The organism is Actinoplanes sp. NPDC051537 (assembly GCF_055586105.1).
The window spans coordinates 1-56,884 of sequence record NZ_JBVJIU010000005.1; the positions used below are offsets into that span (position 1 = coordinate 1).

The 56,884-nt window shown below is 71.3% G+C and carries 47 protein-coding genes and 1 tRNA gene (1 of these 48 cut by a window edge); 20 read left to right on the top strand and 28 right to left on the bottom strand.

The window, feature by feature from the left end; genetic code table 11:
* Positions 1–132: 132 nt before the first annotated feature.
* The 5 genes from ACZ6TB_RS12635 to ACZ6TB_RS12655 form a co-directional block, all read right to left on the bottom strand.
* Positions 133–1,515, bottom strand: a complete 1,383-nt coding sequence (locus tag ACZ6TB_RS12635) for an SGNH/GDSL hydrolase family protein (RefSeq protein WP_465553672.1) — start codon at positions 1,513–1,515, stop codon at positions 133–135.
* A gap of 374 nt (positions 1,516–1,889) precedes the next feature.
* Complete coding sequence (locus ACZ6TB_RS12640) at positions 1,890–2,390, bottom strand: hypothetical protein (protein ID WP_465553674.1); 501 nt, start codon at positions 2,388–2,390, stop codon at positions 1,890–1,892.
* A 706-nt stretch (positions 2,391–3,096) separates the two neighbouring features.
* Entirely contained in the window at positions 3,097–3,804 is a 708-nt protein-coding gene (locus ACZ6TB_RS12645; protein WP_465553676.1) for a sulfotransferase-like domain-containing protein, read from the bottom strand.
* Positions 3,805–3,823: 19 nt separating this feature from the next.
* Positions 3,824–5,404, bottom strand: a complete 1,581-nt coding sequence (locus ACZ6TB_RS12650; RefSeq protein WP_465553678.1) for a GGDEF domain-containing protein — start codon at positions 5,402–5,404, stop codon at positions 3,824–3,826.
* Between the two features lie 91 nt (positions 5,405–5,495).
* Complete coding sequence (locus ACZ6TB_RS12655; protein ID WP_465553680.1) at positions 5,496–7,418, bottom strand: fibronectin type III domain-containing protein; 1,923 nt, start codon at positions 7,416–7,418, stop codon at positions 5,496–5,498.
* Positions 7,419–7,549: 131 nt separating this feature from the next.
* Here ACZ6TB_RS12655 and ACZ6TB_RS12660 point away from each other — a divergent pair, with 131 nt between their 5' ends.
* The gene (locus tag ACZ6TB_RS12660; protein ID WP_465553682.1) at positions 7,550–8,443 is read left to right on the top strand and encodes a hypothetical protein; all 894 of its coding nucleotides are present in this window, start codon (positions 7,550–7,552) and stop codon (positions 8,441–8,443) included.
* 456 nt (positions 8,444–8,899) lie between these two features.
* Here ACZ6TB_RS12660 and ACZ6TB_RS12665 read toward each other — a convergent pair whose 3' ends face one another.
* The 4 genes from ACZ6TB_RS12665 to ACZ6TB_RS12680 all read right to left on the bottom strand — a co-directional run bounded on the left by ACZ6TB_RS12665 (position 8,900) and on the right by ACZ6TB_RS12680 (position 11,306).
* A complete protein-coding gene (locus ACZ6TB_RS12665) occupies positions 8,900–9,076 on the bottom strand; it encodes a DUF4236 domain-containing protein (protein WP_465553684.1) in 177 nt (58 codons plus the stop codon).
* A gap of 186 nt (positions 9,077–9,262) precedes the next feature.
* Positions 9,263–9,757: an RrF2 family transcriptional regulator gene (locus tag ACZ6TB_RS12670; RefSeq protein WP_465553686.1), complete on the bottom strand. Its 495-nt coding sequence runs from the start codon at positions 9,755–9,757 to the stop codon at positions 9,263–9,265.
* Positions 9,758–9,783: 26 nt separating this feature from the next.
* On the bottom strand, positions 9,784–10,635 hold the full coding sequence (locus tag ACZ6TB_RS12675) for a helix-turn-helix transcriptional regulator (RefSeq protein ID WP_465553688.1): 852 nt from the start codon (positions 10,633–10,635) through the stop codon (positions 9,784–9,786).
* Between the two features lie 239 nt (positions 10,636–10,874).
* Entirely contained in the window at positions 10,875–11,306 is a 432-nt protein-coding gene (locus ACZ6TB_RS12680; protein ID WP_020514863.1) for an SsgA family sporulation/cell division regulator, read from the bottom strand.
* A 276-nt stretch (positions 11,307–11,582) separates the two neighbouring features.
* Here ACZ6TB_RS12680 and ACZ6TB_RS12685 point away from each other — a divergent pair, with 276 nt between their 5' ends.
* Positions 11,583–11,984 (top strand): TIGR02611 family protein, encoded by a 402-nt coding sequence (locus ACZ6TB_RS12685; protein ID WP_465553690.1) that lies wholly within the window; start codon positions 11,583–11,585, stop codon positions 11,982–11,984.
* Positions 11,985–12,035: 51 nt separating this feature from the next.
* Positions 12,036–12,107 (top strand) — tRNA-Val (locus tag ACZ6TB_RS12690).
* A 158-nt stretch (positions 12,108–12,265) separates the two neighbouring features.
* Here ACZ6TB_RS12690 and ACZ6TB_RS12695 read toward each other — a convergent pair.
* Positions 12,266–13,147, bottom strand: coding sequence for a LysR family transcriptional regulator (locus ACZ6TB_RS12695; RefSeq protein WP_465553692.1), 882 nt, complete (start codon positions 13,145–13,147; stop codon positions 12,266–12,268).
* A gap of 70 nt (positions 13,148–13,217) precedes the next feature.
* Between ACZ6TB_RS12695 and pseI the strand changes: the two genes are divergently transcribed.
* A complete protein-coding gene (gene pseI / locus ACZ6TB_RS12700; protein WP_465553694.1) occupies positions 13,218–14,279 on the top strand; it encodes a pseudaminic acid synthase in 1,062 nt (353 codons plus the stop codon).
* Between the two features lie 12 nt (positions 14,280–14,291).
* Here the strand turns inward: pseI and ACZ6TB_RS12705 are convergent, their stop codons facing one another.
* Both ACZ6TB_RS12705 and ACZ6TB_RS12710 read right to left on the bottom strand, forming a co-directional pair.
* A complete protein-coding gene (locus tag ACZ6TB_RS12705; protein ID WP_465553696.1) occupies positions 14,292–16,556 on the bottom strand; it encodes an eCIS core domain-containing protein in 2,265 nt (754 codons plus the stop codon).
* An 83-nt stretch (positions 16,557–16,639) separates the two neighbouring features.
* Complete coding sequence (locus ACZ6TB_RS12710; RefSeq protein WP_465553698.1) at positions 16,640–17,614, bottom strand: anti-sigma factor RsbA family regulatory protein; 975 nt, start codon at positions 17,612–17,614, stop codon at positions 16,640–16,642.
* 370 nt (positions 17,615–17,984) lie between these two features.
* Between ACZ6TB_RS12710 and ACZ6TB_RS12715 the strand changes: the two genes are divergently transcribed.
* Entirely contained in the window at positions 17,985–18,812 is an 828-nt protein-coding gene (locus ACZ6TB_RS12715) for an MEDS domain-containing protein (RefSeq protein ID WP_465553699.1), read from the top strand.
* Positions 18,813–18,846: 34 nt separating this feature from the next.
* The gene (locus ACZ6TB_RS12720) at positions 18,847–19,770 is read left to right on the top strand and encodes an anti-sigma factor RsbA family regulatory protein (protein WP_465553701.1); all 924 of its coding nucleotides are present in this window, start codon (positions 18,847–18,849) and stop codon (positions 19,768–19,770) included.
* 63 nt (positions 19,771–19,833) lie between these two features.
* On the opposite strand, the gene ACZ6TB_RS12725 is transcribed toward ACZ6TB_RS12720, so the two are convergent.
* From ACZ6TB_RS12725 to ACZ6TB_RS12735, 3 genes are read right to left on the bottom strand one after another with little or no spacing between them, the layout of a single operon-like run.
* Entirely contained in the window at positions 19,834–20,505 is a 672-nt protein-coding gene (locus ACZ6TB_RS12725) for a hypothetical protein (RefSeq protein WP_465553703.1), read from the bottom strand.
* Positions 20,502–20,858 carry a hypothetical protein gene (locus ACZ6TB_RS12730; protein ID WP_465553705.1) on the bottom strand — a complete coding sequence of 119 codons (357 nt, stop codon included), beginning with the start codon at positions 20,856–20,858 and terminating at the stop codon, positions 20,502–20,504. Before ACZ6TB_RS12730 ends, ACZ6TB_RS12725 begins: the two co-directional genes overlap by 4 nt.
* A 3-nt stretch (positions 20,859–20,861) precedes the next feature.
* Positions 20,862–23,216 (bottom strand): glycoside hydrolase domain-containing protein, encoded by a 2,355-nt coding sequence (locus ACZ6TB_RS12735; protein WP_465554605.1) that lies wholly within the window; start codon positions 23,214–23,216, stop codon positions 20,862–20,864.
* A gap of 633 nt (positions 23,217–23,849) precedes the next feature.
* Between ACZ6TB_RS12735 and ACZ6TB_RS12740 the strand changes: the two genes are divergently transcribed.
* Entirely contained in the window at positions 23,850–24,233 is a 384-nt protein-coding gene (locus ACZ6TB_RS12740) for an effector-associated constant component EACC1 (RefSeq protein ID WP_465553707.1), read from the top strand.
* A complete protein-coding gene (locus ACZ6TB_RS12745) occupies positions 24,233–26,263 on the top strand; it encodes a caspase, EACC1-associated type (RefSeq protein WP_465553709.1) in 2,031 nt (676 codons plus the stop codon). The genes ACZ6TB_RS12740 and ACZ6TB_RS12745 overlap by 1 nt, the downstream gene beginning before the upstream one ends.
* Positions 26,264–26,295: 32 nt before the next feature.
* Here the strand turns inward: ACZ6TB_RS12745 and ACZ6TB_RS12750 are convergent, their stop codons facing one another.
* The 9 genes from ACZ6TB_RS12750 to ACZ6TB_RS12790 are packed head-to-tail and all read right to left on the bottom strand — an operon-like array spanning position 26,296 to position 36,771.
* Positions 26,296–27,660: a M1 family metallopeptidase gene (locus ACZ6TB_RS12750; protein WP_465553711.1), complete on the bottom strand. Its 1,365-nt coding sequence runs from the start codon at positions 27,658–27,660 to the stop codon at positions 26,296–26,298.
* A gap of 56 nt (positions 27,661–27,716) precedes the next feature.
* Positions 27,717–29,267, bottom strand: a complete 1,551-nt coding sequence (locus ACZ6TB_RS12755; RefSeq protein ID WP_465553713.1) for a hypothetical protein — start codon at positions 29,265–29,267, stop codon at positions 27,717–27,719.
* Entirely contained in the window at positions 29,264–31,189 is a 1,926-nt protein-coding gene (locus ACZ6TB_RS12760; RefSeq protein WP_465553715.1) for an AAA family ATPase, read from the bottom strand. Before ACZ6TB_RS12760 ends, ACZ6TB_RS12755 begins: the two co-directional genes overlap by 4 nt.
* Positions 31,177–32,400: a hypothetical protein gene (locus tag ACZ6TB_RS12765; RefSeq protein ID WP_465553717.1), complete on the bottom strand. Its 1,224-nt coding sequence runs from the start codon at positions 32,398–32,400 to the stop codon at positions 31,177–31,179. The genes ACZ6TB_RS12760 and ACZ6TB_RS12765 overlap by 13 nt, the downstream gene beginning before the upstream one ends.
* On the bottom strand, positions 32,397–33,029 hold the full coding sequence (locus ACZ6TB_RS12770) for a 4Fe-4S single cluster domain-containing protein (RefSeq protein WP_465553719.1): 633 nt from the start codon (positions 33,027–33,029) through the stop codon (positions 32,397–32,399). Before ACZ6TB_RS12770 ends, ACZ6TB_RS12765 begins: the two co-directional genes overlap by 4 nt.
* Positions 33,026–34,291: a protein kinase domain-containing protein gene (locus ACZ6TB_RS12775; protein ID WP_465553721.1), complete on the bottom strand. Its 1,266-nt coding sequence runs from the start codon at positions 34,289–34,291 to the stop codon at positions 33,026–33,028. Before ACZ6TB_RS12775 ends, ACZ6TB_RS12770 begins: the two co-directional genes overlap by 4 nt.
* Entirely contained in the window at positions 34,288–35,115 is an 828-nt protein-coding gene (locus ACZ6TB_RS12780) for a protein phosphatase 2C domain-containing protein (protein WP_465553723.1), read from the bottom strand. Before ACZ6TB_RS12780 ends, ACZ6TB_RS12775 begins: the two co-directional genes overlap by 4 nt.
* Complete coding sequence (locus tag ACZ6TB_RS12785) at positions 35,105–35,875, bottom strand: vWA domain-containing protein (RefSeq protein ID WP_465553725.1); 771 nt, start codon at positions 35,873–35,875, stop codon at positions 35,105–35,107. Before ACZ6TB_RS12785 ends, ACZ6TB_RS12780 begins: the two co-directional genes overlap by 11 nt.
* On the bottom strand, positions 35,872–36,771 hold the full coding sequence (locus tag ACZ6TB_RS12790; RefSeq protein ID WP_465553727.1) for a hypothetical protein: 900 nt from the start codon (positions 36,769–36,771) through the stop codon (positions 35,872–35,874). The genes ACZ6TB_RS12785 and ACZ6TB_RS12790 overlap by 4 nt, the downstream gene beginning before the upstream one ends.
* A 318-nt stretch (positions 36,772–37,089) precedes the next feature.
* Here ACZ6TB_RS12790 and ACZ6TB_RS12795 point away from each other — a divergent pair, with 318 nt between their 5' ends.
* From ACZ6TB_RS12795 to ACZ6TB_RS12805, 3 genes are all read left to right on the top strand, one after another.
* The gene (locus ACZ6TB_RS12795) at positions 37,090–40,173 is read left to right on the top strand and encodes a BTAD domain-containing putative transcriptional regulator (RefSeq protein WP_465553729.1); all 3,084 of its coding nucleotides are present in this window, start codon (positions 37,090–37,092) and stop codon (positions 40,171–40,173) included.
* A gap of 104 nt (positions 40,174–40,277) precedes the next feature.
* Positions 40,278–41,021 (top strand): hypothetical protein, encoded by a 744-nt coding sequence (locus ACZ6TB_RS12800; protein ID WP_465553731.1) that lies wholly within the window; start codon positions 40,278–40,280, stop codon positions 41,019–41,021.
* 25 nt (positions 41,022–41,046) lie between these two features.
* Positions 41,047–42,219 (top strand): hypothetical protein, encoded by a 1,173-nt coding sequence (locus ACZ6TB_RS12805; RefSeq protein WP_465553733.1) that lies wholly within the window; start codon positions 41,047–41,049, stop codon positions 42,217–42,219.
* Between the two features lie 65 nt (positions 42,220–42,284).
* Here the strand turns inward: ACZ6TB_RS12805 and ACZ6TB_RS12810 are convergent, their stop codons facing one another.
* Positions 42,285–43,196 carry a LysR family transcriptional regulator gene (locus ACZ6TB_RS12810; RefSeq protein ID WP_465553735.1) on the bottom strand — a complete coding sequence of 304 codons (912 nt, stop codon included), beginning with the start codon at positions 43,194–43,196 and terminating at the stop codon, positions 42,285–42,287.
* 70 nt (positions 43,197–43,266) lie between these two features.
* Here ACZ6TB_RS12810 and ACZ6TB_RS12815 point away from each other — a divergent pair, with 70 nt between their 5' ends.
* A complete protein-coding gene (locus tag ACZ6TB_RS12815) occupies positions 43,267–44,109 on the top strand; it encodes an SDR family NAD(P)-dependent oxidoreductase (RefSeq protein WP_465553737.1) in 843 nt (280 codons plus the stop codon).
* A gap of 109 nt (positions 44,110–44,218) precedes the next feature.
* Here the strand turns inward: ACZ6TB_RS12815 and ACZ6TB_RS12820 are convergent, their stop codons facing one another.
* Positions 44,219–44,413, bottom strand: a complete 195-nt coding sequence (locus ACZ6TB_RS12820; RefSeq protein WP_465553739.1) for a DUF8108 domain-containing protein — start codon at positions 44,411–44,413, stop codon at positions 44,219–44,221.
* A gap of 291 nt (positions 44,414–44,704) precedes the next feature.
* Here ACZ6TB_RS12820 and ACZ6TB_RS12825 point away from each other — a divergent pair, with 291 nt between their 5' ends.
* The 6 genes from ACZ6TB_RS12825 to ACZ6TB_RS12850 all read left to right on the top strand — a co-directional run bounded on the left by ACZ6TB_RS12825 (position 44,705) and on the right by ACZ6TB_RS12850 (position 52,358).
* On the top strand, positions 44,705–45,121 hold the full coding sequence (locus ACZ6TB_RS12825; protein ID WP_465553741.1) for a SixA phosphatase family protein: 417 nt from the start codon (positions 44,705–44,707) through the stop codon (positions 45,119–45,121).
* Positions 45,118–46,182 (top strand): M4 family metallopeptidase, encoded by a 1,065-nt coding sequence (locus ACZ6TB_RS12830; RefSeq protein ID WP_465553743.1) that lies wholly within the window; start codon positions 45,118–45,120, stop codon positions 46,180–46,182. The genes ACZ6TB_RS12825 and ACZ6TB_RS12830 overlap by 4 nt, the downstream gene beginning before the upstream one ends.
* Positions 46,183–46,461: a protealysin inhibitor emfourin gene (locus ACZ6TB_RS12835; RefSeq protein ID WP_465553745.1), complete on the top strand. Its 279-nt coding sequence runs from the start codon at positions 46,183–46,185 to the stop codon at positions 46,459–46,461.
* 110 nt (positions 46,462–46,571) lie between these two features.
* On the top strand, positions 46,572–49,700 hold the full coding sequence (locus ACZ6TB_RS12840; protein WP_465553747.1) for a GH92 family glycosyl hydrolase: 3,129 nt from the start codon (positions 46,572–46,574) through the stop codon (positions 49,698–49,700).
* An 86-nt stretch (positions 49,701–49,786) separates the two neighbouring features.
* Complete coding sequence (locus ACZ6TB_RS12845) at positions 49,787–51,232, top strand: glycoside hydrolase family 76 protein (RefSeq protein ID WP_465553749.1); 1,446 nt, start codon at positions 49,787–49,789, stop codon at positions 51,230–51,232.
* Between the two features lie 10 nt (positions 51,233–51,242).
* Entirely contained in the window at positions 51,243–52,358 is a 1,116-nt protein-coding gene (locus ACZ6TB_RS12850; RefSeq protein WP_465553751.1) for a DUF2855 family protein, read from the top strand.
* On the opposite strand, the gene ACZ6TB_RS12855 is transcribed toward ACZ6TB_RS12850, so the two are convergent.
* On the bottom strand, positions 52,355–52,954 hold the full coding sequence (locus ACZ6TB_RS12855; protein WP_465553753.1) for a TetR/AcrR family transcriptional regulator: 600 nt from the start codon (positions 52,952–52,954) through the stop codon (positions 52,355–52,357). The genes ACZ6TB_RS12850 and ACZ6TB_RS12855 overlap by 4 nt on opposite strands.
* A gap of 101 nt (positions 52,955–53,055) precedes the next feature.
* Here ACZ6TB_RS12855 and mddA point away from each other — a divergent pair, with 101 nt between their 5' ends.
* Positions 53,056–53,823: a methanethiol S-methyltransferase gene (gene mddA, locus ACZ6TB_RS12860; protein WP_465553755.1), complete on the top strand. Its 768-nt coding sequence runs from the start codon at positions 53,056–53,058 to the stop codon at positions 53,821–53,823.
* On the top strand, positions 53,801–55,945 hold the full coding sequence (locus tag ACZ6TB_RS12865) for an alpha/beta fold hydrolase (protein ID WP_465553757.1): 2,145 nt from the start codon (positions 53,801–53,803) through the stop codon (positions 55,943–55,945). Before mddA ends, ACZ6TB_RS12865 begins: the two co-directional genes overlap by 23 nt.
* 10 nt (positions 55,946–55,955) lie before the next feature.
* On the opposite strand, the gene ACZ6TB_RS12870 is transcribed toward ACZ6TB_RS12865, so the two are convergent.
* Positions 55,956–56,884: the 3' portion of an NAD(P)H-dependent flavin oxidoreductase gene (locus ACZ6TB_RS12870; protein ID WP_465553759.1), read on the bottom strand. 61 nt of this gene lie beyond the right edge of the window; the window shows 929 of its 990 coding nt (coding positions 62–990); its start codon lies beyond the right edge, outside the window — the gene reads right to left on this strand; it ends in the stop codon at positions 55,956–55,958.

The following is a 56,884-nucleotide window of genomic DNA, read 5'->3' on the forward strand; positions in this document are numbered from 1 at the left end:
CCGGCAAACCATCACTTTCCCAACCCGACGCCCTCCTTCGGACTCCCGGGCCACACCCCCGCCCCCCCCCCCCCCCCCCCCATCCCCCCCCCTCCCCCCCCCCCCCCCCCCCCCCCCCGGAGCCGGTTCCGGTCAAGCGGCTCGCTTGCCGGCCGGCTCCCGCACGAAGCGTTCCACCTGCGTGACGTCGATGGCGGCGCCCATCGCCAGGAAGCCGGCGCGGTTCGGGTGCAGGTGGTCACCCGCGCCGCCGACGGTGCTGTTGGTGTCGTACTCGGGGCGCAGGTGGCCCGGGTTCGCCGGGTCCTCGGTCACCGCGGAGAAGTCGGCAACCCCGTCGAACACCCCGCTCGTACGGATGAAGTCGTTGATCGCCCGGCGCTTGGCGTCCGTCTCCGGGGTGCCGTACAGGCCGAACGCGGTCCCGGCGGACGGCGTCAGGGTGGCGCCGACAATCTTGATGCCCCGGGCGTGGACCCGCCGGACGATCTCCCGGTAACCGGCAATCACCTGGTCCGCGGTGGCGTTGCCGCCGCCCAGGTCGTTGATGCCCTCGAGCAGGATGACGACCCGGACGCCGGGCCGGTCGAGGACGTCGCGGCCGAGCCGGTCGAGCGCGGGCGGCCCGTCGCACGGCGTGCAGCCGCCGGGAGTCCGCCCGATCCGGGTGACCATGTTGCCGCCGATCGCCTCGGTGATGACGGAGATGGGCCGGTGGGCCGACCGCCGCTCGTCCAGCCGGCGCTGGAGCACGTCGGGCCACCGGTCGTTGCCGTTCATCGTCGAGAAGAAGCCGTCGGTGATGGAGTCGCCGAACGCGACGACGGTGGCGGCGTCCCGACGCTGGGCCTGGACCTCGGAGAGGAAGAACCACGAGGTGGTGGAGTGCGGGAAGGCCGTGTCCGCGGCATCCGCGGTGTGGTCGCCGGCGTCCCGATCCGAGATGTACGACGTGGTGAAGGCGGCCGCGTGCCAGGTCATCGGCCCGCTGTCGTCGGCGACGTGCACGCTGACCGCGAGGCGCTGCGACCACGCGTCGGTGACCTTGACCGACACCGGGTCGCTCCACGTCGCCCGGCCCGCCGCGACGGTGACCGACCGCCGCCCGCCGAAGGTGAGCGCGCGATTGCTGCCGGGCGCGACGTTGGCCCCGCTGGACTGCAGGCCGGCGTACGCCCGCGCGAAGGTGACCGGCTTGGTGCCGAACTCGTTGGTCAGCCGGACCCGCCAGCTCGTGCCCGTGACGCTCGGATGCACGATCATGCGCAGCGTCTGGTTCCGCGCCTGGTTGTCCGGGAACGCGGCGGTCAGCAGGGGCGCCGTGTTCCCGGGACCGGCCGGCCCGGTCGGCCCGGGCTGGGCCACCGAGTATCCGACCGGATAGACGCCCTGTGCCGATCCGGCCCACGCGCCGGTCCAGCCGGTCGCCGAGCCGTTGCTGTCCGCCGCGACGGCGGCGACGGGCGTAAGGGCCACCCACGCGAGGGCGGCGATGAGCGGACGTGTAACTCGCATGTCACTCCCTTGTGAAACGTCGAGCCATCCATTGATGGCCATCGTTACCAGGGAGTCGCTCGCGACTCAATGCCGGGCGACCGGTCTTCCCGCCCGGTGAAAGGTTGATGTGCGTCGAGCGCTGGGAGTCGAACCTGCGCATTGAGTAAGAAGGCTTGGACTCCCGCTCTACTGAAACGAAAAGGGCCAGGGCGGCGTCTCTCACCCAAGGCGATTGACGTGCTTGTTTGCCAAGAAATTCAGGTTGTCTTCGTTTCCCCGGAAGGTCTCTCGATGCAGGAAGCCACCACGTATCCCCTCCCTTCGGCCGTCATCATGGCCGCCGTGTTCGCCGGCGTCTCGCTTGCGGCCATGGTCACTACTGCTTGGCTGCTTCACCAGATCGCACGGCGAGCGCTCGACAAGACCACCCCTGACGGGGTCGAATCAGTCCTTCGGGCGCTCGGCTCGCTGATCGATCCGCTTCGGATGTTCCTGCCCTGGACGCGATGGGAAAGGCCGTCGCGGACGAGGCGCCGCAGTTCCAAGCGCTCGGATGAGGACCGCAAATGACTACGAGGAGCAACCGGCCCGCCGACGACGCTGCCGAGGCGGCAGTCGGCGACCTGGCCGGCGCCGAGCTTTTCGCGGAGGTGCTTTCGCGGATCGACGACGAGACCGATCGCATTTTGATCTTCGCCAGCGTCGGCCTGGAGATCTCCTATCGGAAGTTGTCGGGTGTCCTCGGCGTGAGCCCCGCCGAACTGGCCGCGCGCGCCGACGGGATCCTTTCCGTCCTGCGCGGAGATCGCGAAATGGCGGCCAAACTTCACGACTTCCGTCGGGCCGGGCGTGTCGTCAATTATCTGGCTCTTGCCCATCGGTTGGGTCTGCACGATTGGTTCTGTGCGCAATGCGGGGAGTTCATGGTCTCTTCCGAGCGAGGCCGCCGGCGTAGGACCTGCAGCGACCGATGCCGGCTCCGGCGTTTCCGCGGTCATCAGCCGGGAAGGAGGGAGGGATCAAGCCCTTCCGCGTCGACGGCCACGCCCCGTGCCGTGCCGGACGAGGTGATGAGCAAGCTGGTACGACCAATCGATCGTGCGGTGAGGCCGGAGCGTTTCGTCCGGAATGCACAGCGATGGTGGCAGCCGGAGACCCGAATGAGGGACCGCGCGATCGTGCTACTCGGACTCTCCTCCACGGCAGTGCTCACTTCGGCCGACATCGCGTCGCTCGACGTCGATGACGTGGCTCGAACTGCCGCGGGGGCAGAGGTGCGCCTCTACCGCGGAGCCGCTCGGCCGACCCGCTATGTCGCCGTCCCGGCCGGAGACCGGGGGGTCAGCCCGGCCGACGCCGTGCTCGGCTGGGCTCGTCATCTGAGGGTCGCGGGACACCACAGCGGAGCGCTTCCCCAAGCTGGACGCCAACGGATATTTCACCGAGATGAGACTTACCGACCGCGCTGTCGCCAGAATCGTCGAGGTCGCAGCGGACGCCGCCTTCGACACTCCGGAACCCGCGAGGCTCGCAGTCTCCACGCCGGTGCTCTCCTACATTTACGAGAGGTGTCAGGGTGATGGCCTGACGTAAGGCGGATCAGCGAAGCTTGTGGGCGGCCAGCTCGTCGTAATACGGGCGGGCCGCGTCGACCAGGGGCCGCAGCCGGTCCGGAACGTCGACCGGCGACGGGTCGTAGGGCGCGAACCCGGTCGACCTCTCGACCGCCGCGTACCAGTGCGGGGCCCACACGCCGTCCGTCTCACGCGGGCCGGGCTCCCACGCCAGCATCGCCGGGTCGTACGGGATGCCCAGCGCCTCGCACAGGCGGCTCAGCGTGGCGGCGGGGTCTTGGAGCAGGTCGGCGGCGTCGACGACCGGGCCGCCGTACGTGCGGAAGATCTCCTGCTGTTGGGGATAGCCCAGATCCTCCAAGGTGGGCTCGCCACGCACCCGGGCATAGGAGGCGACCACGTGGGCCGGGTCGCGGATCAGGAACGCGTGGGTCAGCGCGCCCAGCCAGTCGCGGCCGATGTCCGGCAGCAGGTGGTGGGTCATGTGCTTCTGGTAATGCACCGCGGGATCGCCGGGGATCGGGCCGGTCAGCTGGGCCGCCACGTCCGGCCAGTGGGCCGGCTGGGAAGCGAGGATCGACGCCCGGCCGGGGTGGTCGATGCCGGTCACGGCCAGGTAGTGGGCGTACAGCGGCTCGTCGACCACGACCGTGTCGGGGCGGCTGCCGAAGCTGCGCATCATCGCGGTCGAGATGTTGCGCGGACCGGACCACATCGCCACCCGTGTCGTCATGTGACGATCTTCCGGGGGCTCAGGCCAGGTCGGCAACCACCCGGTCGCGGCCGGCGCGTTTGGCCGCGTACAGGTTGCGGTCGGCCTGCGACAGCAGCGCCGCCGCCGTGGCCCGCCCGTCGACCGCCGTCGTGATCCCGATGCTGGTCGTCACCGGCAGCGCGCCGGTGATCGGCTGCCACGCGTGCGTGCGGATGCGCAGGCGCAGCAGCTCGCAGCGGCGGGTGGCCTCGGCGCCGTCCATGCCGGGGAAGATCAGCAGGAACTCCTCGCCGCCCATCCGGGCCGCGATGATCGGGCCCGACGCCGCCTCCCCGAGCAGCGTGCCGATGTGCTGGAGCACGCTGTCGCCGGTGGCGTGGGACAGCGTGTCGTTGACCCGTTTGAAGTGGTCGAGGTCGGCGATCGCCACCGAGATCGGGCCGCGCCGGGACGCCGCCTCGCTCAGCAGGGCGGGGAGCCGCTCGTTGACGTAGCGCCGGTTGTAGAGGCCGGTCAGCGCGTCCCGGTGGGCCATCTCCCGGAAATGCTCGGTCGCCCGGCGCGCCTCGTTCGCCTCGAAGACCGCCTGCATGGCCCGGGCGCGGGACTCGCGCTGGACGGAATGCAGGGCCGACGAGTCGGCATGAAAGAGCTGATGTTCCTCGTACGCCTCCCGGTAGCGCCCGGCCGCCGCGAACAGCGCCGCCTGTTCCTGCCGGGCGCGGGCGCGGAGGCGCGCGAGCCCATTGGCCTCGCACTCGCGGGTCGCCCGGTCGAGCACGGCCTGGGCGTCGGCGTACCGGCCGTCCAGGCGGCGCGCCTCGGCCAGCGTGAGCAGGCACTCGGCGCCGGCGTCGCCCTCGTTGGCCAGGATCGTGCCGTCGAGCACGCCGGCCAGCGTCGCCTCGACCGACTCGAAGCGGCCGCCCAGCATCTCGACCCGGGCCACGGTGTCGAGCTCGTTGGCGGCCAGGGCCCGGCCCGAGCGGTCGGACACCGCGCGCATCCGGTCGGTCAGCGCGCGGGCGGCGGGCTCGTCGCCACTCTCGTACGCGGTGTAGGCCATGTTGTTGAGGATCAGCAGCGTGAGCTCCTGGTCGCCGACCGAGCCGGCCAGCTGGAGGGCCTCGCGCGAGCGCCGGTCGCCCTCGTCGGTCGAGCCGCTGTCGTCCAGGGCCACGGCCAGCGTCATCAGGTGGCGGGCGCGCAGGGCGGGCGCCACGTCGTCGGTCAGGTTCGCCACGCACTGCACGCCGTGGGTCAGCGCGTCGGACAGGTCGCCCACGAGCCGGAAGAAGATCGACAGCTCGCGGTGGGCGCGGGCCTGCACGTACGGGCTGTCGTGCCGCTCGGCCCAGGCCAGCGCCTGGTGAGCGAGCCGCCCGCCCTCGCCGATCCGGCCCTCGCGCATCATCACGTCGGCGCGCAGCAGGGTGGCGCGCTGGCCCAGCTCCTCGTCGCCGAGCTCGGCCGCCTCCGCCTGGGCGCGGGCCGCCGGAACGCGTACGGTCCGGAACTTCGACGCGCCGACCAGTTCCAGTTCGAGCAGATCAGCCGCGAGCGCCGCACGGGCGTCGGAGACCGTGGCGCTGTCGCGCTCCGCCGCCTTCGTCGTCACTGCTTCCTGCTTCCTGCCGGAGGGTGCCGTGACGCATCAGAGTGGGGAAGCCCGGGAGCAGCGACGGTCCCGTCCGGTTGCGGAAAAGTTGCTATCGCTTGGTGCAGACCGGGGCGGAGGAGGGGATCCGATCGGTCGAGTACGCCACCGAGACCGTGAAGCAGTAGTTCTGGGTCTCGTTCAGCCCGTACACCATGTAGTCGTTCGTGCCCGCCGGGAGCTGCTGAAAGGCCCGCAGCGGCTGGCCGGTGCGCCCGCCCGAGACCAGCACGGGCCCCTCGGCGCCCTTGGGGTAGGTCCAGGTCAGGGCCACGCTGTCGTGGTTGTCGCGGAGCTTCACGCCGGTCGGCGCGCCCGGGTCCCCGGCCGGCGCGGTGGTGGTGGCCTCGGCCGGTTTGCTTGCCGCCGGGGCGGTCGTCGGCGCCGTCGTGGACGCCGTCGTGGGGGCGGGCGCGGCCGCGGTCGGCTGCGGGCTGGTGGCGCCGTTGGCGTCGGGCAGCGTGAGCGCGACGATGGCGATCGCCACCGCGATGCCCGCGATCAGCACGGCCACCAGCAGGAACGGCTGCCGCCGCCGTCCCGTGGGGGGCGGTTCCATGCGCACCGGGAGCAGGCGCTCGGAGTTCGGCGGGGTGGTCAGCGTGCTGGCCGGGGCGGCGCCGATCGGCAGGGGCCGGCCGTCCGGGCCGAGATCGGCCGCGCGCATGCCCGGCATCGGGGGCGGGGTGTCGGCCCGCGCGTGCCGGCCGGTCGGGTCGCCCGGGGCCTGCCGGAAGTCGGCCAGATAGAGCGGCTGCTGGTAGACGGTGCCGTTGGGGTCGGTGGGCCGGTTGTCGGGCGGCGGGCGCAGTGGGTCGTCGGGCGGGAAGTCGCCGCCCTGCTCGGGGTCGGGCACCCGCGGGCGGCGGGGGAAGGGCATGGTGGGGCCGGCCGCGGACATCCCGGGACCGAGGGGCGGCATGGGCGGCCCGGCCGGGGGCGCGCCGGATTCGTCAGGGCTGCCGGATTCGTCAGGGCTGGGGCCGCCAGGGCCGCCGGAGCCGGTGGTGCCGCCTGGGCCGCCGGAACCGCCAGGGTCGGTGGCGTCGCCGAGGTCGACCGGCCGATCGACGCCGGCGGGGGCGCCTGCGGATGCGGCGCGGTCGGCGGCCCTGCCTGCAGAGGCGGCCCTGCCTGCAGAGGCGGCGGGGCCGGCGGGACCGCCCGACGATGCGGCGCGGTCGGCGGGCTCTCCCGAAGGCGGTGCGGACGGGCGAAGCGACGAAGGTCCGGCCGGCGAGGGCGTGTCCGGACCGGCCGACTGGGCGACCCGTCCGCAGACGTGCCGGCCCGTGGCCGGGGCGACGGCGAGGGCGGCCACCTGCCGTACCAGCGGATGGTCGGCCGGCAGGTAGCGCGCGCACAGCTCCTGGGCGAGGGCCAGGTGTTCGTGGGACTCGGCGTCGCGGGCGCACTCGCGCTCCATCGCGCCGAGGCGGGCCAGCATCTTGATGCCGGCCGGGGAGGCGTCGCCGTGGTGGTGCCGGTGCCGCACCCAGGCGCCGGCCAGGCGGGCCCGGGCCGAGGTGCAGTGCCCGGCCGCGTGCTCGGCGGTGGCCAGGTCGGCCTCGGCCGCCAGCACGCGGGGCGACTCGGGGCCGTCGAGCGCGGTGAGGTCGGCGACCAGGCGCTCGTAGACCTGCGCGGCCCGTCCGAAATGACCCACCCGCTGGAGCACCGCCGCGTGCGTGGCGGCGGCCGCGACCGTGCGCTCGTCCTGCCGCCCGTGCAGGCGCTCCTCGGCCTCGTGCGCGAAGCCGGCCCACAGCCGGGCGGCGTGCGCGTCGCCGAGCGCGATCAGGATGCGGGCATGCAGGGCGGCGGCCACGGCCAGGTCGGGAGTGGCGTGACCGGGGTCGGTGACGTCGGCCGGGCCGAGCGCACCGGCCAGCACACGCCGGGCGCCCGCGAGGTCGCCCGCGGACGTCAATGTCTGGGCGCGCTGGGTGAGCTCGGCGAGCGGGGCCGGGGGCATGTGTCCCATAGTGCTCGTCCGAACACGTTAGGTACAACCCTGCCGCGACAGCACGAAACGAGTGTCGCGGTTATCCACAGGTTTTGGCCGGCCGGATGCGCGGAGGGTGCCGGGCACTGTAGAACTCGGATATGTCCCCATCGGAGATCGCAACGGTCAAGCGGGAGCTGCTGGTCCGGCACCTCGAGGCGTGGGCCCCGGCCGCGCTCCACCGGGCCCGGCGGGTCACCTACGCGCACGGTTACGCCGACGCCGACGGCGGAGACCTGGCGGAGGCGGCGGCGCGGGTGCTGGGTGAGCAGACCGATTTCGTACGCGGTCGCGAGCTCGCGATGCTCCTGGTGGGCGACGACCTGGCCGCCGTGTCGGCCCGGCTCGACGGGCTGCCCGGGCTCGAGGGGCTGACCGTGCACGCCGTGTCCGGGGGGACGGACGAGCGGCTGGCGGTGGCGTTGAAGGCGGGCGGTGCTTCGCGCGTACCACTGCTGGGATTCCTGGATGCGTCGAGCGCGAGCGAGCCGCCGCGGCCGGAAACCGTGTCCGCGCTGACCGCCGGAAAGCCGGCCGAGGTCTTGCTGGCGCTCGCGCCCGGGGTGGCGACCGAGGCCTATCGGGGTGAGTGGCCGCTGTTCGCGCAGGTGGAGCTGGCGACGGGGGACGAGCCGGGCGAGTTGCTGGCCTTCGGCACCACGTCCGGCAAGAGTCTCGAGGCCTTCAAGGAGGCATTGTGGGCGGTCGACGAGTTCGCCGGCGTCCGCTACCGAGATCCCGGCGATCCGGACCGCCACCTGATCGACATCTCGCTGAACCCACATCCGGGCCCGCTGCGCCGCGAGATCCTCGCCCACCTCGCCCGGGTCGGCCCGCAGACGGTGACCGAGTTGCGAACGTTCGCCCTGACATCGACGGTGTACCGCGCGGCCGACGCGACGCGGGTGCTGCACACGTTGGCCGACTCGGGCGCGGTCACCCGCCAGCCGCCGGGCGGACGGCTGGGCGGGGACGTGGTGATCGCGCTGCCCTGAGCCCCGGCGCTTCGACCGGGGCCGCGAGCGCCCGCGGGTTGTGTGCACCCAGAGGCTGGCTTTGTCGCGCTCCGCCAACGCCTGCGGGGTCGTGCGCGCCGCCAACGCCTGCGGGGTCGTGCGCGCCGCCAACGCCTGCGGTTGTCGCTCACCCCATGCGCCCGCGGTCATCATTCGCCGCGAGAGCCCGCAGTTGCCGCGCGCCGGAAGCGCCTGCGGTCGTATGCGCCGCAAGCGTCTGCGGTCGTCGTGCGCCGCGAGAGCCCGCAGTTGCCGCGCGCCGGAAGCGCCGACAGTTGCCGCGCACCGGAAGCGACGGCGGTCGTCATACGCCGCAAGCGCCCGCGGTGATCATTCGCCGCGAGCGCCTGCGGGTTTTGAACGGTGCCTGGCGGGAGCCGGTTGGAGACAGCGGCGCTGCCTGCCGCACCAACCCCTCGCCGGATATTTCGCGAACTAGCGGGACTTGTCCTGCTTCCAGGAGAGCGGGCCGGGCAGGTCGACGCGGTGGGCTCGGGTGCGGGAGTTCCAGGACCAGCGACCGATCTTGAAGCTCCACGATGAGAAGCCGTGCTCCGTGAAGTTCAGGATCAGCGGCCCGAACTTCTTGCGACTGCGGAACATGATGCCCATCGGGGACGTCCCTCCTGAGGTGGCGTGCAGGTGGCGTGCGTGATGGGCGATCGATTCCCGATCCGGCGGATTTACAAACTCCACTGGACGAGCGACGAGCGATCAGCGGCGAGCGATCAGCGGCGAGCGATCAGCGGCGACCGATCAGCGGCGAGCGATCAGCGGCGAGCGATCAGCAACGAGAGATCAGCGCGGCTGCCAAGCGTCGGGGCGGGTCGTCAGCTTTCGCACGTGCGCCGGCATGCGGCCGCTGATGAGCTCGGCCAGGCTTACCTCGTCGACCACCTCGCGGACGGCAGCGCGTACGGCAACCCAGAGATTGGGAAGGTTTTCGGCCGCGCCCGTGTACCGAGTCTCTTCCGGACGGAGGCCGCGCACGCCGGCGAGCGGGCCGTCGACCGCGCGGAGGATCTGGCCGATCGTCACGTCGCGTGGTGGTTGTGACAATGTGTAGCCACCCTCGGCGCCCCGCTGGGCCCGGACCACGCCGGCGCGACGCAGATCGGCCAGCACCGCCTCGAGGAACTTGCGGGGCATGTCCTGATCTTGAGCGATGGCCTGGGCGGACATCAGGGAGGGATAGGCCTGCGCCAAGCTGAGGGAGGCCCGGACCGCATAGTCACCGCGCGCGGAGATCTGCACACACCCATAATGCCTCGTCGGCGCCAGGACGACGCACATACCCCACGGATTTGTGGGAATTACGCTCAGTCAGTGGGCCGTCGCTGGTTGGGGATGCCGTTGCCGCCGCTCGCGCCCATGTCGATGCGGAACTGGCCGGGGCTCGTGCCGACCTCGCGGTGGAAGAAGCGGCCGAAGTTCGTCGGCTCGGGGAAGCCCAGGTGGCGGCCCACCTCGGCGACCGAGAGCGGGGTGCAGGCGAGCAGCCGGCGCGCCTCGAGCGCGACCCGGTCGTCGACCACCTGCTTGGCGGTGCGGCCGGTGACGGCCAGGCTCGCCCGGGTCAGGGTGCGCACCGAGCAGCCCATCTCCTCGGCGTAGTCCTCGACCCGGCGGCTGCGCGGGTGGCCGGACTCGAGCCGGCGGCGGAACCGGGCGAACGTGCGGCCCTCGGCGCCGAGCGGGGCCGGGTCGCGGGTGAGCAGCGCGATCCGCAGCACGAGCACGGCGAGCTGGTGGCGCAGCAGGTCGGCCGCGACCGGGCCGGCGCGGTGCCGCTCGCAGTCGACCGCCAGCTGGGCGAACTCGGTGATGACCGCGTCCTCGTCCTCGCCCTCGAGCTGCCAGCGCGACGGCGACTCGGCGTGCTCGGGCCAATGGTCGCCGGCCAGCTGCGCGTCGAAGGTGACCACGGACGCGGCCAGGCCGTTCGCGCCGATGCGCAGGGCCTGGCCGGGACGGATCCAGAGCAGCGTGCCGGGGCGGCAGGGCTGGGCCACGAAGTCGACCTCGATGGTGCCGTGACCCCGGGTCGTGAGCAGCAGCGCATGGTACGGCGGCCGCCACGGACCGGCCGGCTCGACCTCGCCCAGCGCGCACGTCGACACCCCCGCCCAGCCGGGCGGGGTCAGCGGTGCGGCCTGCACAACAGAGGTCATCGCGCCGACGGTAACCGCCGATGACCAGCGGCGCACCTGGCAAAACGCGGGTTGACGGGAATGTGTCGGATAATCGGGCTCAATGTCCGTTTTCTGCGTGTTTTGTCCCGCGACATCATTTCCGTACGTAAAAAGACGACCCGCGCGGATCGGCAGTGTCCGCGCGGGTCGTCATTTCTTTGCCGCTATCGACCGGCTCCCAACCGACCAGCTCTATCGGCCGGCTCTATCGGCCAGCTCTATCGACCGGCCAGCAGCCGGTTGACCGCCGCGTCTACATCCAGATGCTCGGATTCCCGGCCCCGCGGCACCACGACATAGGTGCGCCGGAGGAATCGGACAAGAACGCTGCGGGGCACTTCGAACAACGCGTTGCCGTCCGGAGACGACAGCGCCAGGGCGACGAAATCCCCCCGGGGCGTGGCCCAGGGCCACACCCGGACGTCGCCGATGCCCGCGGGCTCATCGAGCCCGGTCACGAGAAGCTCCCGTGCGAAGGACCAGCTCACGGCTTCCCCACCGGCTGATTCCGCATGGAACAACACGTGGACCGCATAAGGGTCGGCTGGGTCGTAGCGGAGGCTGGCGCGCACGGGCAGAGCCGTGGCATCAGGCGCTACGAGCCGCAGCGAGGTCTCGACCTCGACGGTCGTTGGACGAATGGTACTCATGGACGAACTCCCCCCGGCACCGCTGCGAGGCTGGTGAACCCCGCGTTTCCCATACTCAGGTGATCCCTGTCATTACGCTCCGCCATACGCTGATCTCACCCAGTAGTGGGAAGACGGTTCCGAAAAGCTCTTCGCACAAGACGTAAAGCGATATCTTGTCCTGTTCTGCCCAAGTACTCGGTTCCGCCCGGCGTCGGGTGGTCCAGCAGTTGACTTACTCCGGTAACGTCCATTCCTCCCGGGTAGTGACGGGGCTCCGGGACACTGGGGGATGAAATGAGCACGAAAGCGGACGAGGATCGGGCACCGATGGGTGTTTTGGACAAGATCCGGGCAAACCCGACCGGCCGACTAGCCCTCAAGATCGGAATAGGCGTCCTGGGCGCCCTCGTGATCGCCCTGGGGATCGTGCTGATCCCCTTTCCCGGTCCCGGGTGGGCCATCGTGATCCTCGGGCTGGCCATCTGGGCCGTCGAGTTCACGTGGGCCAAGAACCTGCTCGAGTTCACCAAGCGTCACGTAAAAGCGTGGACGAGCTGGATCGGCCGGCAGAGCCTCCCCGTCCGAGCGGTGATCGGCGTGGTCGGCATGATCTTCGTGGCCGCGATCGTCTGGGCGTCGGTAAAACTCAGCTTCGGCATCGACCTGATCCAGAAGACGCGCGAGTGGCTTGGCTGACCCCTGGTTGGCCCCGACAGGGCCGCATCTAGTACAGTCTGTCTCGCTGAAGGGCGATTAGCTCAGCGGGAGAGCGCTCCGTTCACACCGGAGAGGTCACTGGTTCGATCCCAGTATCGCCCACGAGTCGATGGCGGCCTTTGTTCGCGGAGAGCGCGAACCGGGTCGCCTCGTCATGTCTGCCGGGGGGCCGAGCCCCCCGAACCCCCCACGGTGCGTATTGGTTGCGGTGGGTGTGTGGCTGGGTGGGTTTCATGCCTATCCCGTACGCGTAGCCGGGGTTACGGGGTTTTGCTGGTGGCCGCCGCTCTTAGTTGGGCCAAGGCGGCGTCATGGGTGTGGGAGCGGTGCCAGATCAGGGCCCAGGGGTAGGTCAGGTCGGGGAGCAGGCGCAGGCGGGTTGTTCCCTTGGGTAACGCGGTTGAGCGCAGGCTGAGGGTTACGCAGTCGCCTTCGGCTACCAGTTCTAACGCCGATGCTGCGCTTGCTGTGGCGACGGGGTAGCGGGTGGGCTCGAAACCCGACTTTTCGCACGCCGCGAGTACGAACGCCGTCCACTCGGGGGCCACGGTCTCGTGCGGCAGGTAGAAGAGGTCGTGGGCCACGTCGGCCAAGGTTGCGCTTGGGGTCGGTGCCAGGCGGTGGGTGGTGGGGACTATCAGGTCTACGGGCTCGTTGTGGACGGGCTGCATCGCCAACTGGTCGTCGGTGGGGGTGCCCTCGCCGCAGAAGCCGGCGTCCAGGTCGCCGGAAAGTAGGCGGCGGCGCTGGCTGGTGGTGCCCTCGGCGGTCACGGTCAGGCGCAGGAAGCGGTTGGTTGTTCGGAGCTGCTTCAGCACCTGGCGGGGGTAGGCCAGCTCGGCGTCCAGGACGTCTACGCGCAGCAGTGGCTGGGGGGCCACGGCGGCGATGCCCGCCCGGAGCGCCGTCACCGCCTGCTGCGCGTGCGGGAGGAACGCCCGGCCCGCCTCGGTCAGCACCACGCCGCGGCTGGTGCGGTCGAACAGGGTCGCGCCGAGCGCCTTCTCCAGGCGCTGGATCTGGTTGCTCAGGGCCGGCTGCGACACGAACAGCTGCCGCGCGGCCCGGGTGAAGTGCAGCTCGCCGGCGAGGGTCAGGAAGTACGTCAGCAGGCGCAGGTCGATGCCGCTACCTGGGTTCATAACCAGATCCTGTCACCGGACCGGAACGGTGTCTTGGACCGGCGCCGCGGCTCGCGCCAAGACTTCGGTCATGACTGAGGCCATGAGCAGCATCGAGATCGGCGGGCATGCGATCGGAGCGGAACACCGCCCGTTCGTCATCGCGGAGATGTCCGGCAACCACAACGGCTCGCTCGAGCGGGCGCTGCAGATCGTGGACGCGGCCGCCTCCTGTGGTGCGCACGCGCTCAAGCTGCAGACGTACACCCCGGAAACCATCACGATCGACTCCGCCGGGCCCGAGTTCCGCCTGTCCGCGGGCCATGACCTGTGGGGCGGCCGGAGCCTGCACGAGCTCTACCGGAAGGCGCACACCCCGTACGCGTGGCACAAGCCGATCTTCGAGCGAGCCGCCGCGCACGGCCTCACCGTGTTCTCGGCGCCGTTCGACCCGACCGCGATCGAGCTGCTCGAGTCGCTCGGCGCGCCCGCGTACAAGATCGCCTCGTCGGAGCTGGTCGACCTGCCCCTGATCCGCCTGGCCGCCGCCACCGGCAAGCCCCTGATCCTCTCGACCGGCATGGCGAGCGTCGCCGACATCGCCAACGCCCTCGACATCGCCCGCGGCGCCGGCGCCACCCAGATCGTCCTGCTGGCGGCCACGGCCTCGTACCCGGCGCCGCCCGAGGACACCAACCTGCGGCGCATCCCGGTCCTGGCCGAGACGTTCGGCGTCCAGGTCGGGCTGTCCGACCACACGCTCGGCATCGGCGTGCCGGTCGCGAGCGTCGCCTTCGGCGCGACCGTCATCGAGAAGCACCTCACCCTGGCCCGCGACGACGGCGGCGTCGACTCGGCGTTCTCGCTGACCCCGGCCGAGATGCGCGCCCTGGTCGACGAGACCGGCCGCGCCTGGCGGGCGCTCGGCGCCACCCGCATCGGCCCGACCCCCTCGGAACGCGAGGGCCTCCGGTTCCGCCGCTCCCTCTACGTCGTCGCCGACGTCCGGGCGGGCGACGAGGTCACCGCGGCGAACGTCCGCTCGATCCGCCCGGCCGACGGCCTGCCCCCGATCGAGCTCGACCGCATCCTGGGCCGCCACTTCACCCGCGACGCGGCCCGAGGCACCCCGATGAGCCTCGACCTCGTCTGAGCACCCGACTATTTACGGCGCCGCACAGGTGACCGGCGGGGGCAGTGGGGGAACGCTCCGGTTTGCCGCCGGGATGCCGACCATCCGGCCGAGCACGCCGGTCCCGTCGGCAACCAGCGAGTTCAGCAGGTCCTGCACCGGCTTGCGCGGGCTGATCGTCACGATCGCGGTGTCGAAGATGTCGGGGACCGGGACCTGCCGGTCGTCCAGCCGCGCATCGGAGGCGACCGCGCTGACCGCGCTGGTCGCGTAACTGGCGATCCAATGGTTGATCTCGGCCGCCATCTCGCTGCTCATCGTGCCCCAGTGCCAGTCCTCCTGCGGGTCGTTGAGCATCACCACCTCGTGCGGGATGAACCGTTCCACCTCCGCGTACGGCGGGCCGGGCATCCGTTCGGTGAGGATCTGGTTCGCCCACACCATGTCGTCGGGGGCGTCACCCGCGGCCCGGTACGTCAACTCCGCACGCCGGTCGCTCGGGTACCCGGCCTTGTCCGCACTGAGCAGTTGTCGCTCCCCGGCCGTCGCCACGTGCAACCGGTCCGCCGAAATCCCGCGTCCCATCAGGTAGGCGGCGACCGCCTCGGCCCGCCGCAGCCCCAGCCGGTCGTTGTAGTCGTCGGTGCCCAGCGGGCAGGTGTGCCCGCTGATGTCGAGCACCTGCTCGGCATGGGCGGTGAGGAAATCGGCGGCCTGGTTGAGCGCCGTGACCGTGGGACCGTCGAGCAGCGCCGAGTCCAGGGCGAAGTGCACCGAGCTGGGCACCTCGTCGACCGCCCGCGAGGTCTGGGCCACCACGCCGCGCTGGTCGCGGCGGAGACGGCCGAGCGCCTGCGCCTGCACGATCTGCTCCCGGGCGGTGATGACCGCCAGCTGCGCCTGGTCGGCGCTCTCGGCGGAACACTTGAGCCGGCCGTCGCCGTACGCGAGCCAGGGGTCCGGATGTGCCGCGCTCGCCACCCACAGGCCGCGCTCGTTGTCCCGGTCGTGCAGGGTGCCGCTGACCGCACCCGAGATGCCGAGCCCGACCAGCGGCTGAAGCTTGTCGTGGATGTCGTCGTCGAGCCATTTCAGCGCGCCCCACATCAGGGCGTCGACCATCGCCCCGACCGCGGCGTCGGGCATCAGCACCTGCGGACCGATCTGCCGAACCAGCTCCGTGCGGATCCAGTTCTTCGCATAGGCGATCAGCGGTGGCAGCGCCCGCGGCGCGAAGTCGTCCTGATACCAGGCGATGATCTCGGCGCGGGGCGTGCGCACGTGCCCGGCGGAGAACGAGTCGGTCAGGAAGTGCTGGCCGAACGCCTCGGTCAGCTGCGCCTGCTGCCACTGCGGCTCGCTGTCGTCCAGGCCCGACAGCAGCGCGGTGAGCAGGGCGCTTTCGTGATGCGAGCTCCACGAGGCGACCGCGGTGCCGCCGCCCGCGAAGTGCGGGATGTTGTGCATGGCCAGGTCGACGTACTGGGCGCTGTGGTTGTTGTCGTTCGCCATGATCCGTCGCAGTTCCGCCCGGACCTCCGGGGTGGCGGCGGCCGCCTTCAGCTCGTCCACCGAGCCGTACTCGTCACCGGCCAGGGAAACCACGTCGCCCCACGTGAGGATCAGGCCGCCGCCCAGGTCGATGTCCGCGTTGGCGGCGTCGCCCAGCTGCTTGTGCTCCGCCCGGCCGAAGCGGCGCACCACCGCCGACCCGGCGCCGCCGGACAACGCCGGGGCGCCGGCCGCCGGGCCGTCGCCGTCGCGCTGGGCGGTCAGCCGGATCGCGATCGCCTCGGCTTCGCGCTCGGCGGGGGAGTCGCCGGGACCGACGGTCAGCGAACCGGCCGGCGCTCCCGCATCCGACTGCAGCGTGTGCACCGCCTCGTGGGCGAGCAGGTGATAACCGCTCTTCGACGACGGGTCGTACGCGCCCCGAGCGAAGTGGACGTCCTGCCCCACGGTGAACGCCTGCGCCTGCACCTGGTCGGACATCGCCGCCGATTCCGGGCCGGCATGCACCCGCACCGCGTCGAGCGAGGCGCCCAGGCCCGCTTCGAGGCCGGCGCGGATCTCGGCCGGGATCGGCGCGCCGCCGCCCGCTCCCCGCACCCGATCGGCGAAGCCGGGTGGCACACCATCGACGTCCGCGTCGGCGTTGCGCATCAGTCGGCTCATCGCCCGGTTGCCGGCCGATCCCGGCCAGACGGGGACGCCCGGGCGGGCGGCGGAGCCAGAGACCCGGCCGTCGTGTGCGGCGCCCGCCGTTGCCCGTTCGCTGTCGCGCGCGCGTTCGGCCATGCCGCCATCTCTACCGACACCGCAAGACCAAGACAATGTCTCGGCCTCTAACCGACATCAGCCGGCGTCACGCCGCGGAGTGGTCAGGCGAGGATCGCTGACGGTCCCGGCGGGGGTATTTCCACTCGCAGCCGGACGGTGAAGCCGTCTCCGAGGCGAATGAGCGTTATCTCGATATCGAGCTGGTGGATGAGCCAGAGGCCCCAGCCGCGGATCGAGGGGTCCTGCGTCGCCGGGACGAGGCCGGCCAGGGGATCGGCGGGTCCGGGGCCGCAATCGTGGACGCGGACCACGATGCGGTGCGGTGAGGCCCAGATCCGGACCGTCACCGGCGGCTCGCCGTGGTAGATGGCGTTCCCGGCCGCCTCCGAGACACTGTGGATCAGTTCCTTGAGCATCTTGACCTCGAGCCGGCCGGCGGCGATCCGGATGAGGGCGCGGCGGGCCTCGGCGGGGGTGCGGTCGATCAGCTCGACCAGCGGCGTGGTGGCTTCGAGCGGCTCAGGGGCGGGCGGCAGGCCCTCGAAATCCGGCGCCTCCTGGAAATGTTCGCTGGGGTAGCGCGACCCGGACGACGAGAGAAGACGTGGGTGGGTGCGCTCCACGATGTCGAGCACCGCCGCGGAGGCGGTGGTGGTGTCGTACAGGCAGCGACCCCAGACCGGGAAGTCCTGCCACACCGTGTTGACCGCGCATTCGTAGCGGTCCCAGCCCTCGAACCGTCTCCCGTTGCCGGGGTGCGGCACATCCCCGGCGATGCGGATCTGATCGGCGCCCATGGCGACGTGGAACTCGAACAGCCGCCGATAGGTGGCGATCGCCCGCGCCGGGTTCGAGTACAGCCCCCGGTCGATGATGAACTCCACCGCGGAGGGGTCGGTCAGGCTCGACCGGAGCAGGTCGGACTTCCGATCGTCGTATCCGATGACGACCGGTTCGCCGGCGGCCAGTCCTTCCTCGACGAAAGGCACGATCAACCCCAGGAACTCGGCGTCGGAGCCGTAGAAGCCGGCTTCGTGGAAATGGCCGACGTAACCGTGGGCTGCTCCCGTCCTCATCACTCAACCTCCGCGCCCAGCGAGGAGCTCTCCATCGGCCTACCCGGCAGACGAGCGGCGCAACCGCCCACGGCTCCACGTCCACCGCATTCCGCGAATGGCGTACCTCCTCGTCGCCGATCGCTTTTTGGCATGATTCCCCGGTGGCTCGGGCAAGCCCCGCGGAAGACGATCTTCCACACCCATGGCGACCTGCTCGTATTCGGCGCACGCGGCCGGATCACGGGCCTCGATGAAACGCCGTCGATGCGTACGGAATGCGCCGCTTCCGCGATCTCACACGGTCGGGTTATCGGGGGTGGACCGCTTTGCGAGTAGATTCCGCAGTCGTCATCGTGGCCGGCGTCGAGGGGATGTGGCCAGGTTGTCGGTGCTCGAACGACTGGATCTCGGAGACCACATCTGCTGGACCGTCGACGACGAAGTCGTACGCCGGCAGGCGCTGACCGAAATGGTGGAGACCGGATTTCGCGAGAGACACCGGGTCCTCTATTGCGGCGCCGACACCGACGAAATGCTGGCCGCCTTCGGGCATCGGGGAGTGCGTGTCGCCGAGGCCCTGGCATCCGGCGATCTGAGGGTTCTGCCGATCGAGTCGTCCTATCTCACCTGCGGCGCTTTCGACCAGGCGGAGACGCTGCGCTTTCTGCGGCGCGAGATCGACGACGCGCGCCACGCCGGTTACCCGGGCCTGCGCGTGTTCGCCGACATGTCGTGGGCGAGCGGCCGGGCGCCGGGTGTCGAAGGGCTACCCGGGTACGAGGCCCAGGCCGGCACGATCTTCGCCGAGGGCTTCGCGCTGGCCGTCTGCGCGTACGATCCCGGTGCCTTCGACGTGCCGACCCTGCGCGGGCTCACGCAGGCCCATCTCGGCGCGCTGGCCATGGGCGAGCCGTTCGAGCCGGACTCCGTGCTGCGTGTCCGGCACACGCGGCGGCCCTTCGGTCTGTGCCTGGAAGGCGAGGCGGACCTGCTGAACCAATCGGCACTCGGCGCCGTGATCGATCAGCTGCTCGACAACCTGCCGAGCGAGGAGACGATCGCCACCGTCGATCTGTCCGGCTTGCGGTTCATCGACACCGCAGCGGCTCGGATCCTGTTGCTGGCGTCGCATCGCGCCGCGGGCCGGATCCGGTTCCTCGGCCGGCCGCCGGCATTGGCTTGGTTGTTCGAGTCGTACGGTGCCGGCACCGCCTGAACGAAATACCGCCGAACGCGTCAAGAGGTTCCCGATGACTGTTCATCCCCCTGACTTCCACCACCCGGCTCTGCTGTATTCCCGGGCCGCGGACTACTCGGCGGCCGTCACCACGTTCGTCCGTTCGGCCGTGACCGACGGCAACCCGGTCCTGGTCGCCGTCCCCGGGGCGAATCTGGAGCTGCTGCGGGGCGGGCTGACGGACCTCGGAGACCGCGTCACCTTCGCGGACATGGCGGTGGCCGGCCGGAACCCGGGCCGGATCATTCCCGGCGTCCTGCTCCGGTTCGCCGCCGATCATCCCGGTCGCCGGGTCTCGATCGTCGGCGAGCCGATCTGGCCGAGCCGGACGGCGCTGGAGTATCCGGCCTGCGCCGCGCACGAGGCGCTGATCAACGCAGTGTTCGCGGGCCGCGACGCCACGATCCTGTGCCCGTACGACGTGCGGCAGCTCGATCCGTCGGTGGTCGCGGACGCTTGGACCACCCATCCGACGATGATCGAGGACGGCGTCCTGCGCGACAGCGATCACTACGCCGATCCGGTGATGACGGCCGCCGCCTTCAACCGGCCGCTGCCACCGCCGCCGCCGCACGCGACGTCGATGGTGTACGGCGAGACGCTCGCCGCCGTCCGCTCCTTCGTGCGGCGGCACACCGCCGCATACCTGCCGGAGGATCGGATGGCGGAATTGGTGCTGGCCGCGAGCGAGGTCGCGGCCAACACGGTGGAGCACGCCGCAAGCCACGGCACGGTCAGCGTCTGGTCCGAACCGGGCATGGTCGTCTGCCAGCTTCAGGACACCGGCCACCTGACCGATCCGCTCGCCGGCCGCATCACGCCGCCGGACCTCCGATCCCGCGGCTACGGACTGATCCTGACCAACGCGCTGTGTGACCTCGTACGCATCCATTCGGACCCGTCCGGCACGACGGTCCGGTTGCAGAAGCTGTCGTGAGCCAGCCCCTTCGCCCGGCGAGCGGATCTGCCGGGCGAAGGGGCGGGACCGAGAACAGGCGGATCAGCGGCGCTGGGCGCGGGCCAGGGCGTTGGCGGCGGTACGCCGCTTGGGGTCGATCGGGTCCGGGGTGGTGCCCGCACCCTCGCCGGGGGTGGCGTTCCAGCCGGTGATCTTGGCCGCCAGCCGGGCCAGGCGCTGGTCGGAGGGCGCCACGTCGATCTGGAAGTGGCCTTCCTTGGGGTGGTCCTTGTCGTCGCCGCCCCAGCGGACCACGCCCTCGCACTCGGCCAGGATGTCGCGGATGGAGATCAGCTGGGCCGGGAAGAGGTTGCCGGCGGAGCCGGTCGGGAACTCGTTCGGGCGGGCCTCGATGGCGGTGCCGGAGAGGTAGTTGGTCTCGAGCGGCTGGAGCCTGCCGGTGGTGCGGTGGCCGTGCACGTCGCCGTTGACCAGCGGGAAGACCTCGTAGTTGAGGCGGCGGGCCACGTGCATCAGGACCGTGGCCACATCGCCGGCGAGCAGGGCCACCGTGGCGTCGCTTCCCTCGATGGTGAAGCCGGTGGCCTGGGCGGTGCCGATCACCGGCCAGCCGTTCTGGCTCTTGGACTTCTTGGAAGAAGGGGCGGCCTGGGCGGCGGCGGGCGAGCCGGCGATGCCGACGGCGGCGCCGGTGGTGATCGTGCCCGCGGCGACCAGCAGGCGCCTCCGGGACAGCCGTGCGATGTCACTCATGTGGTCGTCTCACTTTTCTGCGAAGGAGTCTGCGAAGGAGGAGGCGGGGAAACGGCCCGCGCGCGGATTGCCAGCGCGGCGAGGATCACCACCAGGGCGAGAAGGGCGAACAACAGGACTTTGAGGTACGGCGGCACGAGATCCGACGTGGTGCCATCGCTCCAGCGGCACCGGTTGGACGGCGGGAACCACGTCCACACGAGGGGGCGGCTCGCCGGCGTCTTGCCGGTGCAGTACTCGTCGGCCGGGCGGAGGTCGTAGAAGTGGCCCACCAGGATGGCGCCCACATAGGTCGCCAGGGCGGCGAACAGTGCGAGGAAGGAACCTAGCGCGTACCGGGTCGACGTCTTCATCCGTCAGATTTTGCCCTGGGCACGCAGCGTCTTGGCCTTGGCGTTCTCCTGGCCGACGCGGGCGACGATCACGTCCGTGAAGCCCTGGCAGAACTCGTCGAGCTTGTCCCACGGGATCATGTTCGGCATCAGCGCGCCATCGCCGGCGGTCGACTCCACGAGGAACGTCCGGCCGAGGAGGATGTCGAGGTCGTTGTCGGACAGCAGCATGCTCGACGCGATCGTCTTGAGGTTCACCGCGCTGCCGAACCGCCCGAGGTAGAAGTCCTTCATCCGGGAGAGGTAGCCGCCGCCCTTGTAGTACTGGGTGACCGCGGTGACGATGCTGGCGCCGGCGCGAAGACGCATGGCGATGTTGAAGCCGTCCGCGTCCTCGGTCAGGTCCCGCAGCTCGAACGTGGTGTTGGCGTTGACCTTGGCCAGCTTCTCCTGGCAGTACGTGTAGCCGGACGAGTAGGACGCGCTGTCCCGGCGCCACTCGCCGTAGAAGGTCATCAGGTCGCCACCCCAGCCCGCGACGTCGCCCTTGCCCGAGGTGACCGTGGTCGGCTTGCCCGTGACGTAGACGCCGTTGCAGGTCGCGCCCAGGTGGTTGACGTGCAGGTCGACACCGTAGAACGGGTCGCGCAGCTCGTTGATCTTCTTGATGCCGGAGTCGTCGACCTTGTTGATGAAGCCCTGGTCGATGCCGCCGATCAGCTTGGTCCAGACCGGGTTGTCGTACTTGTCGTGCCGGAGGTACTCGAGGACGAGCTGGCTGGGGTTGGTGGAGCCGCCGTAGCTCACCGCCATGTTGTAGAGCTGGGTGATGTAGGCGATGAAGTCGTCGACCGGGGTGCTGGGGTCGTTGACCGAGGAGACGCCGGGGTCGCTGCCCGGCCGCCAGATGTCCTTGTCGATCTCGATGGCCCCGCTGCCCGATCCGACGGTCAGCGTCTGCACCTGGTTGTAGGTCCAGTTGTCCGGCAGCGGGAAGCCCATGTTGCCGGAGTAGCCGTACGACATGCCGGACACGAACGACCAGCGGGCGAGCGTACGGCTGGTGACCTCGGCGCAGACGTTGCGGGAGCCGTAGACGCCGTGGATGTACTTCTTCCCCTGCGAGGCCAGCCCGGCGACGACGCCCTTGAAGTACGGGACGATGGACGAGTTGATGTCGTCCTGGGTGGCGTCGTAGTCGACCGCGAAGTAGATGACGGTGCCGGTGTTGAAGCCGTAGCTCACCGCCTTGGCGTGCGCCTCGAGGGCATCCTGGAAGCCCTGGCTGTAGGTGAAGTAGGACAGCGACCCGCCGTCGTACTGCGAGATCGGGAAGACCTTCAGCCCGTTGCGGAAGATCGTCTCCAGCTCGCCCGGCTGGATCCACTTGTTGAGCGGGACCCGCGGCGGCCGGATGTGCTCGTCCAGGTAGCGTCCGACGATCTTGTAACCGGCCGCCTTCAGGGCCACGGCCCGCGCGTCGGTGATGGTCGTGATGCAGTCGAGCGCGGTCCCCTTGCGGTCGGGGTCGCCCGTGGACACCAGCGCCTGGCACCAGGTGGCGAAGTCGGCGGTGCCGTTGACGCTCAGCGCCGAGAACTCCTGGAACGTGCGTACGGCCGAGGCCAGATCCGCGGTGTAGCTGCTGGTGAAGTTCGTGTAGAAGTCGGCGTCGCCGGTGCGTACCCGGTTGAAGACGATGGCCGCGCTGAACAGCTGGACCCAGACGCCGGACGACCCCTGGGAGAGGGGGTGCGCACGCAGCCCGGCCTGGGTCTTCGGGCCGAAGATCCCGGTCGCCTCGTCGTCGGTCATCCCGAGCTCGAACTGGATCGCCAGGTACATCGCCTTCTGGACGTCCCGGGAGAAGATCCCGTCACAGGGGATGATGAAGAAGTCGCGCCGATTGATGTAGTTGTGGTTCAGCGTCGCCTGGATGCCACGGACGGACTCCGAGCCGCCGGCGACGACGACGTACGCGTCCATCGTCAGCAGCGCCTTGAAGATCTTCGGCGACACCCCGGCCGTGGCCAGAACGCCGGCGTTACGACCCATGTCCTGGATCGCGCCGTCGGTGGCCTCGGCGTAGGTCCCGTCGATCGGCCCGGCGTTGTAGCCCTTGCACCACAGGCCACTCTGGACGATCTTGACGATGTTGGCGTTCGACTCCTGGAACGTGATGTTCCCGTGCGCGGTCAGCTTGGACAGCGTGGTCGGCCCGAACGCGTCGGACAAGGCGGTGATGCCCAGCTCGTGCTGCAGCGCGCGGGTCAGGGCGTACATCGTCGGCCAGCCGGTCTTCCCATCCTCCGGCGCCTTGTTGAAGCCCGACACTCCCTGGTAGGTGGAATTGACCCACTGCTGGGCCGCCAGAACCATCTCGTCCAATGTGCTCTCCCGTGTGTCGCCCGGACCGCATGGAGCCCATCGATCGATGGTGGTCCGTATCCGCGCGCAGACAGGATATAGATCAACTTCTACCGTCGCTGACCGCAAAAATGTGACAAGTCGCACCAGAATGGCATTGACAAAGCCCGATGGCGACCGTGTCCGCGACCGCGACGCGGCGCCGGGCCGGGGCCGGCCACGCGGCAACCGTGTGGCCTGGCTTGAGGATCCACTGTCTGGACCGCCGGACGTATGGCCCCGATTGTGGAACGCGTTTGCTCGGTTGCACGTGCGGCTCTCCGGCGTGGTCGGCGCTGGAGATTACCTGTGAATTCGCGGTCGGCACTGGAAATTACCTGTGAATTCTTTATGGGGGCAGTGAAGCTTTCTGTGCTACGGAAACTTGCGCTCTTCATCGAAGGATCGAGAACGATGAGAATGTCGGCGTCCGAGCAGCGCAGAGGCGGTGCGACTGTAGTCCAGGCGACACCTTTGCCGGGCGATCAGATCTATCTTGACAGTTATCGAGTCAAGTACGTCACAGCCCCGTAATTGGATCATTTCCCGGGGGTGATAATCGCGCACAGCCTCACTCGAGAATCACCCTCAGGAAGAGGAGCACCAATGCCCGAACCTTTCGAGATCGAAATGGTCGCGCGTAACGACGAATATGACGACGATGACCCGCGCTGGCTTGCGCAGACCGCGACTCTCGTGCACGACCTGCGCCGTGCCACCGGCTCGCTGCGCCTGGACCGGAGCCCGGTGCCGGGTACCAAGGGCTCGGTGGATCAGCTCATCCTGTCGCTGGGCTCGGCCGGAGCGTTCAGCGTCGCCGTCCAGCTAATCAACACCTGGCTGAGCCGGGATCGGCGCCGGTCGGTGGAACTGACCTTCACCGACGCCGACGGCAAGTCGAAGACAGTAAGTGTCTCGGCCGAGAACGCAGGGTCCGACGCTTTGGCGCCGCTCATCATGGCCGCCTCGGAGCTCGCCAAGGAGAGCTGATGACGTACCGGGCGTTGCTGATCGGCAACAGCGTGTTCGACGCGGACGCGGCCCTCAACCCGCTCAACGCGCCGACGAAGGACGTCGCCCGGCTCCACCGGGCGCTCGTGGACTCCGCGACCGGACTCTTTGCCGACGAGAACGTCCGGCTGGTGATCGAACGAAGCTCGCACGACCTGCTCGACGAACTGGACACGTTCTTCTCCGCGGCCCGTCGCGATGACCTGCTGCTGCTGTATTACAGCGGGCACGGGATGCTCGACGAGCGCAACCAGCTCTTCCTCTGCGGCCGCAACACGCGATCGGACAAGCTGCTGCGGACGGCGGTCAGCAACGTACGGATCAACGAGTTCATCGAGCAGTCGGTCGCCCGATGCACGGTGATCATCCTGGACTGCTGCAGCAGCGGCATGTTCAAGGGCGGCGACGTCTCCACACCCCTCGCCGGACCGGGACGTTACGTGGTGTCCAGCACACGGGGCACGGCACTGGCCAACGACGCGGCCGTCGCCACCGGCACGAGTCTGTTCACCGAACATCTGGTCACCGGTCTCCTCGGCGCCGCCGACGATCGGGACGGCGACGGCTATCTGGATCTGCGGGAGATCTTCGATTACGTGCGGACGAGGCTGAACGCCACCACCAAGCAGGTCCCGCACTGCCGATTCGACGGCGACGCCGCAGTCATGCTGGCCAGACGGCCCGCCGCTCCGGCCCCGACCGGGAGCATCAAGACCTCCACCCGGGCCGGCGATCCGACCTTCGTCTTGTCCGAGAACATGATCACGCTGCACGACGTCGGGAGCGACGAGCGGCTCGGACCGGAGGTCATCGAGATCTACTCGCTGACCGACACGGAGGTGGACTGTACGGCCGAGACGGACGCCACGTGGCTGAGCGTCGAGATACGAGGCGGCCGGATGGCGATCGAGCTGCGTCCTGTCTCGGGTCATAATCGCGGCAAGATCGTCGTGCGAGACCGGCGATCCGGTACGGCGCAGGTGGTGCGGGTGCACGTCACCGTCAACCGTGGCAATCGGTCGGACCCGCCACCGGTCACGGACGACCCGGCCGCTACCGTCCCGCGTCCGCCGACACCGCGTCCGCCCATCGCGGACTCGCGGACCCGGATCCTGGCCCGGGTTCCCATGCCACACGAGCCGCGGGATCCCACCGCCGCTGACGACGCCCAGCCCGGTGCGGACGACGGCGCCCACGGCACGGGCGGCGGGGGACGCAAGAAGCGGTGGCTCATCGCCGCTGCCGCGGCGGTCCTCCTGATCGCCGGCACGCTGGCGTTTCTGGTGCGTCCGGAAGACCCGCCGCCCCCGGACGACGCCACGCCGGTCCCCGAACTGGTCGGCCTGACCCGAGCCGGCGCAGAGGCGGCGCTGCGTGGCCGAGGGCTGGCGCCTTTGGTCGTCCTCGCCTCGCCGGGCAGTGTCTGCACGTCGGGAGCGGTGGTCGCGCAGAGCCCGCCGATCGGTCGATCGGTCGGTCGAGGAACGCAGGTCAGCATCACCGTGTGCCGGGCGGCGTCGTCGCCCGTCACGACCGCCCCGCACCCGAGCGGCGCGACCCCGCGTATCCCCGTGCCCGAGCTTGGTAGCACCTGCTCGTCCGCGACAGCCGCCCTGCGTGTGGTCGGGCTGTTCGCCCGATGCGAGGATCGGGACAGCGCGGAGCACGTTGGCGACGTGATCGGGTCAAACCCCGGGCGCGGTGTCCGGGTGCGTAAGGGATCCACGATCATCGTCTTCGTGTCGCGAGGAAACGTGTCGGGCGGGGTCCCGTGCAAGGTTCCGCATCTGACCGGTGAAAGCCTCGAAGTCGCGAATGCCTTGCTGGAACAGGCGCGACTCGGGTCCAAAACCCAAGAGGTGCCGTCCGAGCAGCCCGCCGGCACCGTCGTGGGGCAGAGCAAGACTGCCGGCGCGGAAGTCGAATGCGGCACGACGGTGACGCTCGTGGTCTCGGTGGACGGGCCGACTTCGTCGCCGACCGCCCCTCCCGCGGGAACGGGCGGCTGACCCGGGCCGGCCGCACGTTGGGCCGACGCAGGCTATCGGGGTGGCTTGGTCGGGGCGAAGAGCCACGCCTGGAAGAAGGACCTCAGGTGCTTGCCGGAGACGCGCTCGGCGAGGGCGATGAACTGCGGGGTGGTCGCGTTTCCGTCGCGATGCTCGGCGTACCACGTGCGCAAGATGGTGAAGAAGGTGGCGTCGCCGACCGTGAGGCGCAGCTGGTGCATGGTCATGGCGCCGCGGAGGTAGACCTCGGGGGTGATCGGCGGGACGCCGGGGTCGCCGATCGGGAGCAGCCACATCGGGTCGTCGGCGGGGATGCCGTCGTAGAGCTCGTCGAAGTTGGTCTGGGCCGAGATGTCGCCCTCGTGCTCGGACCAGAGCCACTCGGTGTAGGTGGCGAACGCCTCGTTCAGCCAGATGTCCTGCCATCGGGAGATCGAGACGGCGTCGCCGAACCACTGGTGGGCGTTCTCGTGCGCCACCACCGACGTGTTGGGGCCGCGCTGGAAGTACTTGGCGGCGTAGGTGGGCCGGGTCTGGTTCTCCAAGCCCGACGGATAGGTCGCGGGCGGGGCGACCACGCCGCCCTCGGCGTCGAACGGGTACGGGCCGAAGAGGGTGGACTCCCACTGGATGATCTCGGGGGTGCGGGACACGCTCTGCCGGGCGGCGGCGGCCAGCTCGGGCGTCAGCAGCCGGGAGTAGGCGTAGATCACCGGCCGGCCGTTCGGGGCCCGGGTCTGCTCGATGTCGTACTGGCCGACGGCGAGCTGGGCGGCGTAGGTGACCATCGGGCTGGCCTCGTGCCAGGTCCACGTCGTCCAGCCGGGGTCCGCGGGCGCCGGGGGTCTCGGCATGACGCCGTTGCTGATCGCCTCGACGCCGTCGGGGACGGTGACGGCGACGTCGAAGGTGGCCTTGTCCTTCGGGTGGTCGTTGGACGGGAACCACCACCAGGCGATCTCGGGCTCACCGGCGGCGACAGCTCCATCGGGCGTACGCGTCCAGGCCGTGAAGCCCTCGCCCAGCGCCGTGGAGGGCACGTCGGCGTACGTCACCCGGACGGTCATGGTGTGGTTCTTCGGCAGCGGGCGCGCGGGCGTGACCACCAGCTCGTGATCGCCCTGCCGCGCGAACCGGGCGGGCCGCCCGTCGACCAGCACCGCGCGCACCTTCAGCACGAAATCCAGGTTGAAGCTGGTCAGCGCCTGGGTGGTGGTGGCCCGGACGGTGGTGGCGCCGGCGAGCTCGTCGGTGGCGGGCTGGTAGCGCAGGCGGATGTCGTAGTGGGAGACGTCGTAGCCGCCGTTGCCGTAGTCGGGGTAGTAGGGGTCGCCGATGCCGGCCGCCCCGGGCTGCGGAACCAGAAGTAGCACGACCAGCGCGCTCATCACACCCATGCCGGGACGGTAGCGAAGTTCGTTGATCGATATTGCCCCGCCGGACAGGACGGGCGCTATGCGCCCAGAGCGGATTTGATGGCGGCGGTGGCGGCGGCCAGGCCGATCTGCTGGGCGATCTGGAGCGCCCACTGGCCGGCCTGGCTCAGGAAGCGGCGCATGGTGGGCTCGTCGCCGCGGGTGGCGGCGTCCTGGGCCGACTCGACGGCGGTGACGGCCGCCTTCTCCGGCTCGGTGCGGGCGGCCCCGGCCAGCAGGTCGCGCAACTCCTGCAACTGGCCGGCCAGCTCGCGCAGGTCGGTGCCGGTGCTCACTTGCTGGGCGGCGGTGGCGTTCTCGATCCGGTTCTCGTTGCCGATGCTGGTCGCGTTGACCGGTGCGTTGAAGGTGAAGTCACTTGGCGCCACGGCGCGTCCTCCCTGTCCACCTTGGTTGTGAATGACGATGGTGCCGGCCCGGTCGAGCTTGGCGTTCAGGCCTTCGATCTCCTTGCGGAACTGCAGTTCGCGGTCGCAGCGGCGCAGGGTGTTCTGCAGCAGCATGTCGGTGTCGCCCGGCTCCGGACGCTGCGAGATGATCTCGTGGTAGACGTTGCGGGCGGCGATGTGCGCGGCCTGCTTCCAGTGGTTGCGAGCCTGCCGCACCAGCTCGCGGCAGTCGGACCAGCGCGCCTCGTCGACCGCGAGCTCGGCGGCCGCCCAGCTCAGCCAGCCGTCGACCCGGGCCAGGTCCATCTCGTACAGCGAGCGGGCGGCGCGCGGGGCCTGCTGGGTGACGGCCTCCCGCACCAGGCGCTGATAACGGTCGACGGCCTCCTGGCCGGCGAGCACCGCGTCGCCGTACCGGCCGCTCTGCGCCTCCCGCAGCATCTCGACGAAGCCCTGCACCGCTTCCAGGTAGCGCCGGCCGTCGCGCAGCTGGCCGCGGACCTCCTCGTACTGTGTCCGGGCCGGCCCGTCCTCCGGCGTCTGCTCCTCGTCGGTCTGCCCGAGCAACTCGCCGTAGGCCACGTACGCGTTGTCGAAGCTCTGATGCGCGCCCTTGAAGTCGCCGCCGCGCATGTGCCCGAGGCCGGTCATCAGCTCGCTCGTGGCCCGGGTCAGCGCGAGGCGCCACGCGCCGATCTGCCGCAGCGGGAGCGTGCTGGCGGCCAGCTGCTCGAAGAGTCTCGTCGCGGTGCCGAGGCAACGCAGCGCCGTGTCGAAGTCGCCGGCGAGGCGGCGCTCGTCGGCGCGGCAGACGTGCTGCAGGCCCTCGGCCAGGAGCATGTTGCCGGCCGCGGCGTCCCGGAGGCCGGCCAGCCGGGCCAGCTGGGCCGAGTCGCCGTCGTGGTGCCGGCGCGCACGCTCGCAGCGCTTCCGCTTGGTGTCGTTGAGCTGGAGGAACTGGCCCAGCAGCACCTCCGCGTCGGCGAACCGGAACTCCTTCTGCCGGCGGGTGGCCTCGGCGACGATGAGATCGCCGAGCGCGGAGGCGGCCCGCAGGTAGCGTTCCAGCTCGTCGGCGTCGAGCCCGGGCCGGCTCTCGTAGTAGTCGACCTCGGCGAGCAGGCTGCTCAGGTCGTCGAGCGCCGACATCGGCGGCGCCGTCGTGTCGGGGGTCGTCATGGCGACTCGGCCTCGAGCGCGTCGACGGCGAACGGCGGCGAGCCTTCCGGGCGGCGGTGCACGAGGATCCGGGTGCCGGGGGCCGGCTGGTTCTCGAGGATCCACCGGTTGAGCGGGACGCGGACCCAGCGCTCGAGCAGCGGGCTGCGGATCTGCCGGGCGCCCAGGGCGGCGCCGCTGCGGAGAATCTCGTCGGCCACGGCGCGGCCGATCGCCGTACGGTCGAAGATCAGGTCGTAGCCGCGGGCCGCCGCCGCCGTCGCGATCTGGTCCAGGAACTTGGCCGTGATGTCCATGATGACGTTCTCGCGGAGCAGGTCGAAGACGACGATGCCGGTGCCGAGCCGGCCGAGCAGCTCGGGCCGGTCCAGGGTGGTGGCGAAGTGCTCGTTCACCGCCTGGCTGAAGTGCTCCTGCACCGCCTCGTAGGACAGGGCCGGCTCGGTGAAGACCCGGCGCAGCTCGCCCACCCCGATGTTGGACGTGAAGATCACGATCGAATGCGAGAAGTACGCGGTGCGCCCCTGCCCGTCGGTGAGCCGGCCGTCGTCGATGAGCTGGAGGAACTTGTCCATGATCTTCTTGTGGGCCTTCTCGATCTCGTCGAACAGCAGGACGCTGAACGGCCGCTCGAGGACCCAGTTGGTGAGCGTGCCGCCGTGCTCGTGGCCGACGTAGCCCGGGGGCGCGCCGGTCAGCCGCTCGCTGGTGTGCTCCTGGCTGTACTCGCTCATGTCGAAGCGGCGCAGCGCCGACTCGTCGTCGAAGACCAGCTCGGCGAGCGCCTTGGCGAGCTCGGTCTTGCCGACGCCGGTCGGGCCCACGAAGAAGAAGACGCCCTTGGGCCGGGTGCCGGTCTGCTGCCCGGCGGCGACGAAGTCGAGCCCGACGCGGGCGTTCACCAGCACGTCGGTCACCGCCCGCACGGCGGCCGGCTGGCCGATGACCCGGCGGGACAGCAGCGCCTCGGCGTCCTTGATCTTGGAGATGTCGAGCTGCTCCCAGGGGTCGTCGCGCAGGCCGAACCGGTGCCGGGCGACCAGCCGGCGCGGCATGGTCGGCGGGATGCGGGCGACCTGCGAGGTCACCCGGAGGGCGCCGAGGTCCACGATGGTCATGCCCTCGGTGACGCCGGCCAGCGTGGTGGTCGCCTCGGCCCGTTTCTCGTCGGTCATCGCGTCGCCGCCCCAGTAACCGGCGAGGTCCTCGCGCAGGAACGCGGCCCGCTCCGCGGTCGCCGGGCGGTCGGCCAGCACGGCCGCGACGTTGGGGTTGTCGCGGTGCAGCCAGGCCGGCAGCGCCGACAGGTCGCGGGCGACCAGGACCATCGTGTTGTGGTACTTCGGGGGGCCGCCGGGCGCCACCGGATCGGTGCGGAGCAGCCGCCGCATGTACGCCACCTGGGTCACGTGATCGCTGCTGATCTGGGAGGGCACGCCGACGAGCAGGTCGGCGTTCTCCACGATGAAGACGCAGGGCCGCTCGTTCTGGTTCATCAGGCGCAGCGCCACCGCCAGCACGTCGACCGCGGTGCGGGGCTCCGCCGACCGGGCCGCCATCAACTGCTGTTCGAGGACGTCGGCGGAGGTGACCAGCGGGCTGCGGCGTGCGGCGCCGTTGCCGGTGACCGGCGGGCGCGGCGTGGCGGCCGGCGTGCCCGGGTCGGTGAGGAAGCGCTGGACGAACTCGCGGCCGGCGTCGTCGTGGTACCGCAGGCCTTCGACCAGGCTGTACCGGACGATCACGGTGAACCCGGCCACCGCCAGGAAGTCGGCCAGCGTGGCCTCGAACGGCTGGTAGCGGTCGTTCCAGCGGATCAGGTCGTCGACGTTGCCGTGCACGACGATGTGCCGGCGGCGCTGGAGCTCGTGGTAGGCCCGGACCAGCCAGGGCGCCCCGCGCGGGGCGATCACGGTCGCCATGACGGGTTCTCCTCCTGCCGGCCGGTCTCGGCGGCGGGCGGGGACAGCCGCCGGGGCGCGTTCCGGGCCGGGCGCCGCCGGGCGTCGCGGCCCTCCCAGGTGACCGGGCTCGTCACGACGCCGGCCTGGTCGGCCGACTCGTGGAGCACGTCGATGATCTCGAGGAGGTTTCCGCAGGCGGTGTCGCCGTGCCCGAGCCGCTCCTCGCGCTGGACGGCGTCGGAGGCGTACAGGATCCGATGGCTGGTGTCCGCCTCGGTCTCGGCCTCCACGATGACCGCGACGGTGTCGCCGCCGGGCCGCGACGCCCGCAGGCCGATCGCGCCGTCCTTGCTCTCGGTGACGCTGCCGGCGTCGACCGCGAAGCCGACCTCCGGCAGCGCCCGCACCAGGGAGGTGAGGACGGTACGCCGCTCGGCGATCTGATCGATCATGGTGTCCAGGCCGCTCTCGATCTCGTCGATCCGCCGTTCCAGCGCCGCGCCGAACCGCAGCACGTCGGCCAGTTCCCCGCGGGCGAACTGGCCGCGCAGCATCGCGACGGCCTCGCCGGCCCGGCCGCCGTCGCGCACCGGCACGTGCATCGCCTGCCCGTCGGCGAGCAGGCCGTCGAGGCGCGCGGCCAGCAGCTCGATCCGCGCCGCCGCCCGCCGGCGCTGTTCCTGATGCTCGGTGCGGCGCGCGGCCGCCCGGTCGAGGTGCTCGAGGATCCGGGCGGCGACCCGGTCGACGTCGGCCGTGGTGGGAGCGGTCTGGCGCAGCTCGGCCAGCAGGACGGACGTGTGGCCGTCGTCGTAGCGAACCAGCTCGGCGTCGGCCTCGCCGAGCATCGCGGCCAGCACGGCGGCCCGGTCGGCGGTCGCCCGCAGGCGCAGCCGCCGGACGCTGTGCTCGGCCCGGTCGAGGTCGCCCATCGCCGTCGCCAGCTCGGTGAACGAGCCCGCCGCCCGGATGTTCCGCAGCGCGTCCTCGAGCGCCGCGCCGACCGCGTCCGCGCCGCCCTGCTGAGGCCCTTCGCCGAGCGCGGTGAGGGCGGCCCGGAGGGTGCGGTACCGCTCCACGACCTCGGCCCGGCCCTCGGTCAGCACCCGGTCGCGGATCCGCGTCTCGGCCGCCTCGCGCCGCGCCTGCCGGGTGTCGCGGTCGTGCTGCACCTGATCGCGCAGCTCCTTGCCGAGCTGAGCGAAGCAGTACTTGGGGGATCTGCTCATCCGTCCCCGCGCCCTTCCCGCAGGCCGAGGCCCCGCTCGAGGCCTTCCCGGAAGTGGGGTACGGGCGGGACGCCCAGCCACTGCAGGTCGCCGGCCGGGGTGATCTCGAACTGGAGGCCGGCGCCGGGCTCGGTGCCGTCGCCCAGATCGCGGCGGCCGTGGCGCGCGCTGAGCCGGTGGATGCGCTGGTTGTCCGAGCCGCGCCAGCGCAGGTCGGCGTGCCGGTGGGCGAGGTAGGGGCCGTCGATCAGGATGTCCAGCTCGCCGAGCAGGCCGCGCTGGTCGGCGGTGCCGTGCCGGCGCAGGTGGCGCAGCGTGAAGCCGGTGTACGACATCGCGGACAGGTCGCGTCGTTCCCGGACCAGCTCGATCAGCCGGCGGACGGCGGCGGCCTGGGCGAACGGCTCCCCGCCGGACAGCGTGAGGCCGTCGACCGCCTCGTCGGCGATCCGCCGGGCGAGCTCGGCCACGCTGACCCGCCGGCCGCCGTGCCGGGAGATCCACTGTGGGCTGACGCAGCCGGCGCAGCGCAGGGGGCAGCCCTGGACCCAGACCGCGAAGCGGGTGCCCGGCCCGAGCACGGCGCAGGCGGGGTGCGTTTCCGCGATCATGATGGTCGGGCCGATCATCCGTGGTTCCCGACGATCGCGATGATCACGACGGCCAGCACCGCGATGAGGATCCACAGCACGATGCGGGCCGTCGACTTGCGCGGCGGGTCCGGGGCCCGGGCCGGGACGGGGATCGGGACCGGCTGCCCGTACGGCCACGGGGGCAACGGATAGGCGACCGGCGGGCGGGCCGCGACCGTCTCCACCGGCACGAGCGGGCGGGGCCGGGCGCCGGGCGGCGGCACCCAGCCGGCCGGCGGCGGGAAGTGGTCGCCGAACCCGCCGGTGATCCGGGCGCACCAGATGCAGTCGGGCGCGGAGCGGTGGTAGGCGTGCCGCGGGTTGTACCGGCAGCCCATCAGCTCGAAGCTCGCCTGTTCGAGCACGTTCGACCAGGCGCGGCCGCTCGGGCGCAGCAGCGGATCCTCGAACCCGTCCTCGAAGCACTGCTGGATGAGGCCGCGCACCTTCGGCGGCAGGATCTCGGCCGAGATGCTGTCGGCCATCGGCACGAGCCGGTCCGGGTGGGTGAGCCGGTTGTTGCGGCGCTTGATGTTCTCCTCGACGCTGGTCGACGGCGGCACCGCGGTGGAGACGCCGCCGAACGGGTGCTCGCCCTCCATCATCAGCTGGCAGATCACCACGCCGAGCCCGAACAGGTCGTGCTCGCGGGTCAGTCCCTTCACGTCCAGTGCCTCGGGGGCGCCGTACTCGGGCGTGAACTTCTCGCCGGCGTACGGCGTGCCGGTCGCCGGGTCGGTGAACTGCACCCCGTCGCAGTCCAGCAGCGTCACGTGGCCGTGCCGGTCGACCAGGACGTTGGCCGGGCTGACGTCGCCGATCACGATGCCGGCGCCGTGCAGCATGTCGAACAGGCGCCCGAGCCGGGCCGCGATCGCGAACGTGGTCCGCCAGGTCGGCTCGTCCAGCAGCTCGATCCGGGCCCCGGCGTCGAGCAGGCGGAGCAGCGGCGTGCCCTCGATCCGCGGGACGACCACGCCCCGCAGCTGGCCCTTGTCGTCGCGCAGCGTCGTCCGCGGCCAGGCCACGTGCAGGTGCTCGGGGCAGTCGCCGCCCCAGGTGACCGGCTCGAGCACGGTGAGGGCGTCGAGCCTCGGCCCGGACTCGGCGGAACGGTCGAAGTCGGAGTAGATCTTGGCGCAGACGTGCGGCGAGTCGGCCACCGGGTAGACCACGCCCTCGGCGCCGCTCCCGATCTCCTCGTCCACCACGATGTCGACCACCCGGCCGCCGGGGGTGTGCAGTCGCCGGGTTCTCATCGCAGCACCGCCATCAGCATGGTCTTGTCGTCACCGGACGAGGCCGCGAACTCCTTCGACTGGAGCTTGCGGCTGAGCTCGCTGCCGTCCACGCCCGGCGTCCGGAAGGCCGCGAAGTACGCGTCGAAGTCCTCGGGCGCACACAGCAGGCCGATGCCGTCGGGTCCGCGGCCGACATCGAGCATCCCGTCGATCAGCCCGTCCGTGCACAGCGCGAGTCCACAGAGGCCGGTATCGACGATGAGGCCGCAACGCAGGTCGCGGTCCCGGCCCGGCGAGGTCATGAAGACGGTCTCGTTGGCCGCCTGCCGGCCCGACGGCGGCGGGATGACCAGGCGCGAACCGCCCGGCGAACGTTCCACCACGAGAAAACCATCACCCACGCAGACGTACGCGAAATACGGCGGATCGGCGACGATGGCGAGCAGGGTGGTGGCGAACTCGGTCCGCGAGACGGTGGTGACCCCGGTCGCCGACGGCCGGTTGCGCAGCGGGGTGATGGCCCGCTCGACCAGCTCGTCGAACTGCGCGAGGCAGGCCGCCGCGTACCGGCGGGTGGTCTCGTGCCACTGATCGAGCGTGCGGGGCGCGGTCGCGAAGGAGCGATCGGCCGCCTCCCACGCCGCTTCCACCGACAGCCGCGAGCCGTGCGCGGACCGCGGCTGCGAGCCGGCGCCGTCGGCCACCGCCAGCAGGTGCAGGCCGTCGCCGACCGGGCCCTGCCGGAGGTTGTCCTGGTTCTCGATGCCGAGGCTGGTGTGGTTGGGACCGGCGACCGACGCCGAGATGACCCGCCAGCGGGCGTCGAACCGGCTACCGGCCATCGGAGGTCGCGCCCTCCTCGTCGAGCCAGCGGCGCATCTCCTCGTTCTTCTTGTTGTCCCGCTGGAAATGCTCGTAGACGGCCTCGGCCGGCGCGTCGCGCGACTCGGCCTGCGCCGAGCCGATGCTGGTCGAGACCAGCCGGAGCACCTTGCTGAAGTCGGTGTCGCCGAGCAGGTACCAGGACTGCGGCGCCAGGCCGCGGAGCACCTCCTGGTCGGCGCCGTGCACGCCGAGCGCGAAGAAGAGCAGGTGCTTGCCGGCCTCGTGCTGCCGGAGCATGGCGGCCACGTCGCGCCACCGCTCGGTGCGGTTCCCCTGCAGGTCGGTGGGCACCCCGTCGGTGATCAAATACATCATCGGCCGGTACGCGAGCCCGAGTCCCTCCGCGGTGAGCTCGCTCTTGCGGACACTCAGCACCTCGAGCGCGTACTGGATGGCCTCGACCATCGGGGTGAGACCGTCGGCGGCGAGCTCGGGCGGGTGGAAGTCGCGCAACGGGACGAACGGCCGCCGCGCCTGGCCGGCGGTCTGCCCGCTCGGGTCGACGGCGACGACGTGGTCCTTGCCGAACGTGATCATCGCGATCTCGCCGGACATCTGGAGCGCGTCGTTGCCGCGCAGCTCGGCGCACCACTTCTGGAGCGCGTCGTTGAGCTCGTCGATCGCGCCGGTCATGCGCATCGAGGACGACGTGTCGAGGACGAGCATGATCAGGGTGCGGTTACGGGCCTGCCGGACGGGCAGAGCATCGACGGTCACTGCCGGACCTCCTCGCTGACGCGGCTCGAGACGACGAGCGAATCAACGCCCGCACTCATGGAGAGGACGGACAGGAGCCGTCCTGGATACACCGGCTCACCCGGTTGTTCGAGACTGGCCCACAGAACGACCCCGCCGATGTCGACGAAGCCGCCCGCCGGGCCGAAGTGGGTGCGGGCCACGACCTGGCGCCCGATCGGGACCGCGCCGACGACGTCCCGCGGCAGCGGCCCGGGCGGCGCCGGCGGATCCGGCCGCGGCTGCGGGCGGCGGCGGGCGGTGGGAGTCGGCGTGGGCGTGGGCGTGGGCTTAGTGGCCGGCACCGACGCGGACCCGGAGACCTGCCGCGCCGGCGTGACCTGGCGCTCCGGCCGGGGCGGGTCGGCCGCGTGCTGCGGCGGGACGCTGTAGGCGGGCGCCGGGGCGAGACGGCGACGGCGGGTGGAACGATCGAGGAAGAAGAAGGACCCGGCCGCGATGATCGTCATGAGCAGACCAACCTCTAGCGCCGGCCACCAGCCGAAGGCGTGGCCCTGATGGAGGGGGACGATGGTGACCGGGCGCCGGTCGATCTTTTCCGACCCGTTGTATGCGGCCAGGACCGCGATCGGATCCGTTCCGGGCGTCACCATGGTCGTGCGCTTTTCGATCTTCTTCAGTAATGCACATGATTGAGGAAGATCGCTGGCCGGGCAATTGAGCGCGCTGCCGTTCCGCGCGCCGGGCCGGATGACGATCACGCGGCCGGCCTCGGACACTTTCGAATCCTCGATTTGCGTGCTCAGTGCCTTGTCGTCCAAACGCCAGTAATCGCTCATGTCGACCACGGCGGCGGCATTTCGCAGGTCGTTGCCGTTCCCGATGGCGCCGGCCAGCAACGGGCCGAGCACCAGCACCGCGGCGGCGGCGAGCGCAATGACGAAGGGCCGGGACAGGCCGGCCGATCTCCCCTTCATGGCCGGAATTTAGCGTCTCCGGCGCGCGATGTGATCAGTCCGGAAAGATTCCGACACGCTCAGGGGTGACGTCGTCATTTTCGGCATTCGCGATTTCGGGCAGCGTTACCGGATCGTGTCGGGAAGTTGCCACCGCAAGTCGGAAAATGGCCCTCATTTCCGTCCGGCCATTTCATGATCCGTAAGATCTACGACTGTTCGGCTATGGACGCGCGCCTACATTGGAGCCGCTTTCGGGACGGGGGAGAGGTGCGTCCGATGCGAGTTCGGCTTCTGGGGCCGGTGGACGTCGTCGTGGGTGGTCAGCCGCGGGCCGTGCGCGGCGCGCGCCGCAAGGCCGTCCTCGCCGCGCTCGCCCTGCACCGCGGCGAGATCGTCAGCACCGATCGGCTGGCCGACGTGCTGTGGGGTGAGGAACCGCCCGCCACGCCGCTCAACACGGTGCAGAGCCACGTCTCCTACCTGCGTCGCGTGCTCGGCCACCGGGACGCGATCGTGCGGCAGTCGCCCGGCTACCTGCTCGACCCGGGCCGGGTCGAGACCGACGTCGCCGACTTCGAGCGCCTGATCCGCGACGGGCGGCAGGCCGGCGCCGCGGCGGGCGAGTCGCTGCTGCACGAGGCGCTGGCGCTGTGGCGGGGCCGGCCGCTCGCCGACACGATCGCCGCGCCCTGGCTGGGCGAGCAGGCCGATCGGCTGGACCAGCTGCGTGGCCAGGGGCTGCGGGCGCTGGGCGAGACCCAGCTGCTGCTCGGCAAGAACGCCGAGTCGATCGCGTCGCTGGAGGCGCTGGTCGGCTCGGACCCGCTCGACGAGCAGGCCTGCGCCCTGTTGATGCTCGCGCTGTACCGCAGCGGGCGGCAGGCCGACGCGCTGGCCGCCTATCGCCGGCTGCACCGGGCGCTGCGCGACGACCTCGCCGTCGACCCGTCGCCGGCCCTCCGCGACCTGGAGACGGCGATCCTGCGGCAGGACGCGTCGCTCGACCGCAGCGCGACCGCGGATGATCCACCGGCGACCGAGGCGCCGGCCGAGGCGCCGCTGCTCGAGCGGGAGGCGGCGCTGACCACCCTGACCGGCCTGGCCGGGGAGGCGAGCGAGGGCCAGGGCCGGGTGGCGCTGATCGCCGGCGAGGCGGGCGTCGGCAAGTCGGCGCTGGTCGAGCGGCTGCGGCGGGAGCTGCCCGACGCCCGGTGGCTGTGGAGCGCATGCGAGGGCCTGTTCACGCCCCGCCCGCTCGGTCCCCTGTACGACCTCGCCGACCAGCTCGGCGGGGAGCTGCTGGAGGCGTGCGCGCGGCCGGGCGCCGACCGCGACGTCGTGTTCCGGGCGCTGGTGCGGCAGCTCGGGGCCGGGCCGGGGCTCGACGTGCTGGTCGTCGAGGACGTGCACTGGGCCGACGACGCCACCCTCGACCTGCTGCGCTACCTGGTCCGCCGGCTGCGGGACACGGCCGTGCTGCTGGTCGTCACCTACCGCAACGACGGGCTGAACACGAGCGCCCGGCTGTGCGTGACGCTGGGCGACCTCACCTCGCACCGCTCGGCCCGGCGGATCGATCTCGAGCCGCTCTCGCCGGCCGCCGTGCGGGCGCTGGCCGAGGGCAGCCGCTGGCAGCCGGCCGAGCTGCACCGGCTGACCGGCGGCAACCCGTTCTACGTGACCGAGATCCTGCGCTCGGGGAGCGCCGAGGTGCCCTCGTCGGTGCGCGACACCGTGCTCGCCCGGGCCGCGCGGCTGGAGCGGGCGCCGCGCGAGGTGCTCGAGGTCGCGGCACTGATCGGCGCCCGGGTCGAGCCGCAACTGATCTCGGCGGTCGCCACGCACCCGGGCGGGCTCGCCGACGACCTGCTCGACTCGGGCCTGCTGATCGCCGACGGCCCGCGGGTGCGGTTCCGGCACGAGCTGGCCCGGCTGGCCGTCGCCGAGTCGGTGCCGCCGCACCGGGCCCAGATGGTGCACGCCCGCGTCCTCGCCGCGCTGGGCGAGCAGGGCTGCGACGACGACGCCCGGATGGCGTTCCACGCCGAGGCGGCCGGGAACGCCGGGGCCGTGCTGCGGCACGCGCCCGCGGCCGCGCGCCAGGCCCGCGACATGGGCTGTCACCGCGAGTCGGTGGCCCAGCTCCGGCGCGCCCTGCGGTTCGCCGGGGTCGCGCCCGCCGGCCTGCGGTCGGGGCTGCACGATCTGCTCGCCGACGAGCTGGCGATGCTCGACGAGTGGCCCGAGGCGGAACGGGCCGAGGAGCGCGCCCTGGCCCTGTGGCGGGCCGAGGGCGACCGGCGGCGCGAGGGGGACGCGTTGCGGCGGCTGTCGCGCATCCGCTGGAACCTGTGCCGCGGCCGCGAGGCGCTCGCGACCGTGGCGGCGGCGGTGGAGGTGCTCGAGCCGCTCGGGCCGAGTGTGGAGCTGGCCTGGGCCTACGCGACCTTCGCCAACCAGCGCATGCTGTACGCCGACTACCCGGGGGCGGAGGCGCTGGCCCGGCGGGCCGAGGCGCTGTCGGTGGAGATCGACGCGACCTGTGTGCGCAGCGACGCCCTCGACACCCGGGCGGTGAGCGCGTGGGGGCAGGGCCGGGAGTGGACCGGGCTGATGCGCGAGGCGCTCGACCTGGCGCTGGCCGACCGGCACCAGGACCAGGCGGCGCGGGCCTACACCAACTTCAGCGGGCTCTACGTCGACTCGCGGCGCTTCGCCGAGGCCGAGCCCTATCTCGCCGAAGGCATCGCCTACTGCGAGGAGCACGACCTGACCGCGTACGCGATCTGCCTGCGCGGTGAGAAGGCCAACATGATGCTGCGCCAGGGCCGGTGGGACGAGGCCGCGGCCCTGACCCGGGAGCTGCTGGCCGGCGCCGGCCGCTCGGCCAGCCGCCTCTGCGGCCTGATCCGGCTCGCCGTGATCGCCGGCCGGCGCGGCGAACCGGAGGCCGAGGGGCTGCTCGACGAGGCGACCGCGCTCGCCCACGCCACCGGCGAGCCCCAGCAGATGATCGCGGTCCTGCTCGCCCGGACCGAGGCGCACTGGCTGGCCGGGCGCGGGGCGGAGGCGGTCCGGACGGCGGAGCTGGCCGACGACGCGGCCGTCGGCAGCGACCCGTGGCGACGCGGGGAGGTCGCGTCCTGGTTGCGGCGGACGGGGTCGCGCCGACCGGTCCGGGAACGGCAAAGAACCCCGTACGACATGATGCCCTTGGAGGCCGCCGCGGCGTTCCAGGCGCTCGGAAGCCCTTATGACGCCGCGCTGTTCCTGATCGATGCCGGCGCCCAGCGCGAGGCGCGGCAGATCCTCGACGCCCTCGGCGCCGCGCCCGCCCGCACCCCCGTCCTCTGCTGCTGATTAGACGCTTGTCTCTTCAGCGCCGTTTCAGGGCCACGTCAGACCCTCCCGCCATGCTGCGGCCAGGGCACGACTCGCCGTGCCGTCGGGGGAGGGACATTCGCATGCTCGATCCGAGATCCGTACGCCGCTGGGCCGCACTGCCGGCGGCGGCCGGCCTCGCCGTGGCCGCCACGCTGCTGGGAGGCGCCGGACCGGCCCAGGCCGCCGACGACGTCCTGCCGACGCTCACCGCGTTCGCCGTGTCACCGGCGGCCGTCGACGTCACCTCCGGGGACCAGCACATCACGGTGACCATGTCGGTGCGCGACCCGGACGCCACGGGGGTGGGCACCGGCGACGTCATCGCCCACGGGCCGAAGCGTGGCTACAACCCGTCCGCACACCTGGTGCAGGTGGGCGGGACCGCCACGAACACGCAGTACCGCGCGGACGTCACGCTCCCGGCCGGCAAGGCCGTGGACTACCGCGTCGACATCTCGTTCATGGAGGCCGGCCAGTTCTTCCTGGTGGACCTGAACTCGCAGCTGGCCGCCTCGGGCTGGCCGTACCACGTGACGGCCGGGGTGACCGCGCCACCGGACGCGCCCACCGGCTTCACCTTCCGTCGTGACGTCGCCGGCGGACGGCCGATCATCATCGTCAGCTGGGCGGCGCCCGCCGCCGGCCGGCCGGTGGCCACCGCGTCGACGGTGACCGGCACCGGCTGCGGAACCTTGCAGACCAACAACTACGCCGACGCGTGGTTCATGAACGTGCCCACCCGCACGACGACGTGCCAGGTGACCGTGAGCCTGTCCAACAGCGCCGGCAGCTCGGCGCCGGTGACCGCGTCGGCCCGGCTCTAGGGCAGCCCTTGAAGGGAGCCGTGCCATGAAGACCATCCTTGGGGTTCTCGGCCTGGTGGCGCCCGTCGCGCTGGCCGCGCCGGCGTGGGTGATCACGCCGACCGTGGACCCGTCGGCACTGAAGGTGCCGTTCTCCAACCAGCTCAACGCGGTGCAGGCACGGACCGGCGCCGACGCCTGGGCGGTCGGCAACTACATCGGCCCGAACGACGACGACGGCCAGGTCATGCTGACCGAGCACTGGAACGGCACGGCCTGGTCGCAGGTCGCCACGCCGAACGTGTTCCGGTTCGACGAGAAGCTGAACGCGGTCTCGGCGTCGGCCGCGAACGACGTCTGGGCGGTCGGTTCGACCAACCGGACCGGGTTCGCGCACACCGACCCGATCACCGCGCACTACGACGGCAAGGCCTGGACCATCGTCCCGACGCCGGCCACCACCGGCAGCGCGAAGTCGATCCTGTTCGGCGTCGCGAACGTGGGCGGCGGCAACGTCTGGGCGGTCGGCCGCAGCGCGGCCAACCGGGCGCTGATCGAGCACTGGAACGGTTCGGCCTGGACGATCGTCCCGGCGCCGGTCCCGTCGGTGCCGGCCGGCAACACGTTCGTCGGCACCACGCTGACCGGCATCTCGGCCCTCGGCGCCGACGACATCTGGGCGGTCGGCTACACCCAGGGCGCCCAGGGCACCAACGCCAACAAGTTCACGCTGACGATGCACTGGAACGGCTCGGCCTGGACGATCCTGCCCAGCCCGAACCCGGCCGTGCCCACGCCGGCCGGGACCACTCAGGTCCTCAATGGCGTGGTGACGATCGCCGCCAACGACGCGTGGGCGGTCGGCGGCACGTCGGATATTTCGGGCTTCCAGCCGGCGCGGCCGTTCGCGATGCACTGGAACGGTCTCGCGTGGTCGCTGTCGGCACTGCCCGATCTCGGCGGCGGCGGTTCGCTGGCGTCGGTCACGGCCAGTTCCCCGACCAGCGTCTGGGCGGCCGGCTCACCCGGCGGCGCGACGTCGGTGCTGCACTGGAACGGAAAGTCATGGACGCCGGAGACCACCCCGGTCGGGCCGGATGGCGGTCCGGTGATGAAGGGCATCGCCGCGGTGCCCGGCTCACCGACCGAGGTTTGGGCGGCGGGCTTCACCCTGCCGGCGGGCGGTGGCTACCACACCTTCGCGGTGCACCACCCCTGATAGTTCACCGCCCAGAGGCCGTCGTGCCGGGGATGGCGGTCCCCGGCACGACGGTGTTCGTTGTGCTACGAGCCGTCGAGGGCGGCCGCGCGCAGGGCCTCGGCCAGGCGTAGCACCGGCTCCGGCGGCGGCGTGGGCAGGCGGGCCAGCAACAACCGCCGTTGCTCGCGCGGGCCGCCCTGGACCGGGAGGACGCGTACGCCCTCGGGCGCCGCGTGGGTCATCGCGGCCGGGACCGTGGTGAGGCCGCAACCGGCCGCCACCAGCTGGAGCTTGGCGAGCCAGTCGCGGGCGGTGTGGGCGATGACCGGGCGCTCGCCGAGGCCGGGCCAGACGCCCATCAGGCGGTCCTCCGATGCGGGGCCGGCGATCCAGCGGCGGCCGTGCAGGTCGGCCAGGTCGATGAACTCGCCGCGGGCCAGGGGATCGGTGGCGGGGACGGCCACGCACAGGCCGCGCTCGGCGATCGTCTGCTGCCACAGGGCCGGGGACTCGGCGTCGGGCGGGCGGAACGGCGGGGCCGAGGCGAGCACGGCCAGGTCGATACTGCCGGCGCGGAGGGCGCGCACCAGGGCCGGGGTGCTGCCCTCGCGGGTGGTGACGGTGATGCCGGGATGGGTGCGCCGCAGCGACACGAGGGCGCGGGGGAGCAGCCAGGCGCCGGCGCTCGCGAACCAGCCGAGGCGGACGGTGGCCCGGTCGTCGGGCAGGCCGGCCAGCTCGCGGGCGGTCGCGTCGATCTGGTCGACGACGATGGCGGCGCGCCGCAGCACGAGCTGGCCGGCGGGCGTCAGGCGTACGCCGTCATGCCGTCGCCGCAGCAGCTCGGTGCCCGCCGCCCGCTCCAGCGAGGCGATCTGCCGGGAGACCGCGGACTGGGTGTAGCCCAGCGCGACCGCCGCGGCGGTGAGCGTGCCCCGCTCGGCCACCTCCCGGAACACCCGCAGCGCAGTCAGCGAGGCGTCGGTGAAGGTCATGACAGATACGCATATCACGTGTGCGTCTTTGTCGTTGGCCGCATGGGCCGCGGCTCCCTAGCGTCGAGGCATGACCGACACACCGAGGATCGCCCTCGTCACGGGCGCCACCCAGGGGCTGGGCCGTGCGCTGGTCGCGGGGCTGGCGCGGCGCCTGAGCCCGGCCGACACCGTCTATCTCACCGGACGCGACCCGGACCGGATCGCCGCCGGTCTTGCGGAGATGGAGATGCCGGGCGGCGGCGCGCGGGTTCGCGGCGAGGTGTTCGACGTGGGCCGGCCCGATGCCGCCGCGCGCCTCGCCGACCGGATGCGGGAGCGGCACGGCGGCGTCGACATCGTGTTCGGCAACGCCGTCATGCGCGTCGGCCCCGACGACGACCCGCGCGCGATCGCCGACACCTACACCGAGGTCAACAACTTCGGCACCACGCGGTTGCTGCGGGCGTTCGGTCCGCTGCTGCGCGACGACGGCCGGATGATCGTCGTGGCGAGCTCGCTGGGCACCCTGCGCTACCTGGCGCCGGTGCTGCACGACCGGTTCGACGAGCTGTCCTCGCTGGACGAGGTCGACAAGCAGGTGGCGGCCTGGCGCGACGCGGTGAAGGACGGCAGCGCGCGCGGCGGCCCGTGGCCCGGATTCGTCAACATTCCCTCAAAAATCGGGCAGGTCTCGGCCGTACGAGCAACAGCCCGCCAACGACGCGAGAGCGACCGGCCCCGCGGCATCCTCGTCGCCGCCGCCTGCCCCGGCATGATCAATACCCCCACCTCGGCCCTGTGGTGGGACGTCAGCGCCGCCCCGAGCCCGGCCGAGGCCGCGGTGGCCCTGCTCGACCTGGCCCTCGACCCGGTAAACCCGGAGCACTACGGCGAGCTGATCCGCCACGGCCGCGTCCTGCCCTGGAAGTGACGCGTCCGGCGAACCTTGCCGGCGGGGCTGCTTCCCGCGCGACCACACTCTGGTGGGTGCTCACGACGCCGGGCATTCAATGCATGGCCGGCCGGGGCCGCCGGGCGGGTCAGAGGCCGCGGCGGCGGTTCCAGTCGTAGACGTACCAGGCGTAGAGGACGTTGCCGAGGCCGGCGGTGAGGACGAACAGCACCAGGTGCAGCATGACCGAGTTGCGCTTGCGCGGACCGTACCCACCGGCGCCGGCCATCGCGGTCGCGGCGGTCGAGTTGTTGATCACGATCTGCGGGGCGGACGCGGCCATCGCCGGGTAGGGCATCGGCTGCGGCGGGTACGGGGAATACCCCTGCGGAGGATAAGGCTGGGCCGGATGGGGCTGAGCCGAATACGGCTGAACCGGGTACTGCCCGGCGTCATTGGGCCGTGTGGGTGATCTTGGAGGACTCACCCGTTCGGGCGGCTCGGGGCGGATGATCCGCTCTTCCGGGGGGATCGCACTGTCCGGATCGAGACTCGATGGTCGACCGGGAAGATGATCACTGAGAGTATCTGGCGTCTAGCTGCTGGTGAAAGCTGGTGAAAGCTGGTGGGGCGCGTGATCACAATCCTTCTGGTCCGGCATGCGGACATCGACCTTCCGCCGGTCTCGGCCGATCCGGGGCTCAACGACGCGGGGCGCGAGCGGGCCGCGGCGCTCGCGCATGTGGTGCGGGGCGCGGGGGTCAACCGCGTCTTCACGTCGCGCTATCGGCGTACCAAGGAGACCGTCGCGCAGGTGGGGATCGAGGCCGAGGAGATGCCCGATGCCGTCGCCGGCGCGTTCGAGGACGGGGACGTCGTGCTGATCGCGGGGCACAGCAACACCGTCCCGGCGGTGATCGGCGAGCTCGGGGTCGGGGGGCCGCTCCCGGTCATCGGGGAGACCGAGTTCGACAACCTCTTCGTGGTCACCGTCACCGACGCCGCCGGCCTGCTGACGCTCAAATACGGAAAGGAACCAGGCACGCCATGAGACTCAACTGCATCACGCCGCCGTACATCCTCAGCCGCCTTCTCGACAGCGACAACCAGGCCATCCGCGAGGCCGCGCTGGCCACCCTGCTCAACACCGCCCGGCTGCGCGGGCAGCGCGACGTCCGCGGGCCGATGGCGGCCGTGGTGGCCACCCCGGGCGACGGGCGCCGCAGCATCTTCGACTGCAAGCACGGCACCTATCTGCCGCGCGCCAAGCTCGTCCGCTCCGAGGGCGACGAGCCGGTCGCGGACGCGTCGGTCAACCGCGCCTACGACGGCTTCGGGGCGACCAAGGACTTCTACCAGAACGTGTTCCAACGCAACTCCATCGATGACCGCGGCATGCAGCTGTTCGGGTACGTCCACCGGGGCAACCGCTACAACAACGCGTTCTGGGACGGGCAGGAGATGGTCTTCGGCGACGGGGACGGCCAGGTCTTCACGGACTTCACCGGGTCGCTCGACGTCATCGCCCACGAGCTGGCGCACGGGGTCACCGAGCACACGGCCGGCCTCGAGTACCACACCCAGTCGGGCGCGCTCAACGAGTCGCTGTCCGACGTGGCCGGCTCGATGGTCAAGCAGTGGAGCCTCCAGCAGACGGCCGACCAGGCGGACTGGCTGATCGGGCCCGAGGTCTTCACCCCGGACATCGACGCCGACGCGCTGCGGTCGATGAAGGCGCCGGGCACCGCGTTCGACAACAAGCTCTTCGGCAAGGACCCGCAGCCCGACCACATGGACCGCTACGTCGACCTGCCCGACACCGACGAGGGCGACTACGGCGGCGTGCACATCAACTCGGGCATCCCCAACAAGGCGTTCTACCTGGTGGCCTCCGGCATCGGCGGCAACTCCTGGGAGGCGCCCGGGCACATCTGGTACGAGTCGCTGAAGGCGTCCACGGTCGACACCCAGTTCCAGGACTTCGCCGACACGACCTTCAACAAGGCCGGCGAGTTGTACGGCGTGGGCGGTCCCGAGCAGGACGCGGTGCAAGCGGCCTGGGACGGCGTGGGCATCTCGGTGCGCCCGCCGGTCAGCCCCCGGCGCCGCTAGATGCGGGTCACGCTGGCGTCGCACGGTGGTCAGGCAGCCGCGATCCAGATGCGGCTGCCGCCCCGTGTGGTGGACGTCGACAACCCCGGGGACGTCGCGGAGCTGCGCCGGTTGATCAAGGCGGCGCAGAACGAAAAGACGGCAGGCGCCAGAAGCGACGCGATGACGTACACCGTCACGGTGGCGGACGGAGGCCGCGAAACCGTCATCAAAGCGTCCGATGTGGACATGTCCGAGGCCTTCGGTGCCCTCTTGGACTGGATCCAGCGACGTTCATGAGTGTGAACGAGCAGTAAAAGAAGTTCCGGAACTCCAGGACATTGACATTCGTGTATGACGACCGACAACGTTGTCATTCCCATGTCCTGGACGAAGGGACGGCTCCCTCCATGAGACCTTGCAGTGCGGCGAAGCCGCCTCGGGCAACTCAGCTCCGTACCCTCGCTGCGGCGGCCCTCCTCACCGCCGCGGCCCTCACCGTGCCGCAGGCGGCGCTCGCCGCCGACGCCAACCTCACGCAGTACGTCAACCCGTTCGTGGGCACCGACGACTCCAACTCCCCCAACCCGGTCGGCGGCGGCGCCGGCGGAAGCACCTACCCGGGTGCGACCGTGCCGTTCGGCATGACCCAGTTCAGCCCGGACACCCCGACCGGCTCGCCGTCCGGCTACCGCGACCGTGACCGCACGATCGAGTCGTTCAGCCTCACCCACTTCAACGGCGCGGGCTGCTCGAACAACGAGGACATCCCGATCCTGCCGATCACCGGCAACCTCGGCTCCTCGCCCGGCTCGGCCTGGACGTCGTACGCGAGCGCGTACACCAAGACCAACGAGAGCGCGGCGCCCGGCTACTACAAGAACAAGCTCGACAAGTACGGGGTGACGGCCGAGCTGAGCGCCACGACCCGCACCGGCGTCATGCGCCTGACGTACCCGTCGAGCACGACCGCGCGGGTACTGATCAACGACAGCCGCTCGGCCACCGGCGACCGGGCCGGCAACGTGACGATCACCGGGAACCGGGTCTGGGGCGAGCACACCGCGGGCGGGTTCTGCGGCGGCCGCACCTACAAGGTCTATTACTCGATCCAGTTCGACCGCACGCCGACCGGCGTCGGCACGTTCAGCGGCTCGACGATCAACGCCGGGTCGACCAGCGCGAGCGGCACGCAGACCGGCGCGTACGTCACCTTCGACACCACCTCGAACGCGGTGGTGAACGCGACCGTGGGCATCTCGTTCGTGAGCGTGGCCAACGCGCAGAACAACGCGACGGCGGAGGCGGCCGCCTTCGACACCGTCCGCAGCAACGCCAACGCCGCCTGGAACGCCGCGCTCAACCGAGTCCAGGTGACCGGCGGCGGCACCACCGACCTGCAGAAGTTCTACACGGCGCTCTACCACGTGCTGATGAACCCGAACGTCGCGAGCGACACCAACGGGCAGTACATGGGCTTCGACGGCGCCGTGCACTCGTCGGCCTCGCCGATCTACCAGAACTACTCGGGCTGGGACATCTACCGGTCGTGGGCGGCGCTCGTGTCGCTGATCGCGCCGGACGTGATGACCGACATCGTCAAGTCGATGGTGCTCGACGGCCAGCAGGGCGGCCTGCTGCCGAAGTGGTCGCAACAGAGCATCGAGGACTTCGTGATGCCGGGCGACCCCGGGCCGATCATCGTGGGCAGCGCGTACGCGTTCGGCGTGCGCAACTTCGACACGGCGGCGGCGCTGGCGCTGATGAAGAAGAGCGCGACGGGCGGCGCCACGCAGGGCTACGTGCTGCGGGGCAACCGGGCGACGTACGAGGCGAATCATTTCATCCCCGGTAACCCGTCGGAGACCCTCGAGTACGCGTCGAGCGACTTCGCGATCAGCCGGTTCGCGCAGGCCCTCGGGGACACGGCGACCTACAACACGTACGCCTCGCACTCGCAGTACTGGCGGAGCCTGTTCAACGGCGAGTCGTCGTACATCCACACGCGCAACAGCGACGGCAGCTTCCCCTGGCCGCTCAACCCGGCCACGGAGAGCCCGTACACCGAGGGCAACGCGGCCCAGTACACCTGGATGGTGCCGCACAACCTCGGCGGGCTGATCACGCTGATGGGCGGCAAGGGCACCGCGACGCAGCGGCTCGACCACCACTTCACCCAGCTCAACGGCGGGCTGTCGCTGCCCTACTTCTACGTCGGCAACGAGCCCGAGCACGGGGTGCCGTGGACGTACAACTTCGCGGCCAAGCCGGCCGGCGCCTCGGACGCGGTCCGGCGGGTGATGAGCGAGTCGTTCACCACCGGCGCGGGCGGCCTGCCCGGCAACGACGACCTGGGCGCGACCTCGGCCTGGTACGTCTGGGCGGCGCTCGGCCTCTACCCGGTGACCCCGGGCGCCGACACCCTGGCCGTGCACGGCGGCCTGTTCCCGTCGGTGAAGATCGGCGGGCTGACCATCAGTGGGGGCAGCGCCACCAGCAAGTACGTGCAGTCGCTGTCGGTCAACGGCGCCTCGACGTCGCACAACTATCTGCGGTACGCCGACATCGCGGGCGGTGGCACCATCGCGTACGGCATGGGGTCCTCGCCCTCGTCGTGGGGAACCGGCTCCGGAGACGTCCCGCCGAGCTTCGGTGACGGCGCTCAGCAACCGGTGGCCGAGCCCGACCTCGGTCCCGACCTGGCCCTCGGCAAGACGGCGACCAGCGGCTCGGCGGAGTGCGGCAGCTCGGAGACGGCGGCCAAGGCGGTCGACGGGCATCTCGACGGCAACAGCAAATGGTGTACGGGTGGGACGCCGCACACGCTGACGGTGGATCTCGGCTCGGCCCAGACGGTGTCGTCGTTCGTGATCAAGCACGCCGGCCTCGGCGGCGAGCAGACCGGCTGGAACACCGGCGCCTACACGATCGCGACGAGCACCGACGGCAGCAACTGGTCGACCGTGGTCTCGGCGTCCGGGGTGCGCAACAGCCGCACCTACGCGCCGATCCCGGCCCGCTCGGCCCGCTACGTCCGGTTGGACGCCGCGACGCCGACCAACAACGGCAACACCGCCGCGCGGATCTACGAGCTCGAGGTGTACGGGTCGTCGAGCGCGCCCGTCGATCTCGCGTTGCGCACGGCCGCGACCGCCGACTCGTCGTGCGGGGCGGGCGAGGGGGCCGACCGGGCGTTCAACGGCAGCTGGCTGGCCGGCTGGTCGGACAAGTGGTGCTCGCAGGGCTCGTCGAAGTGGCTGCAGAGCGACCTCGGCGCGGTCAAGCACGTCGGCTCGGTCGTGCTGCGGCACGCCGGCGCGGGCGGGGAGTACTCCACGTGGAACACCCGTGACTTCGACATCCTGACGTCGAACGACGGGTCGGCCTGGACCACGCGCGCCTCGGTGCGCGGGAACACGGCCGACAACACCACGACGACCGTGAACGCCGACGCCCGGTACGTGCGGCTGAACGTCGTCACGCCGACGCAGGACGGCAGCACCGCGGCCCGCATCTACGAGATGGACGTGCGCGGCTGAGTTCTTCCCGGGAGGGCGGGGCAGACGGCCCCGCCCTTTCGGGCATTTCCATTGACGTACGCCGATCTCTGCGGTTTGTTAACATTATGAACTCTCGCCGGCGCTCCCTCGCCGCGGCCGCCGCTCTGATCGCGGCCGTCGGATCGGTTCTGGTGGCCACGTCGTCGCCCGCCCTGGCCGCAACGGTCTGTAACAAGTATTGCGACGGACGGGACCCGGGTCTCGCGCCCGCCGACCGGGTGCCCGTCTCCGCCACCCTCTACGGCCGGGTCGTCAAGGTGCACGTCAACGACACCGACGCGATGGCCTGGGGATCGGTCGAGAACGGGCAGGCCACCGACGAGGTCTGGCTGGACCGGTCGTTCGACGGCGGCCGCTCGTGGGGCGCGGGCAGCAAACTCGGCGACACCAAGATCCCGGCCGGCTCGACCGGCTGGCGCACCGGCCAGTTCAATGTGGACGAGTGGGCCGCCAACGGGGTCGGGGCGCTCCGGGCCTGCGGCAAGGCCGGCGACCGGGGCGAGATCGCCTGCACGGCCTGGACGCGCAGCAACTGGAACGCCTGGGACCGGCGCACGGCGGCGGCGACCGCGCTGATGATGCGCTACGACCGCGGTACCGGCCTGTTCGACTCGAACGGCTGGTGGACCAGCGCCAACGCGCTCACCGCGATCATCGACAACGTCCGGCGCAGCGGGATGCCGAGCTACAAGTACGCGATCTCGTCGACGTACGACAAACAGGTGAACGCGGCCCAGGGGCAGTTCCGCAACGAGTACCTGGACGACACCGGCTGGTGGGGGCTGGCCTGGGTCGACGCGTACGACGTGACCGGGGACAGCCGGTACCTGAACACCGCTCGCGCGGACGCCGACTGGATGTACAACTACTGGGACGGCACCTGCGGCGGCGGGGTCTGGTGGAAGACCGACCGCAAGAGCAAGAACGCCATCGAGAACAGCCTGTACATCCAGCTGAACGCGGCGCTGAGCCGGCGGATCGCGGGCGACACCGTCTACCGGTCGCGGGCGCAGGCGGGCTGGTCCTGGTTCCAGGGCACCGGCATGGTCAACGGCTCGAACCTGGTCAACGACGGCGTGAACCTGTCCACCTGCCGCAACAACGGCGACGTCACGTGGACGTACAACCAAGGGGTGTTGATGAACGCCCTCACCGAGCTGAACCGCCTGACCGGGGACGCGAACGCGCTGGCCACGGCCCGGCGGATCGGCGACGCGATGACCGCGAGCTCGTACCTGTCGCCGGGCGGCATCCTGCGCGAGCCGAACGAGCCGGACGCGTGCGGCGGCGACGGCGTCTCCTTCAAGGGCGCGGCGATCCGCGGCCTGGGCGCGCTGAACCAGGCGGCCGGGGGCGCGTACAACACATACCTGCAGCGCAATGCCGACAGCGCGTACGGCAAGGACCGCGACTCGCTCGACTTCTACGGCTCGCACTGGGCCGGCCCGTTCACCGGCACCAGCCACGGTTGCCAGCACAGCGCGGTGGATCTCTTGAACGCCGCGCCGTAGCGTCACCCGCATGACGTCGTCGTGGGTCTTCGCCGTTGCCCGGAACGATCTGAAGCAGGTCGGTGTCTCGCCCGCGGTCGCCGCGGCGCCGGCCGAGGGGGAGGCGCTGCTGCAGGTCGACCGGGTGGGGCTCACGGCCAACAACGTGACGTACGCGGTGCTCGGCGAGGCGATGCGCTACTGGGAGTTCTTCCCGCCGGGGGACTACGGGCTCTCCGCGGATTGGGGGCTGCCGCCGCTGTGGGGCTTCGCCGACGTGGTGGCCTCGACCGTGCCGGGCGTCGTGGCCGGGCAGCGCTACTACGGCTATCTGCCGCCGGCCGGGCATCTGGTGGTGCGGCCCGATCGGGTGGACGCGACCGGGTTCCACGATGTCAGCCCGCATCGGGTGGCGCTGCCCTCGCCGTACAACTCCTATCGCCTGACCACCGGGGACCCGGCCTATCGCGCCGCGCAGGAGGATCTGCTGATCCTCCTGCGGCCGCTCTTCTACACGTCGTTCATGCTCGCCGACCAGATGGCCGATCGGGGTTTCCTCGGCGCCTCGGCGGTGGTGATCTCCTCCGCTTCCAGCAAGACGGCGTACGCGGCCGCGGCCGAGATGCACGGGACCGGCCCCCGGCTGATCGGGCTCACCTCGCGCGCGAACGTGGCGTTCACCCGCTCGCTGGGCTGCTACGACGAGGTCGTCGCCTACGACGACGTGAAAGCCCTCGCCGCGGTCCCGACCGTCTACCTCGACCTGGCCGGCACGCCCGGCCTCCGGCAGACGTTGCGCACGCACCTGGGCGACCATCTCGTGCGGGACATCGCGGTGGGGCTCACCGGCCAGACGCCGAACACCGCCGCCGCCGACGAATTCTTCTTCGCACCCGTGCAGATGAGCAAGCGTCGCAAGGACTGGGGCCGCGACGAGCTGGACCGCCGGTTCGCCGACGCCTGGCAGCGTTTCGCCGGCCAGGTCGCGGACTGGCTCGACGTGCAGGTCGGCACCGGCCCCGGGGCGCTGCGCGCCGCCTGGTCCGACGTGCTGGCGGGCCGGGTCCCGCCCCGGGTCGGCCGGGTCGTCCAGCTCGGTCAGCCCGCCTCCTCGAGTCCGCTGCCCGCGCCTCCCCGAACCAGCTAGCCCGACTCCTCGAGCCGGCGGATCACGGCGCCCAGGCTGCGCAGCCAGTCGCGGGCGCGGTCGCTCCACACCTCGTCGCGGCCGCCGCGCTCGCCGCCCAGCATGATGATCGCCTCGCCGCCGAGGAAGGCCAGGCCGATCAGCCCGGCCACGTCCTGGGCGCGCAGCGGGCCGAGCGAGCCGAACCGGTCCTCCGCCTCTCGGGCCACGTCCTCCAGCACGACGAACCACGAACGCAGCAGGCCCAGCACCCGGGCCGCGACCTTGTCGTCCGACCAGCCGGCCGCGATCATCTCCTGGAGGACGCGGACGTAACCCGACGCGAGGTCGTCGTCGAGGAAGTCGCAGGCCTGCTCGTAACGCTTCCACAAGGGCATCTCGCTGCCGTACATGCGGCGCTGACGGTCGAGGAGCCGGCTGTTCTCGTGGTCGAGCACGGCCAGAATGACGCCGCGCATGCTGCCGAAGTGATAGTGGATCTGGCTGAGCGGCACCCCGGCCAGCTGGGACACCCGGCGGGTGGACAGCGACGCGTAGCCGCCGGTGACAAGGCGTTCCCGTGCCGCTTCGATGATCTTGTCCGCAGTCGGATTCACGGCGCACCCCATTGTTCGGTCGGTCGACCGAATGATAGCGTCCGGCTATTCGGTCGGTCGACCGACCGACCGAATGGTGTTGATCTCAGGGGGAACTCGTGGTGCGGAAAGGGCTCATTTTCGCGTACGGATCACTGGCTTACCTGCTCTTCCTCGGCGCGCTGCTCTACACAGCCGGGTTCCTGGCCGGCGCGGTGGTGCCGAAGGACATCGACGACGGCGTGGCGCGGCCGGCTTGGGCGGCGGTGCTGATCGACCTCGTCCTGCTCGGCGTCTTCGCCGTGCAGCACAGCGTGATGGCGCGCCCATGGTTCAAGCGGCGCTGGACCCGGATCGTGCCGCCGGCCGCCGAGCGCAGCACCTTCGTGCTGGCCGCGACCGCGGCGCTGATCCTGCTGCTCTGGCTGTGGTCGCCGCTGCCGGCCTCGGTCTGGACGGTCGGATCGGCCGGAGCGCGCGCCGTGCTTTGGGCGCTCTATCTGACCGGCTGGGGCTTCCTGGTGCTCAGCACGTTCGCGCTCGGCCACTTCGACCTGTTCGGCCTGCGCCAGGTGCTGGCCCGGGCCCGCGACCGCCGCTACGCTGAGCCGGGCTTCCACGAGCCCTCCGTCTACCGGTACGTCCGGCATCCGATCATGGTCGGCTTCTTCGTCGCGTTCTGGGCGGCGCCGGACATGAGCGCCGGCCGGCTGCTCTTCGCGGGGGCTGCCAGCGCGTACATCGTCGTGGGTGTGCTTTTCGAGGAGCATGATCTGAAGCGGCAACTCGGCGCCCCGTATGTGGACTACCTCGCGCGCGTGCCCCGGTTCGTGCCACGTGCGATTCCCCGCCGGACGGTCGGCCACGATGGTGTTGCGGCCGAGCGGTGACGGCTTCGTCGAGCACCTCGGCACAAAGATCCATTTCGAGGTGTACGGCGAGGGCGGCCCGACGATCCTGCTGATGCCCACGTGGACGCTGGTCCACAAACGGATCTGGAAGATGCAGGTGCCTTACCTGGCCCGGCGCTTCCGGGTGGTGACCTACGACGGACCCGGCAACGGCCGCTCCGACCGCCCGACCGAGGTCGCGCCGTACGACCAGGAGAACCAGGTCGCCTACGCGCTCGCCGTGCTCGACGCGACGGGAACGGAGAAGGCGGTGCCGGTCGCGCTGTCCCGCGCCGCCAACTGGGCGCTGGAGCTGGCCGCCGAGCATCCGGCCCGGGTGCAGGGCACGGTGGTCATCGGCCCGGCGATCGCCCTGCCACCCCAGGCGGCCCGCTCCACCAGCGCGCACATGGACGCACCCGGGCCGCGGCTGCCCGGGTCCGCGGTGCCCGGGCTGGGCGCCGACCCGCCGGCGCACTGGGCGAAGTACAACCGGGCGTACTGGCGATCGAACTACGAGGACTTCGCCTGGTTCTTCCTCGGGCAGTGCTTCCCGGAGCCGCGGTCCACCAAGCCGATCGAGGACGGGGTCGGCTGGGCTCTGGAGACCAGCGGAGCCGTTCTGGTGGCCGAGAGTCACGCGTCCCGCCCGGACGATAACCAGATCCGGGCGTGGTGCGCCCGGATCCGCGGTCCGGTGCTGGCCGTGCACGGCACCGAGGACCGGCTGGCCCCGCTCGCCCGCAGCGAGCTGCTCTGCGACCTGACCGGCGGCGAGCTCGTCACGATCGAGGGCGGCGGGCACATCCCGCAGGTCCGCGACCCGGTACGGACCAACCTGATCATCGAGGGCTTCGCCGAGCGGTTCCGGGCTCCGGCGGCCGGGCGTCGCCGCTCGTGGCCGCGGGCCGGTGGCCGCCCGCAGCGGGTGCTCTACCTCTCGTCGCCGATCGGACTCGGCCACGCGCGGCGGGACCTCGCCATCGCCCGTCGGCTGCGCGAGCGCCACCCCGGCGTGCGGATCGACTGGCTCACCCAGGACCCGGTGACCCGGATGCTCGCCGGCGCCGGCGAGCGGGTCCACCCGGCGAGCCGTTTGCTGCTCAGCGAGTCCGCGCACTTCGAGGGCGAGTGCGGCGAGCACGACCTGCACGCCTTCGAGGCGCTGCGGACCATGGACGAGATCCTGCTGAGCAACTTCATGGTGTTTCACGACGTGGTGACCGAGGACCGGTACGACCTCGTCGTCGGGGACGAGGCCTGGGACGTCGACCACTTCCTGCACGACAACCCGGAGCTCAAGCGTTTTGCGTACGCCTGGCTCACGGATTTCGTCGGCTTCCTGCCGATGCCCGACGACGGCGACCGGCAGAGGCTGGTCGCCGCCGACTACAACGCCGAGATGATCGAGCGGATCGCCCGCTTCCCGCGCCTGCGCGACCGGGCGGTCTTCGTGGGCGAGCCGGACGACATCGTCCCGGCCTCGTTCGGGCCGGCCATGCCGGCGATCCGCGACTGGACCGAGTCGCATTTCGACTTCGCCGGCTATGTGACCGGCTTCGAGCCGGTCACCCCGGACGCCCGCGAGGCGTTGCGGGCCGAGCTGGGCTACCGCCCGGGCGAGCCGGTCTGCGTGGTCACCGTCGGCGGCTCCGGCGTCGGCGGCGACCTGCTGCGGCGGGCCGTCGACGCCTTCCCGGAGGCAGCCCGGCGGGTGCCCGGCCTGCGGATGATCCTGGTTACCGGCCCGCGCATCGACCCGGCCCGGTTCGATCCGGCCCCCGCCGGCCTGCGGATTCACGGGTATCTGCCGGACCTGCACCGCCACCTGGCGGCCGCTGACCTGGCGGTGGTGCAGGGTGGCCTCACCACCTGCATGGAATTGACGGCGAGCAACCGGCCCTTCATCTACGTGCCGCTGCAGCGCCATTTCGAGCAGAATCTGCACGTCGCCCACCGCTTGCGCAGGCACGGCGCCGGCCGCCGGATGGACTACTCGGAGCTGACGCCGGACACCCTGGCCGCGGCGATCGCCGAGGAGATCGGCCGCGAGGTCCGCTACCACCCGGTGCCGACGGACGGCGCGGACCGTGCGGCCGCCCTGCTGGCGGAGCTGCTCTGAGCCCGCCGGCTCAGACTCGTTCGCGGCCGAGCACGGCGATCGCCTGGGCGGTCATGTCGGCGATCACCGACTCCGCGCTCTTCACCGCGTCGACGAGGCCGACGCCCTGCCCGGCCAGCAGCGGCATCTCCTCGAGGTCGCCGGTGGTGAGGTCGCGCATCGGCACCAGGTTGGTGAGCCGGCGCAGCTCCACCGTCTCCCCGCCGAGCTGGGCGTGCCCGATCACCGGGCGCGGCCCGTCGGCGCTCGGCTGCTCGTCGACGACCCGGTTGCGCAGCACCCGCATCGGGTTGAACTCCGGCATCTCCGGCCCGAACAGCGACGTGCGCACGGTGCCGGTGGCGTCGGCCGCGACCAGCCGCTCCTTGTAGCCGTCGTGCGCGGCCGACTCGTCGGTGGCCACCAGCCGGGTGCCGACCCAGGCGCCGTCGGCCCCGAGCATCAGCGCCGCGGCGAGCCCGCGCCCGTCGGCGATGCCGCCCGCGGCCAGCACCATGGCCGGCGCCACCGCGTCGACCACCAGCGGCACGAGCACGAACGTCGGCAGCGTCGCGTAGTTGTGCCCGCCGGCCTCGAGCCCCTGCGCCACCACCACGTCGATGCCGTCGTCGACCGCCCGCTCGGCCGCGTCGACGGACCCGACCTGCTCGAAGACCTTGATCCCGGCGCCGTGCAGCTGGTCGATCCAGTCCCGCGGCGGATGCCCCCAGTGGAACGACACCACGGCGGGCGCGGCCTCGCACACCGCGTCGATCCGCTCCTGGTCGGTGAACACGGTGATGAAGTTGACGTTGAACGGCCCCGGCGTCCCGGCCCGGATCCCGGCAATCATCTGCACCATCGCCGGCGGCGGCAGCAGCCCGACCCCGAGCGACCCGAGCCCGCCGGCGTTGCTCACGGCCACGGCCAGATCGGGCGTCATCCCGACAAACGCCATCC

Excerpts from the sequence above, each read along its gene's own strand:
- ACZ6TB_RS12655 (WP_465553680.1), bottom strand. The coding sequence starts at position 7,418 with ATGCCCCCGGCCCCGCTCGCCGAGCTCACCCAGCGCGCCCAGACATTG.
- ACZ6TB_RS12780 (WP_465553723.1), bottom strand. The coding sequence starts at position 35,115 with ATGGCCGGTAGCCGGTTCGACGCCCGCTGGCGGGTCATCTCGGCGTCG.
- ACZ6TB_RS12830 (WP_465553743.1), top strand. The coding sequence starts at position 45,118 with ATGAGACTCAACTGCATCACGCCGCCGTACATCCTCAGCCGCCTTCTC.
- ACZ6TB_RS12680 (WP_020514863.1), bottom strand. The coding sequence starts at position 11,306 with ATGAGTACCATTCGTCCAACGACCGTCGAGGTCGAGACCTCGCTGCGG.
- ACZ6TB_RS12820 (WP_465553739.1), bottom strand. The coding sequence starts at position 44,413 with ATGGCCGCGTCCGCCCCGCAGATCGTGATCAACAACTCGACCGCCGCG.
- ACZ6TB_RS12865 (WP_465553757.1), top strand. The coding sequence starts at position 53,801 with ATGGTGTTGCGGCCGAGCGGTGACGGCTTCGTCGAGCACCTCGGCACA.
- ACZ6TB_RS12735 (WP_465554605.1), bottom strand. The coding sequence starts at position 23,216 with ATGGTTCTGGCGGCCCAGCAGTGGGTCAATTCCACCTACCAGGGAGTG.
- ACZ6TB_RS12720 (WP_465553701.1), top strand. The coding sequence starts at position 18,847 with ATGACTGTTCATCCCCCTGACTTCCACCACCCGGCTCTGCTGTATTCC.
- ACZ6TB_RS12770 (WP_465553719.1), bottom strand. The coding sequence starts at position 33,029 with ATGATCGGCCCGACCATCATGATCGCGGAAACGCACCCCGCCTGCGCC.
- ACZ6TB_RS12835 (WP_465553745.1), top strand. The coding sequence starts at position 46,183 with ATGCGGGTCACGCTGGCGTCGCACGGTGGTCAGGCAGCCGCGATCCAG.
- ACZ6TB_RS12660 (WP_465553682.1), top strand. The coding sequence starts at position 7,550 with ATGTCCCCATCGGAGATCGCAACGGTCAAGCGGGAGCTGCTGGTCCGG.
- ACZ6TB_RS12635 (WP_465553672.1), bottom strand. The coding sequence starts at position 1,515 with ATGCGAGTTACACGTCCGCTCATCGCCGCCCTCGCGTGGGTGGCCCTT.
- ACZ6TB_RS12810 (WP_465553735.1), bottom strand. The coding sequence starts at position 43,196 with ATGACCTTCACCGACGCCTCGCTGACTGCGCTGCGGGTGTTCCGGGAG.
- ACZ6TB_RS12685 (WP_465553690.1), top strand. The coding sequence starts at position 11,583 with ATGAGCACGAAAGCGGACGAGGATCGGGCACCGATGGGTGTTTTGGAC.
- ACZ6TB_RS12800 (WP_465553731.1), top strand. The coding sequence starts at position 40,278 with ATGCTCGATCCGAGATCCGTACGCCGCTGGGCCGCACTGCCGGCGGCG.
- ACZ6TB_RS12850 (WP_465553751.1), top strand. The coding sequence starts at position 51,243 with ATGACGTCGTCGTGGGTCTTCGCCGTTGCCCGGAACGATCTGAAGCAG.
- ACZ6TB_RS12695 (WP_465553692.1), bottom strand. The coding sequence starts at position 13,147 with ATGAACCCAGGTAGCGGCATCGACCTGCGCCTGCTGACGTACTTCCTG.
- ACZ6TB_RS12675 (WP_465553688.1), bottom strand. The coding sequence starts at position 10,635 with ATGACCTCTGTTGTGCAGGCCGCACCGCTGACCCCGCCCGGCTGGGCG.
- ACZ6TB_RS12795 (WP_465553729.1), top strand. The coding sequence starts at position 37,090 with ATGCGAGTTCGGCTTCTGGGGCCGGTGGACGTCGTCGTGGGTGGTCAG.
- ACZ6TB_RS12665 (WP_465553684.1), bottom strand. The coding sequence starts at position 9,076 with ATGGGCATCATGTTCCGCAGTCGCAAGAAGTTCGGGCCGCTGATCCTG.
- ACZ6TB_RS12840 (WP_465553747.1), top strand. The coding sequence starts at position 46,572 with ATGAGACCTTGCAGTGCGGCGAAGCCGCCTCGGGCAACTCAGCTCCGT.
- ACZ6TB_RS12745 (WP_465553709.1), top strand. The coding sequence starts at position 24,233 with ATGACGTACCGGGCGTTGCTGATCGGCAACAGCGTGTTCGACGCGGAC.
- ACZ6TB_RS12710 (WP_465553698.1), bottom strand. The coding sequence starts at position 17,614 with ATGAGGACGGGAGCAGCCCACGGTTACGTCGGCCATTTCCACGAAGCC.
- ACZ6TB_RS12670 (WP_465553686.1), bottom strand. The coding sequence starts at position 9,757 with ATGTGCGTCGTCCTGGCGCCGACGAGGCATTATGGGTGTGTGCAGATC.
- ACZ6TB_RS12645 (WP_465553676.1), bottom strand. The coding sequence starts at position 3,804 with ATGACGACACGGGTGGCGATGTGGTCCGGTCCGCGCAACATCTCGACC.
- ACZ6TB_RS12755 (WP_465553713.1), bottom strand. The coding sequence starts at position 29,267 with ATGACGACCCCCGACACGACGGCGCCGCCGATGTCGGCGCTCGACGAC.
- ACZ6TB_RS12725 (WP_465553703.1), bottom strand. The coding sequence starts at position 20,505 with ATGAGTGACATCGCACGGCTGTCCCGGAGGCGCCTGCTGGTCGCCGCG.
- ACZ6TB_RS12705 (WP_465553696.1), bottom strand. The coding sequence starts at position 16,556 with ATGGCCGAACGCGCGCGCGACAGCGAACGGGCAACGGCGGGCGCCGCA.
- ACZ6TB_RS12845 (WP_465553749.1), top strand. The coding sequence starts at position 49,787 with ATGAACTCTCGCCGGCGCTCCCTCGCCGCGGCCGCCGCTCTGATCGCG.
- ACZ6TB_RS12730 (WP_465553705.1), bottom strand. The coding sequence starts at position 20,858 with ATGAAGACGTCGACCCGGTACGCGCTAGGTTCCTTCCTCGCACTGTTC.
- ACZ6TB_RS12815 (WP_465553737.1), top strand. The coding sequence starts at position 43,267 with ATGACCGACACACCGAGGATCGCCCTCGTCACGGGCGCCACCCAGGGG.
- ACZ6TB_RS12765 (WP_465553717.1), bottom strand. The coding sequence starts at position 32,400 with ATGAGCAGATCCCCCAAGTACTGCTTCGCTCAGCTCGGCAAGGAGCTG.
- ACZ6TB_RS12805 (WP_465553733.1), top strand. The coding sequence starts at position 41,047 with ATGAAGACCATCCTTGGGGTTCTCGGCCTGGTGGCGCCCGTCGCGCTG.
- ACZ6TB_RS12775 (WP_465553721.1), bottom strand. The coding sequence starts at position 34,291 with ATGAGAACCCGGCGACTGCACACCCCCGGCGGCCGGGTGGTCGACATC.
- pseI (WP_465553694.1), top strand. The coding sequence starts at position 13,218 with ATGACTGAGGCCATGAGCAGCATCGAGATCGGCGGGCATGCGATCGGA.
- ACZ6TB_RS12760 (WP_465553715.1), bottom strand. The coding sequence starts at position 31,189 with ATGGCGACCGTGATCGCCCCGCGCGGGGCGCCCTGGCTGGTCCGGGCC.
- ACZ6TB_RS12740 (WP_465553707.1), top strand. The coding sequence starts at position 23,850 with ATGCCCGAACCTTTCGAGATCGAAATGGTCGCGCGTAACGACGAATAT.
- ACZ6TB_RS12750 (WP_465553711.1), bottom strand. The coding sequence starts at position 27,660 with ATGGGTGTGATGAGCGCGCTGGTCGTGCTACTTCTGGTTCCGCAGCCC.